The organism is Sphaerisporangium corydalis, assembly GCF_025506355.1.
Lineage (GTDB): Bacteria > Actinomycetota > Actinomycetes > Streptosporangiales > Streptosporangiaceae > Sphaerisporangium > Sphaerisporangium corydalis.
The window spans coordinates 1-57,671 of record NZ_JANZYP010000040.1; the positions used below are offsets into that span (position 1 = coordinate 1).

General features: G+C 71.4%; 42 protein-coding genes, 1 tRNA gene, 1 rRNA gene and 1 pseudogene (2 of these 45 only partly in view). 15 read left to right on the forward strand and 30 right to left on the reverse strand.

The window, feature by feature from the left end; genetic code table 11:
• Positions 1 to 98 (reverse strand): 16S ribosomal RNA (locus NYZ98_RS24905); the annotation flags it as partial.
• A gap of 611 nt (positions 99 to 709) precedes the next feature.
• On the opposite strand from NYZ98_RS24905, the gene NYZ98_RS24910 reads away from it, so the two are divergent.
• The gene (locus NYZ98_RS24910) at positions 710 to 1,759 is read left to right on the forward strand and encodes an AI-2E family transporter (RefSeq protein WP_262845505.1); all 1,050 of its coding nucleotides are present in this window, start codon (positions 710 to 712) and stop codon (positions 1,757 to 1,759) included.
• A gap of 12 nt (positions 1,760 to 1,771) precedes the next feature.
• Here NYZ98_RS24910 and NYZ98_RS24915 read toward each other — a convergent pair whose 3' ends face one another.
• The 7 genes from NYZ98_RS24915 to NYZ98_RS24945 form a co-directional block, all read right to left on the reverse strand.
• Complete coding sequence (locus NYZ98_RS24915) at positions 1,772 to 3,394, reverse strand: AMP-binding protein (protein ID WP_262845507.1); 1,623 nt, start codon at positions 3,392 to 3,394, stop codon at positions 1,772 to 1,774.
• A gap of 57 nt (positions 3,395 to 3,451) precedes the next feature.
• A complete protein-coding gene (locus tag NYZ98_RS24920) occupies positions 3,452 to 4,702 on the reverse strand; it encodes a hypothetical protein (protein WP_262845509.1) in 1,251 nt (416 codons plus the stop codon).
• 133 nt (positions 4,703 to 4,835) lie between these two features.
• The gene (locus NYZ98_RS24925) at positions 4,836 to 6,638 is read right to left on the reverse strand and encodes a chitinase (protein ID WP_262845511.1); all 1,803 of its coding nucleotides are present in this window, start codon (positions 6,636 to 6,638) and stop codon (positions 4,836 to 4,838) included.
• Positions 6,635 to 7,969 (reverse strand): cellulose binding domain-containing protein, encoded by a 1,335-nt coding sequence (locus NYZ98_RS24930; protein ID WP_262845513.1) that lies wholly within the window; start codon positions 7,967 to 7,969, stop codon positions 6,635 to 6,637. The genes NYZ98_RS24925 and NYZ98_RS24930 overlap by 4 nt, the downstream gene beginning before the upstream one ends.
• Before the next feature lie 223 nt (positions 7,970 to 8,192).
• Positions 8,193 to 9,746 (reverse strand): cellulose binding domain-containing protein, encoded by a 1,554-nt coding sequence (locus NYZ98_RS24935; protein ID WP_262845515.1) that lies wholly within the window; start codon positions 9,744 to 9,746, stop codon positions 8,193 to 8,195.
• A 57-nt stretch (positions 9,747 to 9,803) separates the two neighbouring features.
• A complete protein-coding gene (locus NYZ98_RS24940; RefSeq protein WP_262845517.1) occupies positions 9,804 to 11,138 on the reverse strand; it encodes a cellulose binding domain-containing protein in 1,335 nt (444 codons plus the stop codon).
• A 343-nt stretch (positions 11,139 to 11,481) separates the two neighbouring features.
• Positions 11,482 to 14,853 carry an AfsR/SARP family transcriptional regulator gene (locus NYZ98_RS24945; protein ID WP_262845519.1) on the reverse strand — a complete coding sequence of 1,124 codons (3,372 nt, stop codon included), beginning with the start codon at positions 14,851 to 14,853 and terminating at the stop codon, positions 11,482 to 11,484.
• 57 nt (positions 14,854 to 14,910) lie between these two features.
• On the opposite strand from NYZ98_RS24945, the gene leuE reads away from it, so the two are divergent.
• Positions 14,911 to 15,558: a leucine efflux protein LeuE gene (gene leuE / locus NYZ98_RS24950; RefSeq protein WP_380708593.1), complete on the forward strand. Its 648-nt coding sequence runs from the start codon at positions 14,911 to 14,913 to the stop codon at positions 15,556 to 15,558.
• 47 nt (positions 15,559 to 15,605) lie between these two features.
• Here the strand turns inward: leuE and NYZ98_RS24955 are convergent, their stop codons facing one another.
• Positions 15,606 to 15,944: a luciferase domain-containing protein gene (locus NYZ98_RS24955; RefSeq protein WP_262845523.1), complete on the reverse strand. Its 339-nt coding sequence runs from the start codon at positions 15,942 to 15,944 to the stop codon at positions 15,606 to 15,608.
• A 277-nt stretch (positions 15,945 to 16,221) separates the two neighbouring features.
• On the opposite strand from NYZ98_RS24955, the gene NYZ98_RS24960 reads away from it, so the two are divergent.
• The 3 genes from NYZ98_RS24960 (at position 16,222) to NYZ98_RS24970 (ending at position 20,489) form a co-directional block, all read left to right on the forward strand.
• Positions 16,222 to 16,881 (forward strand): DUF3159 domain-containing protein, encoded by a 660-nt coding sequence (locus tag NYZ98_RS24960; protein ID WP_262845524.1) that lies wholly within the window; start codon positions 16,222 to 16,224, stop codon positions 16,879 to 16,881.
• A 95-nt stretch (positions 16,882 to 16,976) separates the two neighbouring features.
• On the forward strand, positions 16,977 to 17,696 hold the full coding sequence (locus NYZ98_RS24965; RefSeq protein WP_262845526.1) for an SDR family oxidoreductase: 720 nt from the start codon (positions 16,977 to 16,979) through the stop codon (positions 17,694 to 17,696).
• Positions 17,697 to 17,846: 150 nt separating this feature from the next.
• The gene (locus NYZ98_RS24970; protein WP_262845528.1) at positions 17,847 to 20,489 is read left to right on the forward strand and encodes a PEP/pyruvate-binding domain-containing protein; all 2,643 of its coding nucleotides are present in this window, start codon (positions 17,847 to 17,849) and stop codon (positions 20,487 to 20,489) included.
• Positions 20,490 to 20,604: 115 nt separating this feature from the next.
• Here the strand turns inward: NYZ98_RS24970 and NYZ98_RS24975 are convergent, their stop codons facing one another.
• Positions 20,605 to 21,513, reverse strand: a complete 909-nt coding sequence (locus NYZ98_RS24975; RefSeq protein WP_262845530.1) for an LLM class F420-dependent oxidoreductase — start codon at positions 21,511 to 21,513, stop codon at positions 20,605 to 20,607.
• 152 nt (positions 21,514 to 21,665) lie between these two features.
• Between NYZ98_RS24975 and NYZ98_RS24980 the strand changes: the two genes are divergently transcribed.
• The 5 genes from NYZ98_RS24980 to NYZ98_RS25000 all read left to right on the forward strand — a co-directional run bounded on the left by NYZ98_RS24980 (position 21,666) and on the right by NYZ98_RS25000 (position 30,748).
• Positions 21,666 to 24,116: a hypothetical protein gene (locus NYZ98_RS24980; protein ID WP_262845532.1), complete on the forward strand. Its 2,451-nt coding sequence runs from the start codon at positions 21,666 to 21,668 to the stop codon at positions 24,114 to 24,116.
• A 168-nt stretch (positions 24,117 to 24,284) separates the two neighbouring features.
• A complete protein-coding gene (locus NYZ98_RS24985) occupies positions 24,285 to 26,621 on the forward strand; it encodes an FGLLP motif-containing membrane protein (RefSeq protein ID WP_262845534.1) in 2,337 nt (778 codons plus the stop codon).
• A gap of 44 nt (positions 26,622 to 26,665) precedes the next feature.
• Positions 26,666 to 29,326 (forward strand): LuxR C-terminal-related transcriptional regulator, encoded by a 2,661-nt coding sequence (locus NYZ98_RS24990; protein ID WP_262845536.1) that lies wholly within the window; start codon positions 26,666 to 26,668, stop codon positions 29,324 to 29,326.
• A 38-nt stretch (positions 29,327 to 29,364) separates the two neighbouring features.
• Complete coding sequence (locus NYZ98_RS24995; RefSeq protein ID WP_262845538.1) at positions 29,365 to 29,787, forward strand: hypothetical protein; 423 nt, start codon at positions 29,365 to 29,367, stop codon at positions 29,785 to 29,787.
• 112 nt (positions 29,788 to 29,899) lie between these two features.
• Complete coding sequence (locus NYZ98_RS25000; protein ID WP_262845540.1) at positions 29,900 to 30,748, forward strand: LLM class F420-dependent oxidoreductase; 849 nt, start codon at positions 29,900 to 29,902, stop codon at positions 30,746 to 30,748.
• Positions 30,749 to 30,797: 49 nt separating this feature from the next.
• Here NYZ98_RS25000 and NYZ98_RS25005 read toward each other — a convergent pair whose 3' ends face one another.
• The 3 genes from NYZ98_RS25005 to NYZ98_RS25015 form a co-directional block, all read right to left on the reverse strand.
• The gene (locus NYZ98_RS25005; RefSeq protein ID WP_262845542.1) at positions 30,798 to 31,676 is read right to left on the reverse strand and encodes a sugar phosphate isomerase/epimerase family protein; all 879 of its coding nucleotides are present in this window, start codon (positions 31,674 to 31,676) and stop codon (positions 30,798 to 30,800) included.
• Positions 31,677 to 31,737: 61 nt separating this feature from the next.
• Entirely contained in the window at positions 31,738 to 32,877 is a 1,140-nt protein-coding gene (locus tag NYZ98_RS25010) for a dihydrodipicolinate synthase family protein (protein ID WP_380708592.1), read from the reverse strand.
• Positions 32,878 to 32,882: 5 nt separating this feature from the next.
• Positions 32,883 to 34,058: a Gfo/Idh/MocA family protein gene (locus NYZ98_RS25015; protein ID WP_407696427.1), complete on the reverse strand. Its 1,176-nt coding sequence runs from the start codon at positions 34,056 to 34,058 to the stop codon at positions 32,883 to 32,885.
• Positions 34,059 to 34,213: 155 nt separating this feature from the next.
• Between NYZ98_RS25015 and NYZ98_RS25020 the strand changes: the two genes are divergently transcribed.
• Positions 34,214 to 34,290 (forward strand) — tRNA-Met (locus tag NYZ98_RS25020).
• Between the two features lie 179 nt (positions 34,291 to 34,469).
• Here the strand turns inward: NYZ98_RS25020 and NYZ98_RS25025 are convergent.
• Together NYZ98_RS25025 and NYZ98_RS25030 are read right to left on the reverse strand one after the other, a co-directional pair.
• Positions 34,470 to 34,946, reverse strand: a complete 477-nt coding sequence (locus NYZ98_RS25025) for an NUDIX domain-containing protein (protein ID WP_262845547.1) — start codon at positions 34,944 to 34,946, stop codon at positions 34,470 to 34,472.
• 12 nt (positions 34,947 to 34,958) lie between these two features.
• A complete protein-coding gene (locus NYZ98_RS25030) occupies positions 34,959 to 36,272 on the reverse strand; it encodes a tetratricopeptide repeat protein (protein ID WP_262845549.1) in 1,314 nt (437 codons plus the stop codon).
• Between the two features lie 168 nt (positions 36,273 to 36,440).
• Here NYZ98_RS25030 and NYZ98_RS25035 point away from each other — a divergent pair, with 168 nt between their 5' ends.
• The gene (locus NYZ98_RS25035; protein ID WP_262845551.1) at positions 36,441 to 37,427 is read left to right on the forward strand and encodes an AAA family ATPase; all 987 of its coding nucleotides are present in this window, start codon (positions 36,441 to 36,443) and stop codon (positions 37,425 to 37,427) included.
• Positions 37,428 to 37,498: 71 nt separating this feature from the next.
• Here NYZ98_RS25035 and NYZ98_RS25040 read toward each other — a convergent pair whose 3' ends face one another.
• From NYZ98_RS25040 to NYZ98_RS25095, 12 genes are all read right to left on the reverse strand, one after another.
• The gene (locus tag NYZ98_RS25040; protein ID WP_262845553.1) at positions 37,499 to 38,416 is read right to left on the reverse strand and encodes a ribonuclease Z; all 918 of its coding nucleotides are present in this window, start codon (positions 38,414 to 38,416) and stop codon (positions 37,499 to 37,501) included.
• 23 nt (positions 38,417 to 38,439) lie between these two features.
• Complete coding sequence (locus NYZ98_RS25045; RefSeq protein ID WP_262845555.1) at positions 38,440 to 39,327, reverse strand: alpha/beta hydrolase; 888 nt, start codon at positions 39,325 to 39,327, stop codon at positions 38,440 to 38,442.
• A 29-nt stretch (positions 39,328 to 39,356) separates the two neighbouring features.
• Positions 39,357 to 41,177: a S9 family peptidase gene (locus NYZ98_RS25050; protein ID WP_262845557.1), complete on the reverse strand. Its 1,821-nt coding sequence runs from the start codon at positions 41,175 to 41,177 to the stop codon at positions 39,357 to 39,359.
• Positions 41,153 to 42,985 carry an N-acetylglutaminylglutamine amidotransferase gene (locus tag NYZ98_RS25055; RefSeq protein ID WP_262845559.1) on the reverse strand — a complete coding sequence of 611 codons (1,833 nt, stop codon included), beginning with the start codon at positions 42,983 to 42,985 and terminating at the stop codon, positions 41,153 to 41,155. Before NYZ98_RS25055 ends, NYZ98_RS25050 begins: the two co-directional genes overlap by 25 nt.
• On the reverse strand, positions 42,985 to 45,528 hold the full coding sequence (locus NYZ98_RS25060) for a carboxylate--amine ligase/circularly permuted type 2 ATP-grasp protein (RefSeq protein ID WP_262845561.1): 2,544 nt from the start codon (positions 45,526 to 45,528) through the stop codon (positions 42,985 to 42,987). The genes NYZ98_RS25055 and NYZ98_RS25060 overlap by 1 nt, the downstream gene beginning before the upstream one ends.
• Before the next feature lie 210 nt (positions 45,529 to 45,738).
• On the reverse strand, positions 45,739 to 46,287 hold the full coding sequence (locus NYZ98_RS25065; RefSeq protein WP_262845564.1) for a DUF421 domain-containing protein: 549 nt from the start codon (positions 46,285 to 46,287) through the stop codon (positions 45,739 to 45,741).
• A 92-nt stretch (positions 46,288 to 46,379) separates the two neighbouring features.
• Positions 46,380 to 47,774, reverse strand: coding sequence for an NAD(P)/FAD-dependent oxidoreductase (locus NYZ98_RS25070; RefSeq protein WP_262845620.1), 1,395 nt, complete (start codon positions 47,772 to 47,774; stop codon positions 46,380 to 46,382).
• Between the two features lie 66 nt (positions 47,775 to 47,840).
• Complete coding sequence (locus NYZ98_RS25075; RefSeq protein ID WP_262845566.1) at positions 47,841 to 48,704, reverse strand: ABC transporter permease; 864 nt, start codon at positions 48,702 to 48,704, stop codon at positions 47,841 to 47,843.
• Entirely contained in the window at positions 48,701 to 49,555 is an 855-nt protein-coding gene (locus NYZ98_RS25080) for an ABC transporter permease (RefSeq protein WP_262845567.1), read from the reverse strand. The genes NYZ98_RS25075 and NYZ98_RS25080 overlap by 4 nt, the downstream gene beginning before the upstream one ends.
• A 4-nt stretch (positions 49,556 to 49,559) precedes the next feature.
• Positions 49,560 to 50,822 (reverse strand): polyamine ABC transporter substrate-binding protein, encoded by a 1,263-nt coding sequence (locus tag NYZ98_RS25085; protein WP_262845569.1) that lies wholly within the window; start codon positions 50,820 to 50,822, stop codon positions 49,560 to 49,562.
• 8 nt (positions 50,823 to 50,830) lie between these two features.
• Positions 50,831 to 51,982: an ABC transporter ATP-binding protein gene (locus tag NYZ98_RS25090; RefSeq protein WP_262845572.1), complete on the reverse strand. Its 1,152-nt coding sequence runs from the start codon at positions 51,980 to 51,982 to the stop codon at positions 50,831 to 50,833.
• Between the two features lie 146 nt (positions 51,983 to 52,128).
• Positions 52,129 to 53,562, reverse strand: coding sequence for an aminobutyraldehyde dehydrogenase (locus tag NYZ98_RS25095; protein WP_262845574.1), 1,434 nt, complete (start codon positions 53,560 to 53,562; stop codon positions 52,129 to 52,131).
• A gap of 243 nt (positions 53,563 to 53,805) precedes the next feature.
• Here NYZ98_RS25095 and NYZ98_RS25100 point away from each other — a divergent pair, with 243 nt between their 5' ends.
• On the forward strand, positions 53,806 to 54,303 hold the full coding sequence (locus tag NYZ98_RS25100) for an Lrp/AsnC family transcriptional regulator (protein ID WP_262845576.1): 498 nt from the start codon (positions 53,806 to 53,808) through the stop codon (positions 54,301 to 54,303).
• A 589-nt stretch (positions 54,304 to 54,892) separates the two neighbouring features.
• Here NYZ98_RS25100 and NYZ98_RS25105 read toward each other — a convergent pair.
• Positions 54,893 to 55,198 (reverse strand): DivIVA domain-containing protein, encoded by a 306-nt coding sequence (locus tag NYZ98_RS25105; RefSeq protein WP_262845579.1) that lies wholly within the window; start codon positions 55,196 to 55,198, stop codon positions 54,893 to 54,895.
• A 546-nt stretch (positions 55,199 to 55,744) separates the two neighbouring features.
• A pseudogene (locus tag NYZ98_RS41580) lies at positions 55,745 to 55,933 on the reverse strand (DivIVA domain-containing protein); the annotation flags it as partial.
• Positions 55,934 to 56,207: 274 nt separating this feature from the next.
• Between NYZ98_RS41580 and NYZ98_RS25110 the strand changes: the two are divergent.
• Both NYZ98_RS25110 and NYZ98_RS25115 read left to right on the forward strand, forming a co-directional pair.
• Positions 56,208 to 56,936, forward strand: a complete 729-nt coding sequence (locus NYZ98_RS25110; RefSeq protein ID WP_262845581.1) for an ABC transporter ATP-binding protein — start codon at positions 56,208 to 56,210, stop codon at positions 56,934 to 56,936.
• A 52-nt stretch (positions 56,937 to 56,988) separates the two neighbouring features.
• Positions 56,989 to 57,671, forward strand: partial view of a hypothetical protein gene (locus NYZ98_RS25115; protein ID WP_262845583.1) — the 5' portion only. Its footprint extends 1 nt past the window's final position; the window shows 683 of its 684 coding nt (coding positions 1–683); the start codon lies at positions 56,989 to 56,991; only part of the stop codon is in view: it crosses the right edge, with 2 bases visible at positions 57,670 to 57,671.
• A protein-coding gene (locus tag NYZ98_RS25120; RefSeq protein WP_262845584.1) for a TetR/AcrR family transcriptional regulator crosses the window boundary here: on the reverse strand, positions 57,669 to 57,671 show its final stretch. Its footprint extends 627 nt past the window's final position; only the last 3 of its 630 coding nucleotides appear in the window; its start codon lies beyond the right edge, outside the window; it ends in the stop codon at positions 57,669 to 57,671. The genes NYZ98_RS25115 and NYZ98_RS25120 overlap by 4 nt on opposite strands.

The window sequence follows — 57,671 nt, forward strand, 5'->3', positions numbered from 1 at the left end:
TCGCCGCTCGAGTACCCCGAAGGGCCTTTCCGCTCGACTTGCATGTGTTAAGCACGCCGCCAGCGTTCGTCCTGAGCCAGGATCAAACTCTCCAAACAATGCCTGAAGAAATCCCGGCGAACACCACCACACCCGCTATCAAGCATGAGGTGTCAACCAAAGGAACCATCCCCGCACACCACAAAAGGCGCGCGAAAGACGGAGAAAATGCATAATCATGCACTGGCTTTTAACACACTGTTGAGTTCTCAAGAAACGGACGCGTACACCATCACCCGAACCCGCAAGGATTCAAGACTCCGGGGCTTCCATCTCGTATGCCCTCATCCTACAAGGTCCGCTTGACCAGGAGCAAACCGCACCTTTGCAGGCACTTGACTTCCAACCCGGCGAACCATCTAGAATTCAGACCACCCCGTTTCCAGGGCAACCCCTCTAACTTACTCAGACTGTCCTACCAACGCAAGCGGAGGTAGGAAGATCTTTTACGAGGGGTGCCGGCACCACGTCCAACGACGCCCACGCGTCATCCACACGAGGTGGTGAGCGGGGGTGTTGGCCGATCAGGCCGACGTCCAAAAGATTAGCAGCCTCCGGCCCGCACTCGATCCATAACGAGCAACGATCCAGTAGAACCTTTGGGCCCCATGGCCAACTTCCGTCCAACAAGCGGTACAACCAGAGGATCCCGACCCTATCGAGGCAGGCCATGAGTGATCGAGCGATACCCCGCGCACTGGTCATGCTGCTCATCACGGCCGCGGCCGTTGTCACGCTCGCGGGCATCAAGGCGATCGACACGATCGTGGGCCCTGTCGTGCTCGCGCTCGTCCTGACCATCGCCGTCTCCCCCATCAGGGCCTGGCTGACGCGCAGGCACGCGCCCGGCTGGCTGGTGGTGGCGGTCCCGCTGGCCGTCGTCATCGTGGGCCTGCTCGGCATGGTCGCGGTCCTGACCGTCGCCGTGGTGCAGATGGCGGTGCTGGTCCCCGGCTACTCCAACCAGTTCAACAAGCTGGTGGCGGACGCGCAGAGCTGGGCCGCCGCGCACGGCATCGCCCCGCAGGTGAGCAAGGCGCTCCGGTCCTTCGACCCGGGCAAGATCTTCGAGTTCGCCCAGGGACTGCTGTCCAGCGTGCTCGGAGTGGTGTCCAGCCTGCTCCTGATCGTCATCCTGCTGCTGGCGATGAGCCTGGACGCGCCGGTCATCTCCCGCATCATGTCGGCCGCGTCCGCCGAGCGGCCGGCGATCACCACGGCGCTCACGACCTTCGCCCACAAGACCCGCCGCTACCTGCTCGTCTCCACGATCTTCGGCCTGATCTGCGCCGCGCTGGACGTCGTCGGGCTGTACGTCCTGCATGTGCCGCTGCCCCTGCTGTGGGGGGTGGTCGCATTGATCACCAACTACATCCCGAACATCGGGTTCGTCATCGGGCTGGTGCCCCCCGCGCTCCTGGCGCTGCTCACCGGGGGGATCCGGGCGATGATCCTTGTCGTCATCGTCTACATGGTGATCAACATCGTGGTGCAGTCGTTCATCCAGCCGAAGTTCCTCGGTGACGCGGTGGGGCTGAGCACGACGGTGACGTTCCTCTCGCTGATCATCTGGGCGACGGTGCTCGGGCCGCTCGGGGCGCTGCTCGCCATCCCGCTCACCCTGCTGACCCGCGCCCTGTTCATCGACAGCGACCCGGGCGCCAAGTGGTCCGGCGCGTTCGTGTCGGGCGAGATCCCCAGTGAGCGGCCCCGCTCGTAGGCACGGCGGACCTCAGAAGAGCAGGTTGCCGCGCCCGGTCTCGGCGAAGCGCCTCCTCAGCGCGGCGCGGCCGGCGTCGGTCAGCGGCACGTAGTGCGGGTCCCGGTCCGGCCGCCAGTACACCGGATCGGCGCATTCCCACCGTTCGCGTCGGAGGCCGTTCTTGTCCACCTTGTTGGTGGCGGTGAGCGGCATCGCCTCGATGAGCCGTACGAAGCGCGGCGCCCATTTGGTGCCCAGGTCGGGCTGGTCGCGCAGGAACGCGGCGAAATCGTCCGGGTCGAAGGCGCCGGACAGTTCCAGTGTGGCCATCACCTGATCGCCGGTGCGCGGGTCGGGCACCGCGTACACCGCGCACATCACCACCGGCGCGTACCGGGACAGGATGCGCTCGACCGGCGCGGCGGCGAAGTTCTCGCTGTCGACGCGCAGCCGGTCGGCGTCCCGCCCGGCGAAGTAGAAGTAGCCGTCCTGGTCGCGGTAACCGAGGTCGCCGCTCCAGTACCAGCCGTCGCGCAACCGCTGGGCGTCCGCCTCGGGGTCGGCGTAGTACCCCTCGAAGGTCGCGCCGCGCCGGACGATCTCGCCGATGGCCTCGTGCGCGTTGACCAGCCTCCGCGCCTCGCCGAAGATCGCGCGGGGGCATTCGCGGCCGGTGTCCGGGTCGTGGATCGCCAGGTCCATGTCGGGGCGCGGCAGGCCGAGGGCGTCCGGCGGCGTCCCCGGATCCTTGTTGATCGCGATCACGCCCTCGCTGGAGCCGTACCCCTCGATGATGTGGCAGCCGAAGCGCCGGCCGAACTCGGCCATGTCCCGCGCGGACGCCTCGGTGCCGAAGGCGGCGGCCAGGGTGTTGTCCGCGTCGTCGGGGTGCTCGGGGGTGGCGAGGATGTAGGCGAGCGCCCGCCCCACATAGTTGAAGTACGTAACCCCATATTTCCGGATATCGGGGAGGAAGCCGGAGGCGCTGAACCGCCGGCGCAGGGCAACGGCCGCTCCCCCGTGCGTCGCCATCGCGAGGTTCGCCATCACCGCGTTGCCGTGGAACAGCGGCATGGCGACGTAGGTGACCGAGTCCGGCCCGATCCCGAACGCGCTCCCGTGCGCGCCGATCTCCGCCAGGCGTCCCTGGGAGCAGATGACCGCTTTGGGGGCGCCGGTGGAGCCCGAGGTGAACAGCAGGAGCAACGGGTCCCGCGCCGCACGGCCCGCGGCGGGAAGGTCCTCGCGGCCGGTCACCGAGGCGCGGTAGCCGGGGTCGTCGGCGAGCAGGACCGGGGCGCCCAGGTCCAGGCCGTCGAGCAGGCCGGACAGCCCGGAGTCGGTGACCACGAAGAGGCAGTCGGTGTGCCGGATGTCGGCGGCCAGCTCAGCCCCGCGCCGCGTGGGGTTGATCCCGGCCACGGCGGCTCCGGCGAGCGCGGCTCCGAAGATCCAGAAGACGTACTCCGGGACGTTGTCCAGCAGGACGCCGACGTGGAAGGGCCGTCCGGGCCGGCGCGTCGCGAGCGCGAGCGCGGCCCGCCCGCGCGCCTCCCGTACGACCTCCGCCCAGGTGTAGGTCCGGTCTTCGAACCGGAGGCCGGGCCGCCCGTCGTGCGCGCGCGCCTCGACCAGTTCCGCGAAGGTCTCCACTCACCGATTTTGAGCAAGCGCTTGCTCATAGTCAACGGCACCACCGCCCGGGCAGGGTCAGGCGGAGGCGGTCACCGGAGCCAGCGGAGTCTCGGCGCCCGTGCGGACGGCGTCCTCCCGCCCGGTCCTGCGCGCCCCCCACGGCATGGCGGCGACCAGGATGGGGAGCAGCACCGCCGAGCTCATCGCCCACGGAGAGTGCAGGTTCCACCATCGCACGTCGTTGAACTGGGTCAGATACAGATATCCGACCGCCGCCCAGGTCGAGGTGCCGAGGATGACCGGCCAGGCGAACCGCGTCGGCCTGGCCACCAGGAACGGCATGAACCACATGAGGTACTGCGCGCCGAGCCGCGGGGTCACCACCATGAAGGCCAGCAGCAGGGCCGTGGTCAGGTCGATGGGATCGGCCTTGCGCCACAGGATCGTGACGACGATCAGCGTGCCGTAGATCATCCACTGGCCGTAGCGGGCGAGGTCGGCGTCCAGGGTCCAGTTGCCGCCCACCTTGAGCGCCGTCCAGCCCCACTCGCCGATGATCGGGCGCACGTCGCCGATGGTCTTGATCACCTCGGGGAGCTGGGAGAGCGACGTGCCCGCGCCGATGGGCAGGGTGACGAGGAAGAAGATGGGCGCGACGCCGGTGGTGAAGAACGCGTACAGCCGGCTCCGCAGGTCGGGCAGGAACAGCAGCATGCCGGGGACCAGCCAGATCGGCCAGCTCTTGGCGCACAGCGCGAGGCCCATCAGCAGGCCCGCGACGATCGCGTTGCGGACCGGCCGCGAGGTCCTGGCGTTCCGCGCCACGATGAAGGCGCCGACGCCGAAGGCCAGGGAGACCGGTTCGACCTGGCCGTGCACCGACGCGACCAGCAGCGCCAAGGGGTTGCAGGCGTACTGGAAGGCGCGCAGGCGGGCGTCCTTGCCGCCGGCCAGCTTGCCCACCAGAGGGATCAGGATGATGTCGGAGACCACGGTCACCAGGCGGCCGGCGATCTCCCACGGGATGTGCATCCACAGGAGTAACCCGTAGACGTACGGGATCGTCGGGAGGAAGTGCCAGCCGCCCTCGCTGCCGAGGACGGGGTCCCGGTGGGCGAGGATGGCCTCGCCCGCCGGTTTGAAGCTGTTCACGAAGTCGACCGGTTGCCAGCTGTCCTTCGCGGACAGGACCATGATCAGAACACGGACCCCGATGCCGATCGCCAGCGCGACGGCGAGGGACGGTTTCCAGCCCTTCCATTGCGCGACGACCGCGAGCACGACACCTGATGCGAGGACGAGCCCCGTGACGATTGCATAGTCCATGACGCCCACTAGCCTGCCGGACGGCAGGCCAAACCGACCACTCGGGGACGAAAATTGCCACTATCTATCCAGAATTGTTCACACAAAGAAGTGTTTTGACTCCAATGGGTGACGATGGCATGGTCAGTGTGCATTACGGGAGCGCGTTCAGGTACGCGCGGTGGCTCAGGGAGAACTCCGATCCGTTGTACCTGTCCCAGTTGATCGACCACGTCATGAGGCCGCGCAGGCTCGGGTAGACCCCGCGCGGCCGGTAGGAACCGCAGTTGGTCCCCTTCGCCAGGCAGTCGAAGGCCTTCTGGACCTCGCCCACCGTGGTGAAGCCGTTCCCGGCGTACGGCGCGGCGGGCAGGCCGATGGCGACCTGGTCGGGGCGCAGCGCCGGGAAGAAGTTCGCGGCGTTCCCCTGGACGGGGAAGCCCGCGAGCAGCATGTCGGTCATGGCCACGTGGAAGTCGGCCGCGCCCATGGTGTGCCACTGGTTGTCCAGCCCGGTGATCGGGCCGGAGTTGTAGTCCTGTACGTGGAGCAGCGTGAGGGAGTCGCGCAGGGCGTGGATCACCGGCAGGTACGACCCCGAGCGCTGGTCTGCCCCGCCGGTCCCGGTGCCGTAGAACTGGTACCCGAGCTGGACGAAGAACGTCTCCGGCGCCATGGTCAGCACGAACTTCGAGCCGTACCTGGCCTTGAGCGTCCTCAGCGCCGCGATCAGGTTCACCACGACCGGTGTCGTGGGGTTCCTGAAGTCGGTGTCGCCGGGGTTCAGTGACAGGGAGTGGCCCTCGAAGTCGATGTCGAGCCCGTCGAGGCCGTACCTGTCGATGATCGCGGCGACCGAGGTGACGAAGGTGTCGCGGGCGGCGGTCGTGGTGAGCTGGACCTGGCCGTTCTGGCCGCCGATCGAGATGAGCACCTTCTTGCCGGCCGCCTGCTTGGCGCGGACGGCGGCGGCGAAGTCGGCGTCGCTCTCGACGTTCGGGCACTCGCCGGACGGGCACCGGTTGAACCGGATGTCGCCCGAGGTCACGGAGGTGGGCTCGCCGAAGGCGAGGTCGATGACGTCCCAGGCGTTCGGGACATCGCTCATCCTGATGTATCCGGACCCGTTGGCGAACGACGCGTGGAGGTAGCCCACCAGCACCCGCTTGGGCAGCGTCCCCGACGGCGGCGGGCCGGTGGTGGGCGTGCCGGTGACCTCGGCCGAGCGCGCCGACTCCCCCGCCGCGTTGCTGGCGCTCACCGAGAACCGGTACGCCGTACCGGAGGTGAGCCCGGTGGCGGTGTACGTGGTGCCGGCGGGCGTGGCGACCCTGGTCCCGTCCCGGTAGAGGCCGTACCCGGTCGCCCCCGAGGAGGCCGACCAGCTCAGCGAGACCGTCGAGGACGTGGTGGCGGTGACCGCCAGCCCGGTGGGCACCGCCGGGACCTGGGTGCCGCCGCCGTCGCCCGCGGGCCCGTCCAGGACCAGGTCGTCGGCGTTGTAGGCGCCGGTGCCGTACCAGCCGTTGACGTAGACCGTCACCGACGTCGTGGCCGCGCCGGTGGTGAAGGCGGTGGTGAGCTGGGTCCAGGCCGCGCCGGGGGCGCCCCAGGTGCTGACGTCGGTGGTGCCCGTGCCGAGCGCGCCGAGGAAGACGTAGTTCCCCCGGACCCACGCCGACAGCGTGTACGAGGAGGACGGCTTCACCCGCACCGCCTGGGAGCAGCGGGCGAAGTCCGAACCGGCCGGGGTCGCCTCCAGCGCGGCGGCGCCTCCGTGCACGGGGCTGGTGACGGTCCGCGAGCCGGACGCGCAGGTCCAGCCGCTCAGACCGCTCTCGAAGCCGGGGTTGGCGGCGATGTTGGCGGCCAGGGCCGCCGTGGCGGGGAGCACGGCGGCGCCGAGGGCCAGGACGGCCGTGACGGCGAGCGCCCTGAGGCGGGACACGCGGCTCATCCGGTGTACCCCGCGAAGATCTTGGAGAAGTCGTACGGCGACTGGGCGATGTTCGTGCACATGTACAGGGCTCCGGTGCAGGCGTTGCGGTCGCGGGTCATCTCCCAGAAGGCCAGCTCGCCCAGATGCCTGGTCTTGGCGAACGCGACGAGCTGGCGGGCGTCGGCCTGGTCGTAGATCCGGCCGTCGTCGTTCTGGCCGACCATCGGCGTGACGCCGACCATGCGCCAGATCTGGGCGTCGGTCCTGCCGGGGTAGAGGGATTTGAGCTGGGTGAAGGTGCTCTGCGCGGCCTGGACGGCGGCGTCGCCGTAGTCGGTGGAGCGGTAGTAGTCCATCGCCATGACGTTGACGACGTCCAGCGCCACGCCGGCGTCGCGGGCCGACCGCACCACGTTCAGGCCGTCGGCGGTGAGCCCTTCGGGCAGCACGGGCAGGGTGAGCGAGATCTTCAGGCCGGGGTTGGCCTGCTGGAGCCGCGCCAGCGCCTGCGACCTGCGGGCCACCGACACCGGGTCGGCCGAGGCCGCGCCCTCGATGTCGAAGTCGGCGTACTTCAGCGCGTACGCCTTGACCACGGCGTCGTACTCGGTGAACAGGGCGTTCACATCGGAGCACGCCTGGGCCAGCTCGATGCCGCTGGCGCCGCCGAAGGAGATCTTCACGTCGCCGCCGGCGCCGCGCAGGGCGTCGATCTGGTCCTTGGCCCAGCCCTGGCGGGGGTCGTAGGCGTTGAACCACATCGCCTTGCAGGCCGAGGCGGTCACGAAGGCCAGGGTGAGGTTCTTCAGCCCGGAGGCGGACCTCATCGCGGCGAGGCTCGGGGTCGGCCAGGCGCCCATGTCGACGTAGGGCGCGTGGAAGAGCGACCCCGGGGTGCCGGGCGGCGGCGTCGGGACGGTCGGCGTGGGCGTGGGCGTCGGGGTGGGGGTGGTGCCGCCGGCGCAGGAGCCGCCGTTCAGCGTGCACCCGGCGGGTGAGCCGGTGCCGGCCGCCACCCAGCCGAACGTGGTGGACGCGCCCGGGGCCAGCGTGCCGTTGTACTCGCGGTTCTTGAACGTGTAGTGGTCGCCCGAGCGGGTCATGAGCGCGTCCCAGTACGTCCCGGCCGTGGTCCCGGAGGGCAGGTCGAAGGCGACGGTCCAGCCGTTCAGCGCCGAGGAGCCGGTGTTGGTGATGGTGAACTGGCCGTTGTAGCCGGCGTCCCAGCTCGCGGTCTTGGCGAAGACGGCGGTGTCGGCGTACGCGGTCCCGGGGACGGCGAGCGCGGCGGTGACCGCGAGGAGGGCCGTGGCGGCGGCGAGGGGCCAGGTGGCGGGGCGGAGTCTCATGACGCAACTTCCCGAGGGGAGGTACCGGGGTCGGGGCCCGCACCCCGGGGCGGGCCGGGGTGCGGGTGCGGGTGTGCGGCCAGCGCCGCCCTTGGGGGGTCGGAGCGGCGCGGGCCGCACGGTCAGCGGGTCCCGGGCGGGCCGGCGGGCCTGGATCGCAGGCGCCGGCGTGGCCTCGGGTCCCGGCCCGGCCGCGCGTACGCGACCGGGCCCGCGGGCCGGGTCAGAAGCCCGCGGTGATCGAGGTGAACTGCCAGTCGCTCTGGGCGACGCCGCTGCAGGACTCGTTCACGCCGCCGCCGGGGCAGGGGCGGTCGCGGTTGACCGACCAGAAGGCCAGCCGGGCCAGGCCCCTGGCCTTGGCCCAGTCGCGGATCTGCGTCCAGATCGCCGCGGTGGTGACCTCCTGCTGGTCGGACAGGCCGTTCATGCCGGAGATCCCCATGTGGGCGTACGCGGTGGCGTCGGACCAGCCGAAAGCGGTCTTGAGCGCGTTCTTCAGGCCCTCGGAGGCGTTCACGGTGTTCTGGTACATGTTCGCGCCGCCGCCGAAGTCGAACGGCATGATCGTGAACACGTCGATGTTGGCGCCGAGCGCCGCCGCCTGGTTGATCAGGCGGGTGCCGTAGTACGTCGGGCCGGTGGTGCTGGTGCCGAACGTGACGATCGTCTTGATGCCGGGGTTGTTCTGCTTGACGATCTTCAGTGCGTTCAGGATGCGGTCCTGCACGGCCTCGTTCTCGAACTCGTCGCTGTTCTCGATGTCGATGTCGATGGCCTTGAGGTTGTAGGCGCTGATGACCTGCTGGTAGGCGCCGGCCAGTGCCTGCGGGGTGGAGCAGTTGGGGCCGAGCTTGTTGCCGCTCCAGCCGCCGAACGAGGGGACGATGTCACCGCCGGCCGCGCGGATCTGGGCGATGGCCGTGGCGTCCGCGCCGCCCGAGATGGGCCGCTGGCTGTCCCACATCGGGTTGCAGCCGCCGCTCGCCAGGACGAACGCCATCGTGAACCACTTGACGCCGGTCGCGTTCATGACGGTCGTGGGGCTGGGCGGGTTGCCCCAGCCGAGGTAGAGGTACGGGGCGCCCTTGCCGCCTGTGGGGGTGGTGCAGCCGGTGGTCGTGCCGGTGGCCGAGCCGTTCGCGGCGGACTCGCCGACCGAGTTGTAGGCCTTGACGCTGTAGGTGTGGGTCGTGCACGTGCCCAGCGAGCCGATCGTGGCGGAGGTGCCGGTGACGGTCGCCCGGACCGTGGAGCCCTCGTACACCCGGTAGCCGGTGACGGTGCCGGTCGAGGCGGCCCAGGACAGGGAGATCGCCGAGCCGGTGGTGCCGGTGACGGACGGCGTGCCCGGCGCGCCCGGGGCCCCGGGGTTGGTGGTGCCGCCCGAGCAGGAGGCGCCGTTGAGGGTGCAGTTCAGCGGGGCGCTGAAGTTGCCGGGGCTGCCGTTGAAGCCGAAGCTGGTGCTGGCGCCGGCGGCGAGCGTCGGGGCCCAGCTCGGGTTGGTGAAGGTGTAGTGCTGACCGCTCCTGGTCATCACCGCGTCCCACGCGGTGGTCACCGCGAAGCCGGAGGGCAGGTCGAAGGCGACGCTCCAGCCGTTCAGCGCGGTGGTGGTGCCGTTGGTGACCGTGTACTTGCCCTCGAACCCGCTGCCCCAGTCCTGGGGCTTGGTGAAGGTCGCGGTGGCCGAGGCCGCGAACGCGGACCCGGTCGTGGCGACCAGTACGGCGGCCGCGGCGATCAGCGCCGCGACGCATAGACGGATGAATCGCATTGAAGCTCCTCTAACGAGCCGGTACGGCCGGGGGGCGCCGTACCGGCGGGTCCGATGTCAGCCCGTGAAGGCCTTGAAGATCGAGGTGAACTCGTAGGCCGACTGGCTGACGCCGCTGCAGGTGGGCGAGAGCGTGCCGTTGGGGCAGCCGCCGTTGTCGCGGCCGAGTGACCAGAAACCGATGCGGCCGACGTGGTTGGACTGGGCGAAGGCGAGCACCTTGCGCGCGTCGGCCTGGGTGGTGGTCTGGCCCGTGTCGTTCTTGCCGATCATCGGCGTGAGCCCGAGCAGGCGCTTGAGCTGCGCGTCGGTCTTGGACGGCCAGATCGTCCTCATCTGGCCCAGCGTCGCGCCGGCGGCGGAGACCATCGCGTCGCCCCAGTTGCCGGAGAAGCCGAAGTCCATGAGCATCGGGTTGACCAGGACGTTCAGCCCCTTGGCGGCGGCGTCCTGGAGGATCTGGACCGAGAACGGGTCCATCCCGTAGTCCTGGCCGAGGATGCGCATCGTGTAGCTGATGACCGTGCCGCGCTCGTTCTGCAACTGCTTGAGCGCGGAGTTGACCTTGTTGATGTCGATCGAGGCCTCGATGTCGACGTCCAGGTAGTTGGTGCCGACGGTGTCGAGCACCTTCTTGTAGGCGGCGAGCAACTGGGCGGTGGTGCCGCAACTGTGCTCCAGGTACGGCCCGACGGCGCCGCCGGTCGCGACGATCACCTGGCCGCCCTTGGCCTGGAGCCCGCGCACGTCGTTGATGACGCGCGTGTCGTTCAGCGGGATGGTGCCGCCCCAGGCGGGGTTGCACCCGGTGCTGTCGCCGAGCGCGAAGGCGAGGGTGTAGTTCTTCACCCCGGTCGCGTTGGCGGCGCTGACCAGCGACGGCGTGGCCATCGTGATGTCGATGTAGGGGGCGACCAGGACGCTGCCCGCCGGCGGGGGGGTGGTCGGCGTGGGCGTGGGCGTCGGGGTGGGCGTGGGGGTCGTCGGAGGCGGCGTCGTGGTGCCGCCGCAGGAGGCCCCGTTCAGCTTGCAGTTCAGGGGGGATCCGGGGCCGGTGCCGACGAACCCGAAAGCCGCCGAGGCGCCGGGGGCCAGGGAGCCGTTGTACTCGCGGTTCCTGAACGTGTAGTGGGCGCCCGACTGGGTGAGCAGCGCGTCCCAGTACGTGCCGACGGTGGTGCCCGAGGGCATGTCGAACTCGACGGTCCAGCCGTTCACCGCGCTCGCGGTGCCGTTGGCGATCGTGTACTTGGCCTCGAAGCCCGAGCCCCAGTCGGAGGTCTTCACGAACGTGGCGCTCAACGAGGCGGCCTGCGCGCTCAGGGGGACGAACACCGCGACGAGGAGGCTCGCCACGGCGGTGAGGAGAAGCAGGGGGAAGGTGCGTCGCATGATCGCTCCCATGCTGGCGTGAAGCGGGGGGTACACGTCCCGGGGGCAGGACGCGGAAGGGGGGACCAGGGCGGGCGGGGCGGTTCAGGCCGAATGTTCTCCGCGATTCAAAGCCGTCTCGGTCAGGAGGGGGGCGAGGCAAAGAACGACTCCGTTGGTCATTTCTTTTAGGAAAGTTTCCTAAGAGTTGCCGCGATCGTAGCCCCGGTCCAGCGCGCCTGCAAGACCCAAACTCCACGGTTTTCCCGCAGGCAGAGTCGTTCTGACAGGCCAGGTGAACTGGTCTATATCCCTGCCTGGCGACATATGGTCGGACCCGAATCCGCGACCTGGTGACCGGCCCCTACAACGGTCGCGACGAACGGGCGAGCGTGTACGCCTGATCGCGGGTCATGGCGCGCCCCCGGGCCACCGCCTCGTCGTAGGCGGCGGCGCCCAGGGCGGACCGCGCCGCGTCCATCGCCGCCGTGGTGTCGGTGTCGCCGCCCGGCCCGCCCGCCGCCGACGCGGCCGCACCGAACAGCACGGCCGCCCGCCCGGCGTCGCCGCCGGCGAGCACGGCCATGGCGAACCCGGACAGGATCCCGGCGAGGGCTGGCAGGTCGGGGGTGCTCCCGAGCGCGGCCAGGGCGGCCCGATGCTCGTCCAGTGCCGCGCCGACGTCCCCCCGGTCGGCCAGCGCCCTGCCGTACGCGGTCCGCGCCCACGCCACCAGCCGGGGGACGGCCCCCGAGGCGCCGAGCCCGGCGACGATGTCGCGGTGCGCGGCCAGGGCGCCGTCCAGGTCACCGGATCGCCGGGCGATTTCGGCCTCACCGATGCGCAACCGGACGAGCGCGTGCGCGGGCACGTCGCGGCGTGCGCGGGTGGTGTCGGCGCCTCCGCGTGCGCGGGCGAGGTCGGCGGCGGCCCCCGCCAGGTCCCCCGACCGGGCGCGCAGTGAGGCCAGGCGGGTCAGCCGGGAGATCGTCTCCTCGGCGCTGACCCACTCGAAGGTGAGCGAGCCCACCTCGTCCAGCAGCTCCCGCGCGCCTCGCCCGCTCGCCACCCGGACCCCGGCCAGCTGGAGCAGGGAATCGCTGAGCCCCCACTGCTCGCCGATCAGCCGGAACCCGGCGGCGGCCTCCTCCAGCAACCGCTCGGCGAGCGCGGGATCGGCCGTCATGCCGCCCCTGACCATGCGGGCGGAGCTGCGCAGCCACACGTCGTCCTCGGCGGAGTACCCCACCAGGAGCTCCGACGCCCGCTCGTGCCCGCCCGCCATGCCGGCCATGACCGCCCGGCCGATGCGCAGCATGGGGTTGACCGGCCCCTCGGCCTCCGCCGCCTCGACGATCCCCTCCATCGCGTCGGCCAGGCCGGCCAGGTGCCCGGGTCCGGCGGGTTCGGTGAGCAGGTGGCCCAGGCGGGAGGCGCCGATGGCGAACAGGCACCCGGCGTACGCGCGCGCCAGCTCCGGCGGCGGGACCGGGCCGGCGAGCGCCACCGCCTGCTCCGCCCATATCGGCCCCTCGGCGCGGTAGTGCATCCACCAGTACCAGTTCAGCGTGCCGCACAGGCGCACGGCCAGTTCGGTCTCGCCGGTGCCGATCGCCCAGCGCAGCGCCGCGTTGAAGTTGTCGTGCTCGGCGGTGAGCCGCTGGATCCACCCGATCTGACCTGCTGCGCGCAGCCTCGGCTCCGCGCGCTCGGCGAGCGCGAGGAAGTGCTCGGCGTGCGCGCGGCGGTACGCCGTGGTCTCCCCCGCCGCCTCCAGGCGCTCCAGGGCGTACGCGCGGATCGTCTCCAGCATGCGGTAACGGCCAGAGACGTCCACCTCGACGAGCGACTTGTCCACCAGGGCGGGGAGCAGCCCGAGCACCTCGCCCCCGCCGACCTGCTCGGCGGCCTCCAGGGTGGCGCCGCCGGCGAACACCGAAAAGCGGCGGGCGAGCCGGCGCTCGCCGGGATCCAGCAGATCCCAGCTCCACTCCACCACCGCGCGGAGCGTGCGGTGCCGGGGCAGCGCGGTCCGGCTGCCGCCGGTGAGCAGGCGAAACCGGTCGTCCAGGCGCTCGGCGAGCTGCCGGGCTGTCAGGGCGCGCATGCGCGCGGCGGCCAGCTCGATCGCCAGCGGCAGCCCGTCCAGGCGGCGGCACACCTCGACGGCGTACCGGTCGATCTCGAAGCCGGGCCGCACGGCGCCCGCGCGGTCGGCGAGCAGCCGGACGGCGGCGTACCCGGCGGCCTCGCCCGGCCCCGCGCCCTCAGGTGGGAGCGCCAGCCCCGGGAGGGGGGCGAGCACCTCGCCGGGCACGCCCAGCGGCTCCCTGCTCGTCGCCAGCAGGCGCACGTCCGGGCACTCGCGCAGCAGGCGGTCGGCGAGCAGGGCGGCGGCCTCGGCGACGTGCTCGCAGTTGTCCAGGACCAGGAGCAGGCGGCGTCCGGCGAGCCCGGCCAGCAGGACGGAGGTCGTGTCCTGGCCGGCGGGCGGGACCGAGGCGATGAGCAGGTGGTCGCCGAGGGCGCCCAGCACGGCGTTCGGGACGTCCTGGCCGGTGACCGGGGCCAGCTCGACCAGCCAGGCGCCGTCGGGCAGGTCGTCCTGTGCTCGCGCGGCGACCTCGGTGGCCAGCCGGGTCTTGCCCGCTCCCCCGGGTCCGACGATCGTCACCAGCCGGGATCCGGCCAGCGCCGCCCGCGTCCCGGCGACCTCCTGGTCCCGCCCGACGAAGCTGTTCGGCAGGGGCCGCACGTTGCCTCTGGGGCGCGGACGCGCGGTGCCACCGTCCACCGCGAGCCCCGCCACGGGCACGTCGTCCCCGGGGAGCAGCGACGCGGGCACATCATCCCTGGCGAACCGGGCGAGCATGCCATCTCCGGCGATCCGGGTGGGCACACCGTCTCCTCGGGGCCGGGCGGGCTCGTCGTCCCCGGGAAGCCTCCACGCGGGGAGCTCTCCGCGCAGGAGGGCGAGGTGGGTGGCGCGGAGTTCGGCGCCGGGGTCGACGCCGAGTTCGGCGGCCAGGGCCTGGCGGGTGCGCTCGTACAGGGCCAGGGCCTCCGACTGGCGCCCGCCCGCCGCGAGCGACCGCATGGCGAGGGCGCACAGCCGCTCCCGCAGCGGGTGGGCCGCCACCTCCGCCGACAGGTCGGTCTCGCGGCCGACGGACAGGCGGGCCGCCGCGCGGGCCTCGACGACGCCGAGCCGCCGTTCCTCCAGCCGCTCGGCGACGTTCGCCAGGTGCGGGACGGCACGCAGGTCGGCGAGCGCGGGGCCGCGCCACAGCGCGAGGGCCTCGTCCAGGCGGCCGTGCGCGGCGAGGCGGGTGAACGTGGCGGCGTCCACGTCATCGGGGGTCAGGTCCAGGACGTAGCCGCCGGCGCGGCCGTCGATGGCGGCGTGCGGGAGGAGCGCCGCCCGCAGCCGTTTGACCAGCGTTTGGAGGGCGTTGGCCGGGGCGGCGGGCAGGTTCTCGCCCCAGAGGGCGTCCACGAGGCGGTCGGCGGGCACCAGACGGCCCGGTTCGAGGGCGAGCATGGCCAGGAGCGCCCGGACCCGGGGCCCGCCGATGGGCACGGCGGCGCCGTCCTCGCCCTCGACCTCCATCGGCCCCAGGATGAATACCCGCACATCGGACATCCTGCCCTGCCCGAGGGCACGTCGGTCGTACCGACGGGGACGCACCTCGTGCAGGGGGCCGGTCTGGTCGGGGAGGTGGTAAACGAATCGCATAAGTGGCTTTGTGCAGGTATAACGTGATGCAACCTTCGGACCATGGAGCTGGGCGGCATGTTCTTCGGCATCACGAATATCTGGACCTACGTCGTCGGGGCCTTCCTGATCATTCTGCTGCCCGGCCCGAACTCCCTGTACGTGTTGTCGACGGGCGCGCAGCGGGGTGTACGGACCGGTTACCGCGCGGCGGCCGGGGTTTTCGTCGGTGACACGGTGCTGATGGTGCTGTCCGCGGCCGGGGTCGCCTCACTGCTCCAGTCCACTCCGATGCTGTTCAACATCGTGAAGTACGCCGGCGCGGGATACCTCGCGTGGATCGGGATCGGCATGATCCGGTCCGCCTTCCGCAGGCGCGGGGACGAGGACGGCGAGACGACGGCCGAGACGGTCGCGGACCTCGTCGACCCGTTCAGGAAGGCCCTCACGATCAGCCTGCTCAACCCCAAGGCGATCCTGTTCTTCATCTCGTTCTTCGTGCAGTTCGTCGACCCGCACTACGGCGCCCCGGCGGTGTCGTTCCTGATCCTCGGCGCGATCTGCCAGTTCTTCAGCGCGTTGTACCTCTCGACCCTGATCTTCGGCGGGGTCTACCTGGCGAGCCAGTTCCGGCGGCGGCGGAGGCTGTCGGCGGGCCTGACGTCGGGGGTCGGCGCCGTCTTCCTGGCCTTCGGCGCCAAGCTGGCCACCACCAGCCTCGGCTGACGCCGCACGCGCCCATCGGCCGACGCCACACCGGGCCCGGCCGTCCGTCAGCGCTGGTTGACCTTGAGCGCGACGCTCACCAGTGACAGGAACATCTCGGCGTCGGTGCGGTCCTCGATCTCGATCTTGATCCATCCCGCGTCGCGGCCCGGGGTGACGCGGTTGGAGTCGATGAGCACCCTGGCCCAGCGGTCGATGACCGGCACCGTGAGCAGAAGCTCGGCGGTGTGGTCGCCACGCATACGAATGATCTCCCTGCCGCGGGTGCGGAAACTTATCGCCTTGCGGGTACGACTGACGGAGAGGTCCGGCCAGCCCGTGAGCTGGACGGCCACGTCGGCGACGCATCCAGCGGAGCGGACATGCGTGCGCGAGAGCACTGCCATGCCTTCATGCTCGCGGGCCGCACGCCAACTGGAAACCCTCTGTTCTCGAACCGTTATCCGATGTTCAACCACATCACAACGCGAACACATAGTCGCAGCTCGCGTAGTTGATCCACTAAAACGATCTTTTTCGTATATGTACTGTCGAACACGACATTGTGTACGGTTGGCCACCAATGACAGAAATCCGGCGTTTCACGCAAGTTTCGGCATTCCCCGTTCAGGGTAGTCGCGGAAGCCTTAGCGTCGGTCTTCCGCCGTCCTCCTTGGGAGAAGCATGAGCGCTCCGTCCTTCGCACTCCCGAGGATCACCGCCCTGCTCCGGCAGGCCGTGCCCCGGCTCCTGGAGGGCGTGGTGGCGCCGCTCGCCGTCTTCTACAGCGCGCTCGCCATCCTCGGCCTGGACGGCGCGCTGGTCGCCGCCGTCACCTGGGTGTACGGCGGGGTGCTGTGGCGGGTGGTCCGGCGGCGGCCGGTGCCCGGCACGATGATGCTGGCGGCGATCGCCATCACCGCGCGGGCGGCGCTCGGCTGGTGGACGGGCAGCGCCGTCGTCTACTTCCTGCAGCCGGAGCTCGGCACGATCTGCATCAGCATGGCCTTCCTGGCGTCGGTGCGGCTGAACCGCCCGCTGGTGCAGAAGCTGACGCTCGACTACATCCACCTGCCCTCGACCGTCCTGCGGCACGAGCGGGTCCGGCGGTTCTTCGCCCGGATCACGCTGCTGTGGGCGTTCGTGCTGCTGGCCAACTCGACGGTCAGCATCTGGCTGCTGCTGCACCAGTCGATCGGCACCTACCTGCTGGTCCGCACCTCGGTCGTCGCGGGCATCAGCGGCGTGGCGGTGGCGATCTCGATCTACGCGTTCCGCCGCGTGCTGCGCCGCCTGCACTCCGACACCCCGGTGGTGCCCGTGCGTGCCCTCACCGCCGGCTAGGACCGCACGCCCCCCGTGCCCCGGGACCGAGTAGCGTCGCGCCGGACGCCGCCCTCCGGCGTTCCTCCTCGGTGAGCCATGGAAAGGACACGCATATGGGATGCGCACTCGTCACCGGAGCGTCGCGCGGGCTCGGCGCGGCCATCGCCGAGCGGCTCGCGCAGGGCGGCTGGAAGGTCGTCGTCAACTACGCGCACGACACCGCGGGCGCGACCGCGGTGGCCGAGCGCATCGGACCGGCGGCCGTGGTATGCCGCTTCGACGTGACCGACGAGGAGTCGGTGCGCCGGGGCGTCGCCGAGATCCGGGAGAGCGCCGGCCCGATCAGCGTGGTCGTGAACAACGCGACCGGCCCGCAGCCGATGATGCCGGTCGAGAAGCAGACCTGGGACGACCACCTCGACCAGCTCAGGTTCTTCGTGAAGGCGCCGCTGCTGCTCCTGCACGCCGTCCTGCCCGACCTGCGGGCGGCCGGCGGCGGCCGGATCATCAACATCGGCAGCGAGGTGGCCGATCTCGGCAACGCCGACTTCGGGCACTACGTGTCGGCCAAGGCCGCCATGCACGGCCTCACCCGGTCGTGGGCGCGCGAGCTGGGCCCGCTGGGCATCACGGTCAACACCGTCGAGCCCGGGTGGATCCCGGTCGAACGGCACGAGGGCGACGACTGGACCGGCTACCGGCGCGGGCTGCCGCTCGGCCACATGGGGGTGCCCGCCGACGTCGCCGAGGCCGTCGCGTACCTGGCGTCACCGGGCGCCGCCTTCGTCACCGGCCAGCGTCTCGCGGTGAACGGCGGCAACACCATGAGCTGACCCCGGCCCAGGCGGCGTCGTGGCCGGGATCACATTTCACCGGTTGTTGATTTCATCACGTGATGAGTTTATCGTGAGGTCATACACGAGCGTCGAAACGGCACCCGGGGCGAGCCATCGCCCCCCGTCGCGCCGCCGCGGGAGACCGAAATGCTCAAGTCGCAGAGTGACCACCGGGCCGCCGGCCAGGAGCCCACCGGCCGGCCGCTCATCATGACCTTCCAGGACATCACCGCCGACATGCTGCCGCTGGTCGGCGGCAAGGCGGCCAACCTGGGCGTGCTCACGCGGGCCGGGCTTCCCGTCCCCCCCGGCTTCTGCCTGACGACCGAGGCCTACCGCCGCGTCGCCGGCGGCGCGGGCCTGGGCGACGTCCTCGCGGCCCTCGCCGCCACGGCGCCCGGCGACACCGCCGCCCTGGCCGGGCTCGCCGGGCGCGCCCGCGACCTCATGCTCGCCGCCGAGGTGCCCGGCGACATCTCCCGCGCGGTACGCGAGAGCGCCGGCGGACCGGTGGCCGTCCGGTCGTCGGCCACCGCCGAGGACCTGCCGGACGCCAGCTTCGCCGGCCAGCAGGACACCTACCTCAACGTGGTCGGGCCCGACGCGATGCTCGACGCCGTCCGCCGGTGCTGGGCCTCGCTGTGGACCGACCGGGCCGTCGCCTACCGCGCCGCGAACGGCATCGACCACGGCGCCGTCCACCTGGCCGTCGTCATCCAGCAGATGGTGCAGTCCGAGGTCGCCGGGGTGATGTTCACCGCCAACCCGGTCACCGGCCGCCGCCACGAGACGGTGATCGACGCGAGCCCCGGGCTCGGCGAGGCCGTCGTGTCCGGCGCCGTCAACCCCGACCAGTTCGTGGTGAGCCCGGCCAAGAAGATCACCAAGCGGGCCCTCGGCGACAAGCTGCTGTCGGTCCGTTCGCTGCCGGGCGGCGGCACCGAGCAGGTCGCCCACGACGCCGGGGAGCCGGAGGCGTGCCTGAGCGACGACCAGGTGGTCGCGCTGGCCAGGCTCGGCGCCCGCGTCGAGGCCCACTACGGCTCGCCGCAGGACACAGAATGGGCGATCGACGCGGCGGGCACCCTGTGGCTCACCCAGGCACGGCCGATCACCACCCTCTACCCCCTGGCCGAGGGCGCGGACGGCTTCCGGGTGTACTTCTGCTTCAGCCTGGCCCAGGGCCTGAACCGGCCGATCACCCCGATCGGGATCTCCGCCTTCCTGACGATGGCCGCCTCGGTCCGCCGGCTCTACGGCCTGCCGCCCAGTGTCGCGGCGCCGTTCGCCTCGCCGGGCATGCGGGTGTTCCTCGACGTGACCAAGATCCTGCGCAGCCGCGCCGGCCGTGTCGTGCTCCCCCGGATGCTCGACGTCATGGAGTCGCGGTCGGCGGTCGTCCTGCGCGGCCTGTTCGACGACCCGAGACTCGGGCCGGCCAAGGGGTCGGCGCTGGCCGCCGTGCTGCGGGTGCTCAAGCTCGCGGTCAAGTACCGCGTCCCGGTGCGGATCGTCCAGGCCGTGGTCAGGCCGGAGACCGCCCACCGGCGCATCGCCCAGGTCGGCGACCTGCTGCGCGCGCGGCTGGCGCCGCCCGAGGGCGCGATCGCCGTCCAGCGGCTGGACCACATCGAACGCGTGCTGGGCACGCGGATCGTTCCGCTGATGCCCGAGGTGGCCCCGGGACCGGTCGCGGGGTTCCTGATGCTGGGCCTGGCGGCCCGGCTGCTGCGCGGGCGTACCCGGCCCGGCGAGCTGCAGACGGTGCTCCGCGGCCTGCCGAACAACGTCACCACCGAGATGGACCTCGACCTGTGGCACGCCGCCACCCGGATCCGCGCCGACGAGGACTCCGCCCGCGCCCTCGGCGGGCCCGCCCTGCCTGAGGGCCCGCTTCCGCCCGTGCTGCAGGAGGAGCTCACCGGGTTCCTGGCCCGGTACGGGCACCGGGCGGTGGCCGAGATCGACCTCGGCATGCCGAGATGGTCCGACGACCCCGCGCACGTGCTCGGCGTGTTCGCCAACTACCTCAGGCTGGACGACCCGGCGCTGGCCCCGGACGCGCAGTTCGCCCGGGGGGCGCGCGAGGCCGAGGCGATGGCCGCCGCGCTCGCCCGCCGGGCGGGCCCGCTGCGCAGGGGGATCGTCCGCTTCGCCCTCCGGCGGGCCAGGGAGCTGGCCGGCTACCGGGAGATGCCCAAGAACTACCTGATCGTCGCCGTCGCCGCGATGCGGGCGCAGGTCGCGGCGCTGGGCCGCGAGCTGGCCGAGCAGGGACGTCTCCGGTCCGCCGACGACGTCTTCATGCTGAGCCTGCCCGAGGTCAGGGACGCGCTCGGCGGCACCGTCCAGCGGGACCTGGTCGAGCTGCGGCGGGCGACCTACGAGCGGGAGCTGCGCCGCAGGCACGTGCCGAGGGTCCTGCTGTCCGACGGCACCGAGCCGGAGGCCGTGGGCGCGGCGCCCCCCGCCGAGGGCGCGCTCACCGGCACGCCCGCGTCCACGGGCACCGTCACCGGGACGGCGCGGGTCGTGCTCGACCCGGTGGGGGCGCACCTCGAACCCGGCGAGATCCTGGTCGCGCCGTCCACCGACCCCGGCTGGACGCCGCTGTTCCTCACGGCGGGCGGGCTGGTCATGGAGATGGGCGGCGCGAACTCGCACGGATCGGTGGTGGCCCGCGAGTACGGCATCCCCGCCGTGGTCGGCGTCGCGCACGCGACCGCGCGCATCACCACCGGCCAGACGATCACGGTGGACGGCACGACGGGCGCCGTCACCATCGGCTGACGACCGGCGGCGCCGCTTCGGGCGTCGGCACGACGGGCGCAGTGACCATCGGCTGACGACCGGCGGCGCCGCTTCGGGCGGCCACGGGCGGCCGCCGACGACCGGGCGGTGACGGTCAGGCGACCAGGGAGGTGAGCAGGGCTCGGGTGCGCTTGCCCTCGTCGCCGGGCAGGAACTGGGCCGCGGCGAAGTCGGTCACCCCGATCGCGGCGAGCGCCTCCAACTGGCCGGTCACCTCGTCCTCGTCGCCCACGATCGCGACGTCGCCGGGCCCTTCGGCGCCTTCGCGGTCCAGCATCGCGCGGTACGACGGGAGCTGGCCGTAGACGGCGAGCGTCTCGGAGGCGCGGGCGCGGGCCGCGTCCTTGTCCTCGGTCACCGCGATCGGCAGCGAGCACACGATCCTGGGCGCGGGCCGTCCCGCCTCCCGCGCGGCCTCGGTGATCGTGGGGACGACGTGCTCGGCGATGGTCTTGGGGCCGGTCATCCACAGCACCGTGCCGTCCGCCATCGACCCGGCCAGCCGCAGCATCCGGGGGGCCAGCGCGGCGACCAGCACGGGCACGCCGCCCGCCCCCGGGGTGTTCAGGCCGATGTGCCCCTTGAGGGTCTCGCCGTCGAAGTCCGCCTGCTCCCCGCGCAGCAGGGGGAGCAGGATCGACAGGTACTCCTTCATGTGCCTGGCCGGCCGGTCGAAGCTGTACCCGTACATGTTCTCGATGACGACCTGGTGCGACAGGCCGATGCCGAGCGCGAGCCGCCCGCCGAGGGCCGTGCTGGTGGTGAGGGCCTGCTGCGCGAGAACGGCGGGGTGGCGCGGGTAGGTCGGCACGACGGCGGTGCCCAGCTCGATGTCCGGCACCTGGCTGCCCGCCGCCGCGAGCGCGGTCAGCGCGTCCAGCCCGAAGATGTTGGAGGCCCAGGCCGTGGCGAACCCGTCGCCGGCGATGCGGGCGATCCTTTCGCGCAGCTTCGTGATCGCGTCCGGCCCGGAGGGTTCGTTGAGGTTCAGCCCGATGCGCATTGTCCACCTATCCAACCGAATGAAGTTCTAGTGACATCATCGTACGGCCGCGGAACCCCGCGGGGAACGCCGAATCGGGACCTCGGGGTATTTTGAGGCAGGCTCGCATACCGGCCGGTTCCGATCTCGCGGTATGGAGGCGACCACCGACCATGGCGGTGAACACGACGACGCGACGATCCCTGCCGGGCGCTCGGGAGCAGAACGAGTCCGCCGTCACGTTCGCCTGGCTGGCCGCCGCCCTCGGAATCTCCTCTGACACCGGGCCGGCCGTCGTTTCCGGGCCGGAGGGCCTTCAGAGACCGGCCGTCGCTTCCGGGCCTGCGGTCGTCGCCGGATCGTGGGCGGAGATCCGGGACGGCATGCGGCGCCCCAGCGGCCACACCCCGCCGTCCCCCGCGGAGTGGATGTCGGACCCGTGGCTGGCCAGGGGCCTCAGCGGTGGCGTGCCCTCCTGGAGCCCGCCCGACGGGATCGACGAATGGCCGGACCATGGCGTCGGCCGGATGGTGGACGCCCTCGCGCGCACGGCCTGGCGCACCCGCCACCGTGACCCATCGGACCTCCTCGCCGCCGGGCCGTCCGGCCTCACGGGCGAAGGACCAGCCGCCGCGGCCGCTCGTCTCCGGGAACTGGAGGCACGGGCACCGGGCCCGGCGGACGGGCGGGCGGTGCGGGCCGGGCACGTCCGCGTCTGGCTGGGGTGCGCGGTCGGGCCCCTGCTCGGCGACGTCATGCTCACCCCCGGCGGCGCGCCGGGCGACCTCGCCGAGCTCACCGCCGAACGGCTCGCGCTCCCCCGGCAGATCAAGCTCCCGACCGCCTGGGACCACGCGAACCCGTACGCCGAACGGCACCTCGACCTGATGTACAACCTGAGGATGTCGCCGGGCGGGCGGCTCTCCTTCCCCGGCACCGACGGGATCAGAGGGGGCCAGGGGGAGGGCTGGCGCGAGCACTGGGCGTGGCTGAGCCGCGACACCTGCCTGGGCGACGTCAGCGAGGCCGTGCGGCTGGCGGCCCGACTCATGCGTTCCGATCCCGTCGTCGAGGGCCTGCTGCGGACGGCGCGGTCGGACGACCCGTACCTGCGGATGGTCGCGCCCGCGGTGGCCCGGCGGTGGCTGCTCACCCTCAAGGCGATGGCCTGGCTGGAGGACGCGGCGCGGCACGACTGGGCGCACATGCGGCCGAAGGACCTGGCCTGCTTCGCGTTCAACGCGGTGAAACCCGGCTGGCCGCGCCGCGTCGTCGCGATCAGCCACCGGTCCGGCGACACCAAGTCCGCGCTCAGCCGGACGGCCCTGTGGTCGTCGAGCCGGTGCGCGATCGACGCCAGCCACGTGCCGTCGTGGGAGACCAACACCGGGATGATCTGGGGGCTGTTCGGGGCGACCCCCGCGATCGTCCGGGTGCGGTCCCCCGGGTACGAGCGCTCGGTGTGGTGCCTGCGCGAGGCCGAGCTGACGCGTTACCTGGTCGAGCGGTCCGACTTCATGTCCGAACGGTGGGTCCTGGACATCGAGCCGTCCGACCTCGCCTCCCTCGACGCCGCCTACTCCGCCTGGTCCCGCGACACCGCCTCCCCCGACCCCGGCTCCGGCACCTCCGCCCAGAACACCGCTACCCGCGACACCGGGTCCGGCGCCGCCGTCCAGGACACCGCCGCCCGTGCCCACCGGGCCGAGGCCGCCGGGTCAGGGGACGTAACGGAGGCGGGGCGTGCGGGCGGGCGGGCGTCGCCGGGGGTCCCTGAGCGGTGCCGGGTGCGGATGCCGGACCCGATGCCGGTCTGGGAGGTGGCGATGATGCGGGCGGGCGCGGCCCTGCGGGTCATCAACACCCTGCTGGCCAGCGCCGACCTGACCAACCGCTTCGTCGCCGAGTTCCTGCTGGGCGACGCCGACTTCCCCGGCCCCGCGCCCACGGGCAACCCCGGGGGCTGGCAGGACTACCGGGCGATCTTCCGGGAGTTCCAGTCGCTGTGCGCCCCCGGCACCGCCGAACCGGCCGTACGGCTGCCGTTCGGGTACGACGCCGAGCAGATGGCGCTGGACAGGGAGATGCTCGGCCGGGTGCCCGACCTGGACGACCCGGCGCAGGACCGCGGCGTCCGGCCCGGCCACGTCCCCGGCCGGGCCGGACGGCCGCCGGACCTGGTCGGCCGGGTACCCGGCCTCGGCAGCCGTGTGCTCGGCGCCCGCACCGGCACGGCCGGGCTCCGTGACGCGCTCGTCGCCTTCGAGTACCTCCGCACGGAATGGCCGCTCCTCGCCGGCGAGCAGACGGGCGGGTTCCTCGCGGTCGACCACCGTGGCCTGTCCCACGGGCGCTGGGCCTCCGACGAGCGCCTGTCACTCCAGCGCGGGCTGCTGACGATGCGCGCGCCCGTGCCGGTGTGGATCGTCCAGTCGGCGGGCCAGGGGGTGGAGAACTGGCGGATACCTGGGGACCATCCCATCTTCACCGAGCATTTCCCCCAGCAGTTCTCCTGGATGCGGGAAGGCCGCCGCGACCGCCGCGAGGCCCGGTCGCGCTTCCCCGCCCGCTCGGGACTGGACCTCTCTCCCGAGTTGCGGCACCGCTGCCACGAAAGCGGCTGACGGCGAATTCCCCCGGCGCGGCGCTCGGACCCCGGAATCGGGTAACCGATGACTCAAGACAGCTCCGCGCCGCCGCCGCACACTCGTGACGACGCCCGCCGAACCATGAGGGGGGCGATATTCGGTCGGCGGTGAATCGTGGGGAAACGTCATTTAGCGCGATTGGTTATGGTCATATTCTCCGGCCTCGCCGGATCGGGGGTCGTGGGGGCGGCCGTGGCGGCGCACCCGCCGTCCGTCACGCCCGCCTGGGGCTACCGGAACACCTCCATCGAGGTGTGGCAGGCCGGCATGCACTGCCCGGCGGCCGAGGACGACGACACCGAGGACGACGAGCCGGACGACGGCGGGTCAGACGATCCGGACGACGGCGGGTCACCGGAGGAGATGGCGCCGGACGACGGGTCGCCGACGCCCGAGGCTGAGGTGCAGGACAGCGAGGACGGGCCCTTCCAGGTGATCTGGGACGGCGGCGCCCTCCGGTCCGGCACGACCGACCCTGTGAGCGGGATCCGGACGATCGTCCAGATCCCCGCCGACGCCGCGCCGGGCGTCCACGAGGTCACGGTCCGCTGCGAGCTCTCGGGGGTGGGACCGCGGCCGGCGCGGGTCACCGTGATCCCGGGACTGGAGATCGGCCTCCTGCCGTCCTCGGCCGCCCCCGGGCACGAGGTGACGTTGCGGGTGCGCGGCCTGTACTGCCGGCCGGGCGGGCCGCCGGGGCCGGGCGGGGTCTTCACGGTCCTGTGGGAGCAGGCGGGCGCGGTGCTGGCCTCCTCACAGGAGGAATCGGCGGAGGCCGCCTTCTCCCAGGTGCTGAGGGTGCCCGAGGACGCGGGACCGAGGACCGCGGTGGTCACGGTGCGGTGCGTGCAGGACCTCGGGGCGCCCGCCCGCGCGGCCCTGAAGGTCACCCGGCGGGACGAGCCGTCACCCAGCCACGTCACCCGCACGCCCCCCCCCCCCCCCCCCCCGCCCCCCCCCCCCCCCCCCCCCCCCCCCCCCCCCCCCCCCCCCCCCCCCACCCACCCTCCACCGACCGGCGGCCCGCCGACGGAGCCGCCGTCGCCCACGGCCCGCCCGTCCGTCGCCCCCACCCGTGAGAGCTCGAAGCCCACCCGCAAGGCGGGGAGGACACCGCGGCCCGCCCTCACCGTCGACCCGGCCAGCGCCCGGCGGGGCCAGCGGGTGCTGCTCCGGGGCGAGCACTTCCCGCGCGGCTGCGCGCACCCGCGGATCTTCCTCGACACCCGGCGGGTCAGCCCGGACGACCTGCGCGGTGGCACGGCACCGCGGGCGGCCTTCACCGTCCCGCGGGACCTCGCCGCGGGCGGCCACGTCGTGCGCTTCACCTGTGCCACGAAGGGGACCGCCATGGGCCTGGACGGGGGCCGGGCGACGCTCGCGTCCGCCGCCGAGGTGTCGGCGACCGCGAGCCTGAACGTGTGGGAGCAGGTCGCCGCGCGGTTCGCCATCCCCAGGGAGCTCGCGTCCCTGCACGATCTGCGTTTCGACCCCGAGAAGGTCGCGACGTCCCTGACGGGCGCGCTGCTGCTCGCGCTGCTGGTGTTCGCCCCCTTCCTGGTCCTGCCCCTGGTCGGGTTCCCGCCGGACATCGTCAACAAGGTCCTGGAGGAGAACGCGGGGAAGGGGCGGCGGTGGCCGACGCGCCGCGCCGTGGCGCGGATCCGCGCGGCGCTGAGGCCGCGTGCCAAGCTGCTGCTCTTCACGGCGGTGGCGACGGTCCTGCTGACGCTGACCTCGCCCGACGCACGGGTGCCTGCGGGTGACCTCGCCGGGGAACGGTTCTCGATGGCCAACATGGCCGCGCTCGGGCCGGCGTTCTTCCTGGCCGTCCTGATCACCACCCTGACCTACGGGTGGGTGCCCAGGGCCGTCACCTTCCGTGGGGTGGAGACCACGACCATGCGCGTGCTCCCCGGCGCGCTGGTCCTCGCCGTGCTGTGCGGCCTGCTGTCGCTGGCGGCCGGGTTCCAGCCCGGCTACGTCTACGGGCTGGTCGCCGTCTTCGAGGTGCGGGGCGCCCGGGCCGGCGGGCAGGACCACACCACCGAGGGGCGGGCGGTTCTGGTGGCGTCGGTGCTGACCACGGCGGTGGCCGTGGCCCTGCTGGCGGCGTGGGCGCGGATCGACCAGGCCATGGACGCGGGCGAGCTGGGCGGGCTCACCCGGCTGGTCGACCTGTTCCTGAGCACGGTCACCCTCACGATGATCAGCACGGTGGTGTTCGCCCTCCTGCCGCTGCGCTTTCTCGACGGGTACTCGCTCTTCAGGTGGGACCGGCGGGCATGGGCGGCGGTCTTCGTGCCGGTCACATTCTGTTTCGGCTACCTGACCCTGATCAATACGACCGCGCCGCTGAAACCGAGCGACGTCGTGGAGATGGTTCGGCTTTTCGGTGCATTTGGGGCGCTTTCCATACTTACCTGGCTATATTTCGTACTTAGGGAGAAGCGCCGGGAAAGGCGCCGCCCCGGTACCTGATAACACCCCCGGCGGACCCGGGCCGGCCACCCTACAATTTCATCATGAAGGGTGAATGGCCGTTCGTCGGCAGAGAAAGGGAAATGACCACGATAACCGCCGCGTTACGAATGCCGGGCCAGGCGGGCGTGGCGCTCACCGGGCCGGCCGGGACCGGCAAGACCGAGCTGATGCGCAACACGCTCGCCCGGCTGGCGCGGGCGGACCGGAGCTACAAGGTGCTGCCGACCATGACCTGCACGGCGGGGCCCCCGACCCCGTTCGGCGCCGTCCACCGCATCCTGCCTCGCCCGCCCGCCGAGGAACCGCCCATGTGGAACCCCGTGCAACGCGCCGCCGAGGCGCTGAAGGCGACGGCGGCCGGCCGGACCCTGGTGGTCAGCGTCGACGACGCCCACCTCCTCGACGACCTGTCGATGCTGCTCATCGCCGAGCTGAGCCGCTCGGGCGCGGCCCGCGTGGTCGTGTCCATCCGCGACGGGGAACGGGCACCGGAGCCGCTGACGGCACTGTGGCAGGAGCGCGTGCTCGAACGCATCGACGTCCACCCCCTGTCGGACGCCGAGATGGAGGCGGCCCTCGCCAAGGCGCTGGACGGGCAGATCGAGCGGACCACCATGGCCAGGCTCCAGGGCGCGGCCCGGGGCAACCCCCTGCTCCTTCGCGAGCTGGTCGAGTCCGGGCAGGCCGAGGGGACGCTGACCGACAGCGAGGGGGTGTGGCTGTGGCGCGGCCCGTGGAAGGCCTCGCCCCGGCTGCGCGAGCTGATCCGCGCCCGCGTCGCCCGTCTGGACGCCGACCAGCGGCACGCCCTGGAACTGCTGGCCTTCGCCGGCGTGCTCGGGCTGAGCCTCCTGGCCCGGCTGACGTCCCCGGTGGCGATCGAACGGCTGGAACGCTCAGGACTGGTGCAGATCGACCGCGACGGGGACCGCGTCCAGGTCCGCCTCGGCCATCCGCTGCACGGGGACATCGTGCACGCCACCCTGCCGGTGACCAGGGCACGGGCCCGGCAGGCGGAACTGGCCGACGCGATAGAGGCCTACGGCGCCCGCCGGGGGGACGACGCGCTGCACGTGGCGTTGTGGCGCCTGGAGAGCGGCACCCCCGCCACGCGTGAGTCGCTCCTCGCGGCGGCCAGGCAGGCGTGGGGCGGGTACGACGTCCGGCTCACCAGGCGCCTGGCCAAGGCCGCCATCGCCGCGGGCAGCGTCGAGGCCGTGCCCCTGCTCGGCGACCTGCTGCTGTTCAGCGGGGGCCCCGGCGAGGCCGAGGCCTTCTACGCCGCGCCCCCGGCCTGTGCGGACCGGCACGGGCGCGTCCGCCTGGACTTCGTCCGGGGGGTCAACCTCCTGTGGGCCCACGACCGCGTGGACGACGGCCTGGCCCTGCTCGCGGCCGCCGCCCCCGCCATGCTCGCCTCGTCCTGGCGCGACGACCTCGGGCCGACGTACGTGGCCTGGCTGGCGTACGTGGGGCGGTGCGAGGCGGCGCTGCGGCTGTCACGGGAACTGGCCGAGCTGCCCGGACTGAGCGCGGCGGGCGAGACCGTCCGGCTCGCGGCGCACAGCATGGTCACCGCGTTCACCGGACGTAACGTCGAAGGCAGCCAGGCCGCCCGCCGGGCACTGGACCGGATGGACGACCATGTCGCGACCTACCCCTGGCTGCGCGGCATCCCCACGCTGGGCGCGGTCTACGCGCTCCAGTTCGCCGGTGACCTCCGGGGCGCCGACCTGGCCGCCCGGCACTGGCACGACACCATGACGGGCAACCCGACCGCGTGGCCGTACGCGACCACGCTGTCGTCGCTGGCCCTCGGCCGCTCGGCCCGGCTGCTGGGGCGGGCCCGCTCCTCGGTCAGCCACCTTCGTGACGCCCGGCGGCTGTGGGCCGAGCAGGAGACGAACGTGCTCGCCCACGTCGGCGCCGCCGAGCTGGCGCACTCCCTGGCGCTGCTCGGCGACCTCGACGGAGCCCGCCGGCTGCTCCAGGAGGCCCGCGCGCGCCCGCTCGACGCGTTCGCCCTGTTCAACTTCTCCCTGGACGCGGCGGCCTCGGCCGTGGCGGCGGCCGAGGGCGACATCGGCGGCGCCGTGGCCGTCAGCCTGCGGGCCGCCGGTCGCGCCGGGGAGATGGGCGCCCACTCCTGGGAGCTCTGCCTGCTGCACGACGTGGTGCGGCTGGGCGAGCCGGGCGCGGCGCTCGACCGGCTGGCGGAGCTCGCGGGCACGGCCGACGGCCCGCTTCCCCCGCTCTTCGCCCGGCACGCCGCCGCCCTGGCGGGCCGGGACGCGGCAGGGCTGGACGCGGTCGCCGCCGGCTTCGCGCGCCTCGGCGCGCACCTCACGGCCGCGGAGGCCGCCTCCCAGGCCGCCGGCGCGCACCGCGAGCGCGGGATGAAGGACTCGGCGGGCAGGTCGTCCTGGCACGCGGCGGAGTGGACGGCGCTGTGCGAGGACGCGCGCACCCCCGCGCTGGACCTGAGCCTGGCCCCGGTCCTCACCCGGCGCGAGCACCAGATCGCCCTGCGCGCGGCCCGTGGCGAGACCAACCCGCAGATCGCCACGGCGCTCGGCATCGCGGCCCGCACGGTCGGCAACCACCTGTCCCACAGCTACGACAAGCTCGGCATCAGCGGCCGGGCCGAGCTTCCCGGCCTGTTCCGCGACCACGGCGGGCACCACGGCCCCGCGCCCCGCTGAGGAGCCACGCCGCGGGGGTGATCGGTAGAGTGGCCGGGATGCGACATGTCGGGCTGATCGCCACCGTCCTGGTGCTGACCGCCGCCTGTGCCGAGGGGCTGACGCTCGGCCAGACGACGTCGATCCTGCGGGACGACGCCGCGGTGCTGAGCCGCATCGAGCTGGACGGCAAGACCACCGCCCTGACCGCCGACCGCTCCGGCTGCCCGCAGGGGACCGGGCGCAGCGTGTACACCATGACCGGCGACATGCCCCAAGGGGCCGAGGCCGCGGTGACCTCAACACTGGCCAGCGAGTTCCACACGATGGGGTACCAGGAGGCCGAGGGGCCGCACGCGCAGTTCGGAGTGAACGTCAGCGTGCTGCGCAAGGAGTCACTCGGCATCGTCTTCACCGTCACACTGCGCACCCGGAAGCCGAACGTGGAGATCTCCGGCAAGACCGACTGCCTCCCCGGCTGACGCCACCTCCCACGACACGCACGACACGACACCGCACGCACCACAGGACGGATCATTGCGGGCGGGGCATAAATGCGTTTCCGGCGCGGCGAATGCCCTCTAGATTGACGGCGTGGACATCGGGATCACCACCTTCGCCGGCGTGTACGGCATGGAGCCGCCCGCGATCGGTCGCGCGGTCGAAGAACGCGGCTTCGAGTCGCTTTTCTTTCCGGAACACACCCATATCCCCGTGCACAGCCGGCGGCCGGACGGGAGCTCCCCCCGGCCCTACGCTGAAACCTACGACCCGTTCGTGGCGCTGTCCGCGGTCGCTGCGGTCACCCGCACTCTCAAGCTCGGCACCGGAGTGTGCCTGGTGACGCAGCGGGACCCGATCGTGACGGCCAAGCAGGTCGCGTGCCTTGACCAGCTGTCCGGCGGCCGGTTTCTCTTCGGCGTCGGCGCCGGCTGGAACCGCATGGAGCTGGCCAACCACGGCACCGACCCCCGCACCCGGATGGCGCTGCTGGCCGAACGGGTGCAGGCGATGCGCCGGATCTGGACCGACGATGAGGCCGAGTTCCACGGAACGTACGTCGACTTCGACCCGATCTGGTCCTGGCCCAAGCCGCTGCAGCGTCCGCATCCACCTGTCTTGGTCGGCGGCAACGGGCCGGGCGCCGAGGATCGGGTTCTGGCGTTCGGCGATGGCTGGTTCCCGCAGTGCGACGGGCTCGCGGACGCCGCCGAACTGAGCGAGCGTGCCGTGGCACTACGCCGGCGTGCCACCGACACCGGCTGGGGACGGATCCCGATCACGGTGTTCAACGCCGCGCCGGACCGCCGGCTGCTTGACGCGCTTGCCGACGCCCGCATGGACCGGTGCCTGCTGTTACTGCCGGCCGGGACCGAATCGCAGATGCTCGCCCAACTTGATACGTGGGCACCTTTCGCGTCCATGTGGCGACAGGTCACGTGAGCGCGACGGAGCTTCGTCCCCTTGACGGTGGGTCCGCCGCGGTGCCGGGTCAGAGCACTTCGGTGACGTAGCGGCGGGCGAGGGTGGCGATCACCTCATGGCCGTCGGCGGCCCACACGTCGGCGTTGAAGATCTCCACCTCAATTGGACCCGTGTAGCCCGCCGCGTCGACGGCGGCGCGCAGCGGGCGGAAGGCGATCACGCCGTCGCCCATCATGCCCCGGCCGAGCAGCGGGTCCGCCGGCTGCGGCACCAGGAAGTCGCAGACCTGGAAGGACGCGATCCGGTCGCCGGCCCGGGCGATCTGCGTGAGCACCTCCGGGTCCCACCACACGTGGAAGGTGTCGACGACCACACCGACCTCCTCGACCGGCCAGCGGGACGCCAGGTCCACGGCCTGCGCCAGGGTGGACAGCACCGCGCGGTCGGCGCAGTACATCGGGTGCAGCGGCTCCAGGGCCAGCCGGACCCCCGAGGCGGCGGCGTACGGCACGATCTCGGCGAGGGTGGCGGCGACCCTGGCCCGGGCCCCGGCCAGGTCCCGCGACCCCGGGGGCAGCCCCCCGACGACCAGGACCAGGCAGTCGGCGCCCAGCGTGGCCGCCTCCTCGATCGCCCTGCGGTTGTCCTGGACCGCCGGGCCGGGGTCGCCGGTCAGGAAGCCGCCCCGGCACAGCGACGACACCCGCAGGCCGGCGTCTCGGACGAGCCGGGCGCTCGCCGAAAGGCCGTGTTCGGCGACCTGCTCGCGCCACAGCCCGATCGCGGGGATCCCGTACCGCGCGCACCCGTCCACGGCCTCGGCCACCCCGAGCCGCCGCGTCGTCCACTGGTTCAGGGACAGCCTGGCGAGACGCGGGTCGCCCGGGGCCGGGGTCGCGATCGACGCGGGCCGCCCGCTCGGCACGTCCACACCGTACCCGGTCACGCGGCGACCCCGGCCGTGCCGTCGGCGGTCACCGGGCGCTTCGGACGCGGCGCACGCGCGGTCACGAGGTGATCCCGGCCGTGGCGAGCATGGCCCGCATGCGGGACTCGGCCAGGCCGGGGTCGGGGAGGAGCCCCGCCCGGTCGGCGAGGCGGTAGACCTCGGCCAGGTGGACGACGGAGCGCGCGGACTGCGCCCCGGCGACCATGGTGAAGCCGTCCTGGTGCCCGGCGAGCCACGCCAGGAACACCAGCCCGGTCTTGTAGTTGTACGTCGGCGCCTCGAAGATCTTCCGGGACAGCGGCACTGTCGGCGCGAGCAGTTCCCGGTAGCGGGCGGCGTCGCCCGCGTCCAGGGCCTGGAGCGCGGCGGAGGCGACCGGCGCGATGGCGTCGAAGACGCCCAGCAGCGCGTCACTGCCCGACTCGATGAGCGGCGAGTAGTTGAAGTCGTCCCCGGTGTAGAGCCGCACCCCCGGCGGGAGGGCCGCACGCAGGCGCGTCTCGTGGCCGGCGTCCAGGAGCGACACCTTCACCCCGTCGATGCGCGACGCGTGGGCGCGGACCAGCCCGAGCAGCGACTCGGTGGCCGCGCCGACGTCGCGCGAGCCCCAGTAGCCCGCCAGCGAGGGATCGAACATCTCGCCGAGCCAGTGCAGGATGACCGGCCGGTCCACCTCCGCCAGCACCCGCCCGTACACCGCGTGGTAGTCCTCCGGCGAACGGGCGAGCGCCGCGAGCCGCCGGCTCGCCATCAGGATCACTCCTGCGCCGGTGGCCTGGACCAGCTCGACCTGCTCGGCGTAGCCGGAGACCACCTCCGTGAGCGAGGACGCGTCGCCGGCGTGGTCGGTGCCGGCCCCGCACGACACCAGCGCGGCCGGGTCGCCGTACCCCTTCGCCTCGGCCGCCGTGCGCGTGACCAGCTCACGCGTCGCGGCCCAGTCGAGCCCCATGTTGCGCTGGGCGGTGTCCATGGCCTCGGCCACCCGGAACCCGTACGACCACAGGTGGCGGCGGAACCGGAGCGTCGCCTCCCAGTCCACGGCCGCGGGCGCGCCGGGGGTGTTGTCGCCGAACGGGTCGGCGACCACGTGCGCGGCGGCGTAGGCGACGCGGCTCCTGGGCGGTCCCGGCGGGTGCGGCCAGGCGACCGGCGGGCCGGGCTCGTGCTCCGTGAGCCGCCCCCCGGCGGCGGGCAGGACGATCACAGGACGATCTCCGGCAGCTCCACGCGGCGACCCTGCGCCGAGGACCGCAGCCCGCACTCGGCGAGCTGGACGCCGCGCGCGCCGGCGAGCAGGTCGTGGGGGTAGGGGGTGCCCTCGACGACGGCCCGCACGAACATCTCCCACTGGACCTTGAAGCCGTTGTCGAACTCCTCGTTGTCGGGGACCTCCCGCCAGTCGTCCCGGAACGAGTGGGTGACCGGTAGGTCGGGGTTCCAGACGGGTTTGGGGGTCATGGCCCGGTGCTGCACGCGGCACCCGCGCAACCCGGCGACCGCGCTCCCCTCCGTCCCGTCCACCTGGAACTCCACCAGCTCGTCCCGGTTGACCCGGACGCACCAGGAGGAGTTGATCTGCGCCACCACGCCGCCTTCGAGCTCGAAGATGCCGTACGCCGCGTCGTCGGCCGTGGCCCGGTAGGCGCGGCCGGACTCGTCCACGCGTTCCGGTACGTGGGTGGCCACCCGAGCGGTGACCGCCTCGACCCGCCCGAAGATGGTCGAAAGGACGTACGACCAGTGGCAGAACATGTCGAGCGCGATGCCGCCGCCGTCCTCGGCCCGGTAGTTCCACGAGGGCCGCTGCGCCGCCTGCCAGTCGCCCTCGAAGACCCAGTAGCCGAACTCCCCCCGCACCGACAGAATGCGCCCGAAGAAGCCGCCGTCGACCAGGCGCCTGAGCTTGAGCAGGCCCGGCAGGAACAGCTTGTCCTGCACGACGCCCGTGCGCACCCCGGCCCGGCGGGCCAGCCGGGCCAGCTCGACGGCCTCCTCCAGCGTCTCGGCCACCGGCTTCTCGGTGTAGACGTGCTTGCCCGCCTCGATCGCCTGGGTGATGGCCTTGACCCGGGCCGTGGTGACCTGGGCGTCGAAGTAGACCTGGACGCCGGGGTCGCGCAGGGCGCCCGCCAGGTCGGTGGTCCAGCGCTCCAGACCGTGCCTCCGGCAGATCTCCCGCAGTCGCTCCTCGCTCCGACCGGCCAGGACCGGTTCCAGCAGGACCCGCTCGCCGCCGGACAGGGCGACGCCGCCCTGCTCGTTGATGGCCAGGATCGAGCGGACCAGGTGCTGCCGGTAACCCATGCGGCCGGTGACGCCGTTCACCAGCACGCCCAGGGACCGTGTCGCCACGAAGGCCTCCTCCGGCTTCCCCATTCGCTCGGGAAAGCGCTTTCTGGACGAGCGCTCTTGGGAAAGCGCTTTCTCGGCACCGTAAGGAGCATTCAGCGCCAAGGTCAAGAGGTCCCGGCCCTCTTCCCGCGATCCGGTTTGCCAACGCGGGGATCGGCGATAAGGTTGGCACAAGCCGACGCGGGGTGGAGCAGCTCGGTAGCTCGCTGGGCTCATAACCCAGAGGTCGCAGGTTCAAATCCTGCCCCCGCTACCAAGATCAGAGGCCCGGTCTCCGGAAACGGAGACCGGGCCTCTGACCGTTTGTAGGCAAGATTTAAGGCGGAGTCGATGGTCTACTGGTCGATGACCGGCACCGCCACCCCGCCCTGGCGGACGGCGTCGCTCCTCGGCCTGGCGGCACGGACCGGCCGGTGATGCTGATGGCCGGCAGGATCAGAAGCCTTCGATGGACACCATCGGCCCGCCGTCGAGATACTTCACAAGGGCCGCGCGCGTCGTCGGCACGAACTCCGATGGCACTTGCTCGGCGGCGAACCACGCCACCTGAGAGTGTTTGTGTGGCTCAGCGTTCACCGGTTCACCGGTCCAGGCATGCGCCACGAAGACGATGGTCAAGAATCCGTTCGGAGCCTCGACACCCCACGCGCCGTGGATGATGCCTGCGACCGCCAGCTCGGCCGGATCCACGACCAGGCCCGTCTCCTCCTTCAGCTCCCGAACGGCTGTCGCGGTGATGACCTCGCCCTTGTCTGCCTTGCCGACTGGCAGGTCCCAGTGCAGCGGAGCGAACTTGGCTTCGGGCCCACGCTGGATCAGCAGCACCTGACCCGCTGCCGTGTCGTGAACGATGACGGCGGCGACGAGCAGCGTGTGGGAGTCAAGCGACGGGGGCAGGGCGGTGTCGGTCACAGATCAATTCTTTCAGACGGCCGCTTGCTGGATCCGGCGCTCCAGCAGCACCGCGCCGGGAACACCGCGCCGCCGGTAAACGGCAACGGTAGGCCGGATTGACGCCAGCGCCGACCTGCTTCGCGCCGAAGCCATCCCCTCGGCCAGATCCAGCGCCTGGCTCCAGGCCGATATCGCCTCATCGGCACGCGCCTGCACAGCGAGACAGTCTCCCAGGTCCATATGGGTGAGCAGATGGACACGGGGAAAGGCAACCGGATCCCAGGACACGAAGGCCGCCCGGTGCCGCGCCTCCGTGCCGGAGTGGTCCCCGATTTCTGTCAGGGTTCTGGCAGTGTGGGAGTCCACGAGGCCCGGGGCGGGTCCCATCAGCAGTGAGTACGTCGGCTGTGGCCCGCCGTCTCGGCCGAGGGCGTCTTCGGCGGCCAACAGCGCGTGTGCGGCCCGAGGCTTCTCTCCGAGGGCTGCCAGGGCCCTGGCGTGCGTAATGTGGAGGAGCGCGTGCGTCGCGCCGTCCACGTAGCCTTCGGCTCGCGTCAGCGCCCCCCGGACAAGGTCGAGGCTGTGGCGGTGCTGCTTCAAACCGATCGCCTGGTGTGCCACGGCGCGCATCATCCACGCGGCATGCGCATGCGGGTCCGCCTCCACCGCGAGTTGGAAACCGAGCAGGTAATAGCGCTGCGCCGCACCCTCCTGGCCGAGATCGTGATGCTTCCAACCCAACAGCCACGACAATTCCGCAGCAGCACCGAATGCCTCGCGCCGGGTCTTCTCAGTGGCAAAGCGGCCAGACAGCAGCGGGGCCGCGGTGTCCACGAGATAGACGGCGACCGTGGACAAGCCGTGCCCCCCACCGAGCACCTCATCGGCCGCGCCGAAGGCCGTGGTGATCCGACGAACTACTGCGACCTCCTCCGCTCCGACCCGCGCTTGTCCGGTGCGTGCCCGCAGCAGTCGGGCCACCGGCTCGTGGTCGTACTCCAATGGCATCATGACACCGGCGGCCGTATATGCAGCGGCAGCCAGGAAGCTGTGGTGCTCCACATCCGCAGAGCCGAGAAGGGCCGCCGTCTCGATGGGCTGTGTGCCGACCAGTTCAGGTCCCACGCCGGCGCCAAGCCCGAGCTGTGTTGGCGTCACCGGTCTACCTGCCCGCCTCGACAGCGCTTCGGCCAGGTAGACGGCGGTCCTCTCACCGGGCTCAACGCCTGCGACCCAGTGCGCTATGGCTGACTTGTTGGTCCGCAGCACCTCACCATTCTCCGCCGCGATGCGCCTCACGGCACCTGCCACACCGTCATAGCTCATGCCACACACGACGATCATCTCTCGCAGACGATCGTTGGGGAGGCGCTCATCACGTGCCCTCGGCATCGGAACCCCAGCTGGTTAAACCAAATAAACGCTCTGCGCCATCTCAGACCGTAGCCGCCCGGCAGCTATCCGTCATTCACTTGCACCGAACTCAATCGCCGCACACCGTTGAAGGCTCACATGACGACGACATCCCCCGCTGTGCACTCCTCACCAACTGGCCGGCGCACCTTTGCCGAGACCATGCCTTGCGAGCCGGAAAGCGCCCGCAAAGCCCGGGTCCTCCTCTCCATGGCACTGTCCGCATGGGAGCTGGACGAACTCATCGACGCCGGCGAGCTCGTCGTCTCCGAGTTCGTCGGCAACGCTGCCAGGCACACTCGCTGCCGTCTCATCCGGGTCACCATCACCCGCCTTGCCGCCGACTTGGTACGCGTCGCCGTCACCGACAGGTCCGTGAGGAGGCCCACACCGCGCACCGCGAGTGTGGACGACGAGGGCGGCCGCGGTCTGGCCATCGTCGCCGCCCTTGCCGAGACCACGGGCACCGACACCTTCACCTGGGGCAAAAGGATCTGGGCTCAGTTGCGTGCTCCTGCCGCAGCGCAGCCATGCGGCAATCCGTTGCCGACCTTGCTCGTGGTGAGTGGGCCTCCTGGCTCGGGCAAGACGACGCTGGCCCGTCAGATCGCGAAGGAGATCGCTTGCCCAGCGATCATCCGTGATGAGATCAAACAGGGGATGGTACTGACCGCTTCCGACTTCGATGCCGAGATTGACGACCCCCTCAACCTGCCGGCCCTTGCTGTCTTCTTCGAGGTCCTGAACGTCCTGGCGCGCGCGGGTGTCACGGTCGTGGCCGAAGCAGCCTTCCAGGACCGGTTGTGGCGGCCGAACCTGGAGCCCCTCACCGGCCTGGCGCAGATCCGTGTCATCCGGTGCTCTGTCGACGCCGCACTCGCCCATGACCGCATAGCCCACCGGGTCGCGCACGGCGAACATCGGGAAGCTCATGCCGACCATGAACTGCTGAGAATGATCGCTGCGGGCGAATACAACATGGATGAATTCGGCTGGATCAGCATGGATCTGCCAACGTTGACCGTCGATACCAGTGAGGGCACCAGCCCACCGCTGCCCGATATCGTCTCTTTCGCCACCGCCTGACCAAAAGTCGCTCGCTTGGAGTCGTGCTGGGACTCGGACGGCTCGGCGGTGGCCGCCGAATCGGCCCTAGGTCACAGGCGGGGTGGCACCGGCACTCTGGTCAGGTCCTCGGCGATCACGATCTCTCCGGGGAACCAGTGGGCGGCCTGTGCGCGGAAGGCCTCGGGGTCGGGGTAGCGCTGGGAGAAGTGGGTCAGGACCAGTCGCCGGACGCCGCACTCCCTCGCCACCCGGCCCGCCTCCCCCGCGGTCAGGTGCCCGTGCTCGTGCGCCAGGCGGGCGTCCTCGTCCAGGAACGTCGACTCGATCACCAGCAGGTCGGCGCCGTCGGCCAGGGCGAACACCGCGTCGCAGAGCCGCGTGTCCATGACGAAGGCGAAGCGCTGGCCGGGCCGGTGCTCGCTGACCTCTTCCAGCGTGACCGTGCGGCCCCGGGCCCGGACGACGCCCTCCCGTTGCAGCCGGCCGACGCGCGGCCCGGCGACCCCCCGGTCCCTGAGCCGGTCCGCCGACATCCGCCGCCCGTCCGGCTCGACCAGCCGGTACCCGTACGCCGGCACCGAGTGGTCCAGCGGGCGGGCCTCGATGCGGCCGAAACGCCCCCTGGCGATCACGCCGCCGCCGTCCGCCACCGGCTCGGGCGCCAGGGTCGCGGCCTCGTGGAACGCGCTGGCGTGCCGCAGCCGGTCGAAGTACTCGGCGCCCGAGGCGGGGAAGTGCGCGCGCACCGGGTGCCGCACCCGGTCCAGGGACATCCGCTGGATCACCCCGGGCAGGCCGAGGCAGTGGTCGCCGTGGAAGTGGGTGATCAGGATCCGGTGCACGTCGGTGACGGCGACCCCGGCGTGGATCATCTGCCGCTGGGTGCCCTCCCCGGGGTCGAACAGCAGGCCCTCACCGTCCCACCGCAGCAGGTAGCCGTTGTGGTTGCGGTGCCTGGTGGGCGTCTGGCTGCCGGTGCCCAGGACGACGAGTTCGCGCGGCGACACCTGCGCCACGATAGCCGCCGCCCCTAGAGGTGCTCCCCGAGGAACCGGGCGGTCTCCTCGACGGCCCGCGAGACGTGCGGCTCGGTGTCGTACAGGTCGATGTGCAGCCGGGCGTCCAGCCAGACGATGCGCTTGGGCTCGTCCATGCGCTTGTACGCCTCCTCGGCCCCCTCGGGGGAGCAGAAACGGTCCACGACGCCGTGGACGACCAGGCCGGGCTTGGGCGACAGGAAGTCGGCGCCCATCATGTTGTCCATGGTGATCAGCTCGCGGATGGACGCCCGGGTCACCTCGTTGGCCCACCCCGGCGACGCCGACCGCTCGGTCCCGTAGTACGCGTACGGCTCGTCGCCGCCCATCGCGGCCTCGCCCTCGGCGGCCACCGCCGGGAGGTAGTCCACCGCTTCGCCGCGGTCCTGCCCTTCGAGTACGTCGGTGAGGCCGGTCAGCGCCTGCTGGTAGCCCTCGTCCGACATGCCGGACCGCATGGCGTACGGGTTGTTGTACGCCCCGGCGATGCCGACGAAGGCCTTCACCCGGGGGTCGAACGCGGCGAAGCGCAGGGCGTACCCGCCGCCGAGGCAGATGCCCACGGCGCCGATCCGCCCGGGGTCCACCGAGGGCAGGCCGCGCAGGTACGACACGGCGGCCCGCAGGTCGGCGAGCTTGCCCTGCGGGTCCTCGTGGCGCCTGGGCGTGCCGCCGGACTCGCCGAAGTTGCGGTGGTCGAACGCCAGCGTCACATACCCCGCCTCGGCGAGCCGCGCCGCGTACAGGCCGGTGACCTGTTCCTTCACGCCGGTGAACGGCCCGGTGAACACCAGCGCGGGATGGGGGCCCTCCCCCTGCGGCACCCTGAGGTCGCCGACGAGCGTGAGGCCGTCGGCGGTGAACTCCACTCGATCACTCATGCCGCGAGTCAACCGCACCCGCCGGGCGGCTATTCCTCGAACCACCGGCCCAGCCAGTCGATGACGGCCTCCACGAAGGTGACCCGGTTGGCCGTGCGCACGGTCTCGTGGCCCTCGTCGTCGAACAGCAGGTAGCGGCAGGGGACGCCGCGCGCGGTGGCGGTGGCCACGACCTGCTCGGCCTCGTACACGGGCACGTTGGTGTCCTGGGCGCCGTGGACGACGAGCAGGGGTGCGGTGAGGCGGTCGAAGGAGTGCAGGGGCGACAGGGCGCGCAGCAGCTCGCGGTCGGCCACCGGGTCGCCGTACTCGGTGACGGCCGCGGCGGCGATCCACGGCTCGGTGCGGGCGTAGAACGTGGCGAAGTCGGCCATGCCGCACACGTCGACCCCGGCGGCGAACAGCTCGGGGTAGGTGACCAGGGCGGCGAGGGTGAGGTAGCCGCCGTACGAGCGGCCCATGCAGGCGATCTTGGCCGGGTCGGCGACGCCGGTGCGCACGACGTGGTCGACGCAGTCCGCGACGTCGTCGATGGCGTGGAAGCGCAGCGCGTGGTTGTCGGCGTCCAGGAACGCGCGGCCGAACCCCGAGGAGCCGCGGACGTTCGGCGCCAGCACGCTGATCCCGGCCGCGACGAGCCGCTGGAAGAGCGGGTTGAACGTCGGCCGTTCCTGGCTCTCGGGCCCGCCGTGCAGGTAGATCGCGCACGGCGCCTTCGGGCCCGCGCGGTACAGCCAGCCGGTCAGCTCCAGCCCGTCCCTGGCCTCGAAGCGGACCAGCTCGGCATCGAGGCCGTCGGTGAGGGGGTCGTCGCCGGCGACCCGCCGGTAGTCGCCGGTCGCGAGGTCGCACAGCATGACGTACGAGGGGGTGTCGGGGCCCTCCCCCGCCATGACGGCCAGTGTGCCGTCCAGGGACAGCCGCGCGGAGCTGATCACCTCGGCCGGCGGGGGCGGCAGCGGCCGGGTGACGCCCTCGACCAGGTCGGCGACCTCCAGCTCCGACCGGCCGGCGACGTTCCAGACCAGCAGGGCCACGGTGCCGTCGACGCTCACCGAGAAGCGGTCGAGCTCGGCGTCGGCGCGTTCGGCGATCACCTGGGGGGCGCCGCCCATCGGCATGGCGATCAGGGCCATGCGGTCGCGGCCGGCGTTGGAGCGGATGTAGGCCACCTCGCCGTCCGGGGACAGCGTGCCGAGGTCGGTGGTCGGCGGCAGCAGGGGGCGCTCGGCGCCGAACGGCAGGTCGGCGACCGACATCTCGCGCATGCCGCGCGGCCCGTGGCGCAGCAGCACCCGGCGGTGGTCGCGGCTCACCGCGCTCGGCCACATCAGCGGCCCGACGGCGATGGTGTCACGGTGCCCGAGGCCCGCGTCGATCAGGACCGCCTCGGTCGAGCCGGTCCCGGCCAGCTCGGCGACCAGGAGCGTCGACCCCTGGCCGGTCCACCGGACGAACACGGCGGAGCCGCGCGCGGGGGTGTCGGTCGGGCCGGCGAGCAGGCGGCGGTCGGTGCCGTCGGGCCGTACGGCCCACACCTGCGTGTGCTCTCCGCCGCCCGGCGAGATCATGACGGCCAGCCACTGGCCGTCGGGCGACCAGAGCACGTTGCCGACCGGCTCGGGGCCGGTGTCGATCACCCGGGCGAGCGGCGGGTGTGCCGGGGGCGCGCCGAAGCCGCCCTCCAGCAGCGGCTCGGCTCCCGCGAGCTCGGGCAGGGGCTGGACCCAGGCGCGCGGCGAACCGTCGCGGTCGCTGACGAAGGCGATGGCCTTGTTGTCAGGTGACAGGGCGGGGAACCGGCAGGTCCACGAGACGTCGACGGTCAGACTCCTTGTGCTTGCAGCCACAACTCCAGGAGCCCAAGTTGCCACAACGCGTTGGCTCCCAGTGTGGTTCTGTGGTCATCCGGCGCGGCCAGCAGTTTATCCACCATCTCGGGCCTGAACAGGCCCCGCGAGCGCGCGGCCGGTGCGGTCAGGCCGTCGCGGACCATTTCCAGGAACGGCCCGTGGATGTGGCGGATCGCCGGGACGGGGAAGTAGCCCTTGGGCCGGTCGATGACCGCGTCGGGCACCAGCCCCCGTGCGGCGGCCTTCAGCACCCCCTTGCCTCCGGAGGCGAGCTTGAGCTCGGGCGGGCACATGGCGGCCAGCTCGACCAGGTCGTGGTCCAGGAACGGGGTGCGCGCCTCCAGGCCGAACGCCATGGTCATGTTGTCGACCCGCTTGACCGGGTCGTCGACCAGCATGACGTTGGTGTCCAGCCGCAGCACGGCGTCGAGCGCGGTGTCGGCCCCGGGCATCGCGAGGTGCTCGCGGACGAACGCCTGGCTGACGTCCTCGCCGGCCAGGTAGCCGGGCGTGAGGATCTCGGCCTGGTCCTGGTGGGTGCGGTCGAAGAAGACCTTGGCGTAGGCGTCGGCGGCGTCCCCGCGCGGAACGTTCTCCAGGGGGGGATACCAGTCGTAGCCGGCGAAGACCTCGTCGGCGCCCTGCCCGGACTGGACCACCTTGATCTGCTTGGACACCTCCTCCGACAGCAGGTGGAAGGCCACGCAGTCGTGGCTGACCATGGGCTCGCTCATGGCCGCGACGGCGTCGTGCAAGGAGGGCAGCAGCCGCTGGTCGTCGACCATGATGCGGTGGTGGTCGGTGCCGAAGCGCCGGGCGATCAGGTCGGAGTAGGCGAACTCGTCGCCCGACTCGCCGCCGGCCGCGTGGAACCCGACGCTGAAGGTCGCGAGGTCGCGCTGGCCCTCCTCGGCCAGCAGGGCGACGATCAGGCTGGAGTCCAGGCCGCCGGAGAGCAGCACACCGACGGGCACGTCCGCGACGGTGCGACGGCGCACGGCCACCCGCAGCGCGTCCAGGACGGCCTCGCGCCACTCGTCCGGCCCCATCTCGCCGCCGCCGGGCCGCAGCGTGTCCAGCCGGAGCTGACCCGGCCGGAGCGCTCCGGGGTCGCTCGGGCGGGTGTACGGGGGGTCCCAGTAGCGCTCGTCGCGGGTTGTGCCGTCGGGCTCGATCGTGCGCACCGTGGCGGGCGGCAGCTTCTCCACGCCGGTCAGGATCGTCCGGGGCGAGGGCACCACCGAGTGGAAGGTCATGTAGTGGTGCAGTGCGACGCGGTCGATGTCGGTGCGCACTCCCCCGCCGGCCAGCAGGGCGGGCAGGGTGGAGGCGAACCGGAGCCGCGCGGCGTCCCGGGTGACGTAGAGCGGCTTGATGCCGAGCCGGTCGCGGCCGAGCACGAGCCGGCCGGTGTCCCGTTCGGCGACGGCGAAGGCGAACATGCCCTTGAAGTGGTCCACGCAGCGGTGTCCCCAGTGGCGGTAAGCCTTCAGCAGCACCTCGGTGTCGGAGGTGGAGAAGAACCGGTGGCCCTCGGCCACCAGGACCTCGCGCAGCTCGCGGTAGTTGTACAGGCAGCCGTTGAACACCCCGGCCAGGCCGGCCTCGGCGTCGACCATGGGCTGTGACCCGCGCTCGGACAGGTCGATGATCTTCAGTCGGCGGTGGCCGAGCGCGACCGGCCCGAGCGACCACAGGCCGGTCCCGTCGGGCCCGCGCGCGGCCATGGAGGCCGTCATGCGCTCGACGGCGGCCACGTCGGCCGTACGGCCGTCGAAGCGGATCTCACCGGTGAGGCCGCACATCAGATGACCTTCCTCAGCAGCCAGGTGTCCTTGGCCCCTCCGCCCAGCGACGAGTTGACGATCATGCTGTCGGGCGGGGCCACGCGGGTCAGCGCGGCCTGCGGGACGATCGACTGGCGGCCCGTGAACACGAAGGCGCGCAGGTCGATGACGTGCGGGCGCATGCGCTCGCCGTCGAAGGTGGGGTGGGTGGACAGGGCGATGGTCTCCTGGGCCACCCACCGCTCCGGCGCGGCGAGGATCTCCTCGCGGACGACCTTGAGCTCCTGCGGGGAGGAGTCCTGCCCGATGATCACGCCTTGGCCGCCGAAGCCGTCGACGGGCTTGACCACCAGCTCGCCGAGCCGGTCGAGCACGAGCTCGCGGTCGTCGGTGTCGCGGCAGAGATAGGTCGTGACGTTGGCGAGCAGAGGGCGTTCTCCCAGGTAGTAGTCGATGAGACGCGGCACGTAACGGTACAGGCTCTTGTCGTCGGCGACGCCGTTGCCGGGCGCGTTGGCCAGGGTGAGCGTGCCCCGCTCGACCGCGTCCAGCAGGGCGGCGCCGATCGGGCTGGCCAGCAGGTCGTCCTCGTCGATCCTGCGGTACAGCACGTCCACGCGGCGCCCGGCCGCGTACACGACGCCGTCACGGACGGCCAGCTCGGCGGGCTCGGCGATGATCGCGTCCATCTGCTCGGCCAGCGTCTTGTGCTCGTAGTACGCGGCGTCGGCCGGTCCCGAGCTGATCACGCCGATGACGGGGTCGCTCACGGGCGAGGACTCCGTCAGGGCGGTGCGCAGCAGGGAGACGGCCTCCCCGGCGTCCAGGACCGCCGAACGGTCCAGCTCGGGCAGCACGTGCTCGGCCATCCTGCGGTTGCCGACCGCGTAGCCGATGCCGGACGGCACCCGGAGGTTGTCCTCCAGGACGACCCACCGCCCGGCGCCGTCACGGGCCACGTCCAGCCCGGCGACGGTGCACCTGACCGATCCGGCGTGCACCCGCCAGCCCGCGGGCCGGTAGCCGGGCGACTCGTCGACGACCCAGGCGGGGAGCACGCGGTCCTTGATCACCTCGCGCCTGCCGTACACGTCGCGCAGGAAGGCCTCCAGGGCGCGGACGCGCTGCGGCATCCCCTCCTGGATCTTCGCCCAGTCGTCGGCCGCGACCAGCCGGGGGACCAGGTCGACGGCCATCTTGCGACCGGTGACCGTCTCCTCCAGGATCTCGCCGCCGGGGCCTCTAGCCTGGAAGGTCATGCCGGTATCGCGCATGTAGCGGTCGCGCGTGATCTCCCGCTCCCGCAGCTCGGCGGACCCGAGCCCGTCGAGCACCTTGAGCACCGGCTGGTAGGGCGCGCGGACGGTGCCCACGATCACGGCCTCGTCCTGCACCGCGTCGTACCCCTTGAGCAGGCTGGTCTCCATGCCCGGGTTGGGGCCGCCGAACTCGGCCTGCCAGACGTCGGAGCGGGTCTCGGCGACCAGCAGGTCCACGATGTCGCTCATGGTCCCGCCGCGCTCCAGCACGCGCCGCTGCCGGGCGGCGGAGCTGCCCTTGGCCAGGGCCTCCTCGGCCAGCGTGGTGACCAGGTCCCAGTCGCCGGTCGCGTCGAGCTGAGGGCGCAGCCCGGCGAGCATCCGCCTGACGACCTCGGCGGCCGGGAGCGGTACGCCCTCGACGGGGTCGACGAGCTTGCCCTCCAGGCCCGAGCGCGCCGAGCGCCAGGTGGCCGCGCGGACCATCTCCATGCGGATGGGGGCCGTCGGGGCGTCGCTCTCGATGGCGTGCAGCTCGCGCAGGACGATCGCGCGGAAGATGCCGGCCAGCAGGACGACCTTGCCCACGTTGGGGCAGGCGTCGCACATGCGCAGCTCGACCGTGGACACGTGCGCGGACGGGCGGACATCGAAGTAGATCATTCCGGGGTCGCTGATCACCCCGGACCGCACGAGGTCGGTGACCATCTGGTCGTACTCGGCGGCCGAGGCGTACCGGCGGACCGGGCCGGTGGTGGGCCACCGGTTCCAGACGAGGGTGCGGTAGCTGGCGTACCCGCTGTCGGCGCCGAGCCAGTACGGGGAGCTGGCGCTGAGGGCCAGCAGCGGCGGCAGCCACGGGGACACGCGGTGGGCCACCTCGACCGCGAGATCGCGGTTGGCGACGTCCACGTGCACCTGGGCGCCGCAGATGAGCTGCTCGCGCGTGAGGAGCTGGTAGTCCTCCAGCATCTGCTCGTAGCGGGCGTTCGGCGAGATCTCCAGGGCGGCCGGGTCGACCAGCGGCACGCCCCCCGCCGCCACGATCCCGAGCCCGAGGCCGTCCGCGGCCTCGATGACCGTGCGCCGGAGCGCGGTCAGGTCGTGCCCGAGGTCCTCGAGCCGGACGTACGGGCGGCTGTTGGCCTCGACCACCGACCGCTGCAACTCCTGGGTGAACCGCGCCCCCGGTAGCCGCTCAAGGAGGTGACCTGCGCGTGGGACGAGGTGGCGAGTCTCGAGGTCCACAACGTGGAACTCCTCCTCGACGCCTACGGCGACCGACTCCGCGAGACCCGACATTCCACCATCCTTACCGCTTTAAAAAGGGGTGTTTCAGGGGCTTCTGCCCAGAAACTACCCAATTCCACGTCACTATCGGACTCTTCAAACTGTGATTTCCCTGGCCACCGCCCGGATCGCGCCGCCCTGCCCGGGATGGCGCCGCCCTGCCCGGGGACGGCGGCGTCCGAAAGCCCAGTGCCCCCACGAGGGCCGGTCATGCCCCGGCGCTCAGTCCCGGCGTCCGCCCGGGGCCGCGAGGGAGACCAGCAGCGCGTCGATCGCGTCGAGCCGCCGGTTCAGCGCGGCGATGTCGTCCTTGTCGGCGCTCTGCTCCTCCGGCTTGAGGGTGAGCACCAGCTGGCCGGTCTCGGCCAGCTCGCCGATCGCGATCTCGGCCATGTCGTCGCCGTTCTGCATCCGGATCGCGTGTTCGAGCTGCTGGGGGTGGATCCCGAGGCGGCGCAGGTTCTCGGTCATGGGCCGCCCGTCCCGGATGACCACGGTCGAGGTGCCGTGCAGGATCCGCGAGACGCGTTCGTAGCGCACGGCCAGGTGGTTGAGCAGCTCGTTGGTCCCCACCAGGGCGACGGCCCCGACGACGCCCCCGAGGAGGCTGTTGTCGGAGCCGATCACGGCGTTCTGCACGACGTTGGAGAGCAGGAAGATCACCACGAAGTCGAAGGTGGTCATCCCGGCGAGGTCACGCTTGCCGACCAGCCGGAAGATCACCACGATCAGGGCGTACACCAGAATGGTGCGGATGAGCTTCTCGACCACAGGGATCTGAATCGTTAGCATATCGTGCCACACGGGATGCCTCCTCGTCGGGGCCGCGGAGCGGGGTCTCCGACGAGTCTCCTCCGGCGGCGCTAGGAGTCGAAGCCCAGCCCCAGCCGGTCCAGGGTCCGGAGCCACAGGTCGCGGCGTCCCTGGTGCGCGTCCGCCCGGGCGATCGACCGGCGGGTGAGCTGGATGACGCCCGACCTGACCGGCTCGGGCGGGAACGGCACCGGCTTCTCGCGCACCATCCGGAGCCCGGTGCGCTCGGTCGGCTCCCCCGACAGCAGGTCCAGCATCACGTCCGCGCCGAACCGCGTCGCCCCCACGCCCAGCCCGGTGTAGCCCACCGCGTAGGCCAGCCGTCCCTTGTGCGCCGTACCGAAGAACGCGCTGAACCGGCTGCAGGTGTCGATCACCCCGCCCCAGCGGTGGGTGAACCGCACGCCCGCGAGCTGCGGGAACGTCGCGTAGAAGTGCCGGGCCAGGGTCGTGAACGTGGCGTCCCGCTGCTCGTACTCCTCCTTGACCCGTCCCCCGTTGTGGTACACCGCGTCGTACCCGCCCCACAGGATCCTGTTGTCGTCGGTGAGCCGGTAGTAGTGGAACTGGTTGGCGCTGTCGCCGATGCCCTGCCGGTTGCGCCAGCCGATCGCGGCGAGTTGCCCGGCGGTCAGCGGCTCGGTCATCAGCGCGTAGTCGTACACCGGCACCAGATAGTTGCGCAGCCGGCCGAGCAGCGGCGGGAAGACCCCCGTCCCGAGGGCCACCCTGCCCGCGCGCACCGTGCCGTGCGGGGTGACCAGCTCCAGGGCCGCCCCGTCGCCGGTGATCGACCGTACGGGGGTGTGCTCGTGGACGCGCACGCCGAGCGACAGGCACGCCTCCCGCAGGCCCCACGCGAGCCGCGCCGGGTCGAGCATCGCGCAGCCGTCGCGGTCCCACTGGCCGCCGACGTACGTCGGCGAGTCCACCTCGGCGCGCACCTCCCCTGCGTCCAGCATCGTCAGGTCAAGGCCCAGCCGGCGGGCGACCTCGGTGTCCTCGGCCAGCCCGTCGAGCTGCCACGGCTCGGTGGCCACGTGCAGCTCGCCGGTGCGCTCGAACGAGCAGTCGATGCCGTACCGCGCGACCGTCCGCCCGATCTCGTCGAGGTTCTGGGCGCCGAACCGCACGAGCGTGGAGATCTCCGCGGGCCAGCGGGCCAGGCCGTTGCCGAGCCCGTGGGTGAGGCTGGCGGCGCAGAACCCGCCGTTGCGTCCCGACGCCGCCCAGCCGGCCCGCCGTGCCTCCAGCAGGACCACGTCCGCCGAAGGGTCGCGCTCCTTGGCCAGCAGGGCGGTCCACAGGCCGGTGAACCCGCCGCCGACCACCGCGAGGTCGGCCCGCGCCGGCCCCGGCAGCCGCTCCGACGGCTCGGGTCTCCCCGGCCGGTCCAGCCAGTACGGCTTACGCTCCGCGTCGGCCAGTGCTTTCAGCGGATCCACGAATTCCACGTCCCCACGAATCAGGTCTCGCCCGGTCTCCCCGGCCCGCGCCGGATGCCCCGCGCGTCAGGAGCGGCGCCGGGAGGTCAGCGTGTTGACCACGGCGATGGCCACGCCGACCGCGAAGATCAGCGTGCCGAGGATGTTGACCTGCGGCGGCACCCCGATGCGGACCGCGCCGTAGATCCACAGCGGGAAGGTGATCGTCGCGCCGCTGGTGAACTGGGTGATGACGAAGTCGTCGATCGACAGGGCGAAGGCGAGCAGCGCACCGGAGACGACGCCCGGCAGGATCATCGGGAACGTGACCCGCCAGAACGTGATCCACGTCGAGGCGCCGAGGTCGCGCGCGGCCTCCTCGATCGACCCGTCCAGGCCCACGACGCGCGCCCGCACGGTCACCGCGACGAACGACACCGAGAACAGCACGTGCGCGAGCACGATCGTCGTGTACCCGGTCTGCACGCCGAGGCTGATGAACAGCGACAGCAGCGAGGCGCCCATGACCAGCTCGGGCGAGGAGATCGCCGCGAACATCACCAGGTTGGTGGCGGCCTGGCCGCGGAAGCGGTAGCGGCCGAGCGCGATGCCCATCAGCGTGCCGAGCACGGTGGTGACCAGGGTGGCCAGCAGCGCGATGGAGATCGAGTTCGTCACGGCGGTGGTGAGGTCGGGGTAGTCGCCGAGCCGTCCCCACCACTTCAGCGTGAAGCCCTGCCAGCTCACGTTGGACTTGCTCTTGGTGTCGTTGAAGCCGAACGCGATCATGACCGCGATCGGGGCGAACAGCCACAGCAGGACCAGCCAGGTGTAGCCGAACAGCAGGCGGTCGCCCCACCGGACCCGCCTGCGGCGCAGCGGCCCGACCGAGGGCGTCACGGTGCCGGGGCCGGCCTCGGCCGGCGGCGCGGGACTGAGCGGCCCGCTCATCGCGCCGCCGCCTCGAGGACGTTCTCGGTGCCGAGGGCCTTCGCGTAGACGAAGATGCCGATGAGCATGGCCGCCATCAGCGTGAACGACAGCGCGGCGCCGGCCGGATAGTCGTTGTTCACGAGGTACTCCGTCTGGATGATGTTGCCGATCATCGTGTTGGACGGGCCGCCGAGGATGGAGGCGTTGACGTAGTCCGAGGTCATCGGGACGAACGTCATCAGCACCCCGGCGAACACGCCCGGCAGCGAGAGCGGGAGCACGATCTTGGTGAACGAGTCGCGGGCGGTGGAGTACAGGTCGTAGGACGCCTCGACGACCCGGGGGTCCACCCGCTCCAGCGCCACGTAGATCGGCAGGATCATGAACGGCAGGTAGTTGTAGGTGAGGCCGCCCACCACCGCCACCGTCGTCTGCAGCACGTGGAAGCCGGCCGGCACCAGGCCGAGGTCCTTCAGCGGCTGGAGCAGGATGCCGTCGTCGGCGAGCAGGAACTTCCACGAGACGGTCCGCAGCACGAACGACACGAAGAACGGCAGCAGCACCAGCAGCAGGTACGTCGACTTGCGCGCGCCGCCCTTGAACGCGATCCAGTAGGCCACCGGGTAGGCCAGCGCGATCGTCAGCAGCGTCCCCGCCAGGCCGTACCCGGCCGACCGCAGGAACTGCGTCTTGTACTCGACCAGCGCGTCGGTGAAGTTGGCCAGGTGGAAGGTCTGGACGAAGCCGTTCACGACATCGCCCTCCTGGGTGGAGACCGAGGCCATGAAGACCAGCGGCACCACCAGGAAGATCACCAGCCAGAGCCCGCCCGGCAGGATGAGAAGGTACGGCGCGATCTTGCGTCTCATGGTCCTAGCCTTGGGTGATCGGCTGGAAGATTCCTTCGAAGACCTTCTCCTCGGCGGACGTCAGCGTCTTGTAGGAGCGCAGCTTGGCCATGTCGGCCTCGGAGGGGTAGATCAGCGGGCTGCTCGCCATCAGCTCCAGCGACTTCTTCTCGTCACCGCTGGCCTTGTCGGCCTCGGCCTTGACCAGGGCCTGGGTGGCGGGCACCGGGGTGATGTAGGTGATGTACTTCGCCAGCGTGGCGGCGACCTCGGGCTGGTAGACGAAGTCCATCATGGCGAGCGCGTCGACCGGGTTCTGCGCGGTCTTCGGGATGCACATGTTGTCGGTCCAGATGTTGCCGCCCTCGTCGGGGACGACGAACTTCAGGTCCTGGCCCTCGGCGACCTGCTGGTAGATGTCCCCCGACCAGGCCATGCAGATCCAGATGTCACCGCGGACCAGCGCGTCCACGTAGTCGTTCTCATAGTATTTCCGGACGATTCCGGCGTCGCGCTGCTCCTGCAGCTTGACCCCGGCCTTCTCCCAGTCCGCCTGGACGGACTTGTCCGGGTCGATGCCCAGCAGGAACATCCCGAAGTTGGCGATCTCCTGGCTGTCGAGCAGCATCCCGACCTTGCCCTTGTACTTGGGGTTCCAGAGCTCCTTGATGCTCGTGACATCCCCGTCGATGTACTTCGGGTTGTACGCGATGCCCGTCAGGCCCGACTGCCACGGAACGGTGTAGGTGTTGTTCGGGTCGAACGTCGGGTTCTTGTAGCGGGCGCCCGCGTTGGCGGCGAAGTTCGGCAGCTTGGAGTGGTCGAGCTGGACCAGGTACCCGAGGGCGATGGCCCGGCCGAGCTGGATGCCGTTGGTCATGACCATCAGGTCGTAGCCGATGTCCTGGCCGGCGCTGAGCTGCGGCTGGATCTTGCCGAACCAGGTGGAGTTGTCCTGGATCGCCTCCTGGTAGGTCACCTTGATCCCGGTGTCCTTGGTGAACTTCTCCAGGGTCGGGTACTTCTTTCCCTCTTTGTCGATGTAGAGGGGCCAGTTGGCGAAGCGCAGCGTGCCGGTCTTCTTCTTGTCGGCCCAGTACCCTGCGGCGGCGCTCGCCTGCGGGGCCGCGACCTTCTTCCCCTGGACGCCGCAGGCGGCGAGGCCGAGAGCGGCGGCGGACAGGCCCGCCACGCGCAGGGCGTCGCGGCGGGTGATCGGGGAGCCGGTCCGCCCGCGACTCTGGGTCAGGCCACGCAGGAACGCGAGGTCACGAGGAGTGTTGGTCATGAGGTGGGTCAACTTCCTATCGCGTACGAGTGTTGCGGCTGCCACGACAGCCAGACCGAGTCACCGCGCTCGGCCGTGATGCTGCTGTCCCTGGCGTTCTGCTCGAAGACCGTGAACTCGGCACCGCCGGCGAGGTTCACGGCGTAGCTGTTGTAGGTGCCGAGGTAGACGACCTCGGCCACGGTGCCGCGCACGGCGCTGACGTCCGACGCCGGCTCCTCGTGCGAGATCCTGATCTTCTCCGGGCGCACGGTCACCTCGACCGCGCCCCCCTGCAGGGTGCCCTCGGCCACCGGGACCAGCACCCGGTCACGGTCACCGACCTTGATGATGGCCGTGCCGTCGTGGACGTCCTCCGCCGTGCCGCTCAGCAGGTTGGAGGTGCCGATGAACCCCGCGACGAACTTGCTCGCCGGGCGCTCGTAGATCTCCCTGGGCCCCGCGAGCTGCTCGACCAGGCCGTCGTTCATGACGGCGATGCGGTCGCTCATCGTGAGCGCCTCGTTCTGGTCGTGGGTGACGTAGACGAAGGTGATGCCGACCTCGCGCTGGATCCGCTTCAGCTCGATCTGCATCTGCTGGCGCAGCTTCAGGTCCAGCGCGCCGAGCGGCTCGTCCAGCAGCAGGGCCCTCGGGTTGTTGACCAGGGCGCGCGCCAGCGCGACCCGCTGCTGCTGGCCGCCCGACATCTCCCGAGGGCGGCGCTTCTCCCGGCCGGTGAGGTCGACGATCTCCAGCATCTCGCCGACCCGCCGCTTGATCTCCTCGTCGGGGACGCGCTTGCGCCGCAGCCCGAACGCCACGTTCTCCCAGACGTTCATGTGTGGGAACAGCGCGTAGGACTGGAAGACCATGTTCACGTCGCGCTTGTTCGGCGGGACGTCGGTGACGTCCTGACCGTGCAGCCGGACGGTGCCCCGGGTGGGATCCTCGAACCCGGCGATCATACGCATCGTGGTGGTCTTGCCGCACCCGGAGGGGCCGAGCATCGAGAAGAACTCGCCCTCGGTGATCGACAGGCTGACCCCCTTGACCGCCTGTACGACCTCGCCGTGCGCTAGGTATTCCTTGACGACCCCGTCGAGTTCGATGGCGGGCACCGGGGAGATGTCGGAAGCGGCCGCGGAGGCTGCCTCCTCGCCCGCCTGGATTTCGGTCATTCCAGGGCTATCCCTCTTCTATGTCGGCGATGGTGCGCCGATGTAGTGAGTGTCAGTTGCCGTGATGGTCGTTCGCCGATGTGCTTCGTGATCAGATGTCGTGATGGTCGTTCGCTGTGCCGGATGCTCGGGTGCTCGGGTGCCGGTCATTCACCGATGTAGTGCATGACGTGCTTGACCCGGGTGTAGTCGTGCAGCCCGAAGACCGACAGGTCCTTGCCGTAACCGGAGTGCTTGAAGCCGCCGTGCGGCATCTCCGACACGAACGGGATGTGGGTGTTCACCCAGACCACGCCGAAGTCCAGCCGCCGGGACATCCGCATCGCCCGGCCGTGGTCGGAGGTCCACACCGACGCCGACAGGCCGTACTGCACGTCGTTGGCCTTGGCGAGCGCGTCGGCCTCGTCGGAGAAGGTCTGCACGGTGATGACCGGCCCGAACACCTCGGTCTGGATCATCTCGTCGTCCTGCCGGAGGCCGTCTACGACGGTCGGCTCGAACACGAAGCCCTTCTCGCCGACGCGCTTCCCGCCGGTGACGATCTTCGCGTGGCCCGGGGTCCGCTCCAGGAAGCCCTCGACCCTGGCGAGCTGGTTCTCGTTGTTGAGCGGGCCGTAGTAGGCGTCCTCGGTGTCCAGGCCGCCGGTCGCGGTGGCCGCCGCCGCCTCGGCGAGCGCCGCCACGAACGGCTCGTGGATGCTCTCGTGGACGAGGACCCGGCAGGCCGCGGTGCAGTCCTGCCCCGCGTTGTACAGGCCGGCCCCGGCGATCGCCCCGGCCACGGCGCCGATGTTCTTGACGTCGTCGAACACGACGACGGGGGCCTTGCCGCCCAGCTCAAGGTGGACCCGCTTGAGGTCCTCGGCCGCGGACTTGGCGACCTGGACGCCCGCGCCCACCGAACCGGTGATCGCGACCATCGAGGCGGTGGGGTGGGCGACGACGGTGGCGCCGGTCTCCCGGTCGCCGACGACGACGTTGAACACGCCCGCCGGAAGAATCGTGCCCATGATCTCGGCCAGCTTCACGGTCGAGACCGGAGTGGTGTCGGAGGGCTTGAGCACGACCGTGTTGCCCGCGGCCAGCGCCGGCGCGCACTTCCAGATCGCCATCATCAGCGGGTAGTTCCACGGGGTGACCTGCCCCACGACGCCGATCGGCTCGTGCCGGATCACCGAGGTGTGGTCGGCGAGGAACTCGCCGGAGGTCGGGCCCTCAAGGGTCCGCGCGGCACCCGCGAAGAAGCGGAAGTGGTCGGCGGCCGGCGGGATCTCGTCCTCGGCCATGCGCGCCCGGGGCTTGCCCGTGTTCAGGCACTCCGCCTCGACAAGCTCCTCGGCCCGTGCTTCGATGGCATCAGCGATCTTCAGCAGGTAGCCGGCCCGCTCGGCCGGCGTCGTCTGACCCCACGAGTCGAACGCCGCCGCCGCGGCGGCGTAGGCCGCGTCGACGTCCTCCTGCCCGGAGACCGGTGCCTGGAGGTAGACCTCCCCTGTGCTCGGATCGATCACATCGGAGAACCGGCCGCTCCTGGCGTCCGCGAGTTCTCCGTTGATGAAGTTCTGCAGACGGGTGGTCAACGTTGACCTCCTCGTGAGGTGGGCTGAGTTGTCGCGACTCTGACAGAGGTCAGACGGGACGACAAGGGATTTCGTCGCGAATATATCAAATTGCTACGAAATCGCTTGACAGAGGACAATGAGCTGACAACATGTCGCACCAGGACGGCAACATGGCGGGAACGGCGCCGTAACGATATTGCGGTAGCCGACGGGGTGCCAGGTCTGCGCGAGCCGGCGGGGTGCCAGGGAGGACGCGGGCAGATGACGACGCCGCCGAAGGCGCGACGGGACAACAACGACGCCAGGCCGGGTCCGGTGGTCCTCGACGAGATCTCCAAGCAGATCATCGAGGAACTGCAGGCGGACGGCCGCAAGCCGTACGCCGCGATCGGCAAGGCCGTAGGACTGTCGGAGGCGGCGGTCCGCCAGCGGGTCCAGCGCCTGCTCGACGCCGGCGTCATGCAGATCGTCGCCGTGACCGACCCCCTCACCCTGGGCTTTCCCCGCCAGGCGATGATCGGCATCAAGTGCGAGGGCGACCTGGAGACGGTCGCCGACAAGCTGTCGTCCATCGACGAGATCGACTACGTCGTGCTCACGGCGGGTTCGCTCGACATCATGGTGGAGGTCGTCTGCGAAGGCGACAACCACCTCCTGGAGATCCTCGGCAAGATCCGCGCCATCCCCACGGTCCGCGCCACCGAGACCTTCGTCTACCTCAAACTCCGCAAACAAACCTACTCCTGGGGCACCCGCTAACCCCCACCCCTCCCCCCTCACCCCCCGGCCCGAAAGGTCCTCGCCTTCGGCTCGGGCAGTATTACCAAGGCCTCCCGGCCCTACCGCCCTACCGGCCGTACCGGCCCACCCAGCTTTCGACACTGCCTGACCCGCTGACCCGCACCAGAGCCGCGCGGTCGTATCCTCCGCCGCTGCTGTGCTCCTCCACTCCGCAACCCGCACGGCCGCACCCTCGGCCGCTGCTGTCCTCATGCACCCCCGGGCGCCGACGCGGCGGGACGGTGCACGGCGAATCCGGCGCCCTGTACGGCGCCAAGCCAGGCCGAATACGGCGCCAAGCCAGGCCGAAAGGTCCTCGCCTTCGGCTCGGGCTGTAATACCAAGGCCTCCCGGCCCTACCGACCCACCCAGCTTTCGACACTGCCTGACCCGCTGACCCGCACCAGAGCCGCGCGGTCGTATCCTCCGCCGGTGCTGTGCTCAGCTACCGGGCGCCGACGCGGCGGGACAGTGTACGGCGAACTCGGCGCCCTTTACGGCGCCCAAGTGTCCGCCGAGCCCTTCCCAGCACTCATTGGGCCGTTATGTAGGGCGGCCAATGGCTGGGTCAGGCGGGTTGTCCCTGTTCCATGGAGGCGCGGCGGTCCAGGACGTCGGCGATCTCGGCGAGGAAGGCGTCCACCTGGGCCACCGCGTAGCCCGTTTTGAAGACCACGGTGGAGAAAGTCGCGGTCCTGACCTGTTCGGCGGTGAGCGGATGGTCGGTCGTCCCGCGCAGGGTCGCCACGATGCGGTCGAGGAAGACGTCGACCTCGTCCTCGTTGTAACCGGCCCCCAGCCGTCCAGGACGAAAGAGCACCCGCTCGACCCGCGCCGCCTGGGACTCCAGCCAGACCGCTCTGACCGTCTCCACCTCCACGACCTGCGGACTCTCCCTCGAACCCGATCCCGAGGCCGCTACCGAACCCGATCCCGCTACCAAGCCCGATCCCGATCCCGGATTCGGACCCGCCCCCGGATTCACACCAAAACCCGGACCCGGACCGGACACCGTGCCCGCACCGAATCCCGTACCCCCGCCAGACTCCGTACCCGCGCCAGACCCGGCACCCACACCGGACCCCGTACCCGCACCGGACCCCGTACCCGCACCGGACCCCGTACCCGGACCAGACGCACCCCGACCAGACGTACCCGGACCAGACCCCGAGCCCCCAGGAACCTCCGAACCCGCCCCAGCCCCCTCGGCCCCCTTCTCCGACAGGCCCGGCATCGTCGGTGCGTCGTCGTCCTCCGGTCGCACGTCCGACAGCCCGGGGAACAGCTGCGCGTTCTCCACCTCGTCCACCGCCGCTACCGACGAAACAGAGGAGATATTCGGAATATGCGAAATATCCGATAGATCCGGCACCTGGCGACCGCGCGTCTCCACGGCCACCACGAAAGCGTCCAGCGCATAGTCGACGGCGACCTCGTGGTACCCGCCCAATTTCGTGTCGAAGCGCGCCATCCGAATCTCGTCGGCCGTCACCGGAGCCCCGTCCAGCGAACCCCGCCCGAGAGTAGCCTCGATACGCAGGATCAGCGCGTCGACCTGGTCGGGGTCGTAGCCTGTCCGCACCCCCAGAACTCGTGGAAAGCGGTTCACACCCAGTCCTCCCGGTTCACGTGACGCGCTGAGTTCCCTTCTTTACCATTCTGGGGGGGATGACATGGGGAAATCCAGGCAGTTAGCCGACGGCCGCGTACCGTAGAACCCACGTCACAGGACGCGACGGACCCCCGGAAACCGCCTCGGCCGGAGCCGACGACCAGGTCACACGTCTATACCGGCCAGATGACGAACCCGTCCGGAGGCGTGATCAGGCATCTCCCTCCGGCGGGGAGGCTTCGGGCGATCAGTGCCGGTAGGCTTCCGAATCATGCGGCTCGCGAACCTCTCCTTCCGCTACGCCCGCCGCGCCCCCTGGGTCCTGCACGACGTGGACCTCGACCTGCCTCCTGGCACGATCGCCGAGGTCACGGGACGCAACGGCGCAGGCAAATCCACCCTCCTGAGACTGCTCGCGGGCACCGCGCGCCCCACCCGGGGCTCGATCACCGCCCGCCCCCCGGTCGTCGGGTACGCCCCCGAGATCTTCCCCGTGGCCCAGCCCTTCACGGTGACCGCCTACCTGTCCCACATGGCGGCCGTCCGCGGGATCCCGGCCACGACCATCGGGCCGTGGGCCGAACGCCTCGGCATGACCTCCCTCCTCGACGTGCCGCTCGGCGACCTGTCCAAGGGCAGCGCGCACAAGGTCGGCCTGGCGCAGGCGCTGCTCGCCCCGCCGGGCCTGCTGATCCTCGACGAGCCGTTCTCCGGCCTGGACGAGCAGACCCGTGCGGAACTCCCCGCCCTCGTCGACGAGGTCGCGGCGGCCGGAGGCATCGTGGTGGTCAGCGACCACCAGAACGGTCTCGCCGGGCATCCCGGCGTCACCCACCTGACCTTGGAGAACGGCACGGCGCACGCGTCCGGCGCCACCAGGCCCGCCACCTCCGGACAGTCGATCATCGAGATCCTGGTGGACACCGGCGACGCCGAGGCGGTGACCCAGAAGCTCCAGGCCGAGGGCTACGACGCCCGCCTCCAAGGAGAAGCCCCATGACCGCCCCCAGCCGCCCGAACCAGGCGGACCGGTCACGACCTGGAGTGACACCATGAGGCCCACGATGTCGCTGGCCCGGTTCAAGTTCGCCGGCTACCTGCGGTCCCACCGCGTCATCCAGCCGTTCGTGGGCCTGCTGGGCGTCATGATCATCCTGTACTCCATGCGGGTGCCGCTGGGACAGGAGCTGTCCTCCTACGCCGACTCAGCGGCGCTGCTCGTCCCGGTCTTCGCCTGGGCGGCCAGGGGCCTGCTCGACACCGAGCCGGACGTGCAGAGGCTGATCTCCAGCACGGCCGCCGGACGGCCGGGGCGCGAGGTGGCCGCGGGCCTCATCGCCGCGGCGGCCGTGAACATCGTCCTGGCCGCCCTCGCCCTCGCCATCCCGCTGATCATCGGATTCACCGCCATGCCCGGCGCTCCGGTCCTGCTGGGCGGGCTCGTCCTCCAGGTGTTCTCGCTGCTCACCGGAACCGCCCTCGGGGCGCTCGCCAGCCGTCCCATCCTGCGGGATCCCGCGACCTCGGCCCTCACGATGCTCGGCGCGTACGCGGCCATCCTGCTGGTCAGCCTCGTACCGATCACCTGGCTGACCGTCCCCGTGATCGCCTGGATGCGCGCGGCCCACACCCCGGCCTCCCTCAACCAATCCCTCGCCGGCCTGTCGGCGATCACGGTCTTCTGGTGCGCGGCGGCCCTCCTCGCCTACACCTACCTCCGCCGCACCCGCCCCTA

Excerpts from the sequence above, each read along its gene's own strand:
- NYZ98_RS24910 (WP_262845505.1), top strand. The coding sequence starts at position 710 with ATGAGTGATCGAGCGATACCCCGCGCACTGGTCATGCTGCTCATCACG.
- NYZ98_RS24920 (WP_262845509.1), bottom strand. The coding sequence starts at position 4,702 with ATGGACTATGCAATCGTCACGGGGCTCGTCCTCGCATCAGGTGTCGTG.
- NYZ98_RS24925 (WP_262845511.1), bottom strand. The coding sequence starts at position 6,638 with ATGAGCCGCGTGTCCCGCCTCAGGGCGCTCGCCGTCACGGCCGTCCTG.
- NYZ98_RS24930 (WP_262845513.1), bottom strand. The coding sequence starts at position 7,969 with ATGAGACTCCGCCCCGCCACCTGGCCCCTCGCCGCCGCCACGGCCCTC.
- NYZ98_RS24935 (WP_262845515.1), bottom strand. The coding sequence starts at position 9,746 with ATGCGATTCATCCGTCTATGCGTCGCGGCGCTGATCGCCGCGGCCGCC.
- NYZ98_RS24940 (WP_262845517.1), bottom strand. The coding sequence starts at position 11,138 with ATGCGACGCACCTTCCCCCTGCTTCTCCTCACCGCCGTGGCGAGCCTC.
- NYZ98_RS24945 (WP_262845519.1), bottom strand. The coding sequence starts at position 14,853 with ATGCGATTCGTTTACCACCTCCCCGACCAGACCGGCCCCCTGCACGAG.
- leuE (WP_380708593.1), top strand. The coding sequence starts at position 14,911 with ATGTTCTTCGGCATCACGAATATCTGGACCTACGTCGTCGGGGCCTTC.
- NYZ98_RS24955 (WP_262845523.1), bottom strand. The coding sequence starts at position 15,944 with ATGGCAGTGCTCTCGCGCACGCATGTCCGCTCCGCTGGATGCGTCGCC.
- NYZ98_RS24960 (WP_262845524.1), top strand. The coding sequence starts at position 16,222 with ATGAGCGCTCCGTCCTTCGCACTCCCGAGGATCACCGCCCTGCTCCGG.
- NYZ98_RS24965 (WP_262845526.1), top strand. The coding sequence starts at position 16,977 with ATGGGATGCGCACTCGTCACCGGAGCGTCGCGCGGGCTCGGCGCGGCC.
- NYZ98_RS24970 (WP_262845528.1), top strand. The coding sequence starts at position 17,847 with ATGCTCAAGTCGCAGAGTGACCACCGGGCCGCCGGCCAGGAGCCCACC.
- NYZ98_RS24975 (WP_262845530.1), bottom strand. The coding sequence starts at position 21,513 with ATGCGCATCGGGCTGAACCTCAACGAACCCTCCGGGCCGGACGCGATC.
- NYZ98_RS24980 (WP_262845532.1), top strand. The coding sequence starts at position 21,666 with ATGGCGGTGAACACGACGACGCGACGATCCCTGCCGGGCGCTCGGGAG.
- NYZ98_RS24985 (WP_262845534.1), top strand. The coding sequence starts at position 24,285 with ATGGTCATATTCTCCGGCCTCGCCGGATCGGGGGTCGTGGGGGCGGCC.
- NYZ98_RS24990 (WP_262845536.1), top strand. The coding sequence starts at position 26,666 with ATGAAGGGTGAATGGCCGTTCGTCGGCAGAGAAAGGGAAATGACCACG.
- NYZ98_RS24995 (WP_262845538.1), top strand. The coding sequence starts at position 29,365 with ATGCGACATGTCGGGCTGATCGCCACCGTCCTGGTGCTGACCGCCGCC.
- NYZ98_RS25015 (WP_407696427.1), bottom strand. The coding sequence starts at position 34,058 with ATGGGGAAGCCGGAGGAGGCCTTCGTGGCGACACGGTCCCTGGGCGTG.
- NYZ98_RS25030 (WP_262845549.1), bottom strand. The coding sequence starts at position 36,272 with ATGATCGTCGTGTGTGGCATGAGCTATGACGGTGTGGCAGGTGCCGTG.
- NYZ98_RS25035 (WP_262845551.1), top strand. The coding sequence starts at position 36,441 with ATGACGACGACATCCCCCGCTGTGCACTCCTCACCAACTGGCCGGCGC.
- NYZ98_RS25045 (WP_262845555.1), bottom strand. The coding sequence starts at position 39,327 with ATGAGTGATCGAGTGGAGTTCACCGCCGACGGCCTCACGCTCGTCGGC.
- NYZ98_RS25055 (WP_262845559.1), bottom strand. The coding sequence starts at position 42,985 with ATGTGCGGCCTCACCGGTGAGATCCGCTTCGACGGCCGTACGGCCGAC.
- NYZ98_RS25060 (WP_262845561.1), bottom strand. The coding sequence starts at position 45,528 with ATGTCGGGTCTCGCGGAGTCGGTCGCCGTAGGCGTCGAGGAGGAGTTC.
- NYZ98_RS25075 (WP_262845566.1), bottom strand. The coding sequence starts at position 48,704 with ATGAGCGGGCCGCTCAGTCCCGCGCCGCCGGCCGAGGCCGGCCCCGGC.
- NYZ98_RS25080 (WP_262845567.1), bottom strand. The coding sequence starts at position 49,555 with ATGAGACGCAAGATCGCGCCGTACCTTCTCATCCTGCCGGGCGGGCTC.
- NYZ98_RS25085 (WP_262845569.1), bottom strand. The coding sequence starts at position 50,822 with ATGACCAACACTCCTCGTGACCTCGCGTTCCTGCGTGGCCTGACCCAG.
- NYZ98_RS25090 (WP_262845572.1), bottom strand. The coding sequence starts at position 51,982 with ATGACCGAAATCCAGGCGGGCGAGGAGGCAGCCTCCGCGGCCGCTTCC.
- NYZ98_RS25100 (WP_262845576.1), top strand. The coding sequence starts at position 53,806 with ATGACGACGCCGCCGAAGGCGCGACGGGACAACAACGACGCCAGGCCG.
- NYZ98_RS25110 (WP_262845581.1), top strand. The coding sequence starts at position 56,208 with ATGCGGCTCGCGAACCTCTCCTTCCGCTACGCCCGCCGCGCCCCCTGG.